The 49,295-nt window shown below is 45.9% G+C and carries 36 protein-coding genes; 25 read left to right on the top strand and 11 right to left on the bottom strand.

Going from position 1 to position 49,295, the window contains the following annotated elements; all coding sequences use genetic code 11:
* Positions 1-2,811, top strand: a 2,811-nt coding sequence (locus Q0668_RS22710; RefSeq protein ID WP_298868820.1) for a hypothetical protein, incomplete at its 5' end; no start/stop codon positions are given.
* A gap of 383 nt (positions 2,812-3,194) precedes the next feature.
* Positions 3,195-3,884, top strand: coding sequence for a hypothetical protein (locus tag Q0668_RS22705; RefSeq protein WP_298868819.1), 690 nt, complete (start codon positions 3,195-3,197; stop codon positions 3,882-3,884).
* Between the two features lie 110 nt (positions 3,885-3,994).
* Here Q0668_RS22705 and Q0668_RS22700 read toward each other — a convergent pair whose 3' ends face one another.
* Together Q0668_RS22700 and Q0668_RS22695 are read right to left on the bottom strand one after the other, a co-directional pair.
* Positions 3,995-5,329: a glycosyltransferase family 87 protein gene (locus Q0668_RS22700; protein ID WP_298868818.1), complete on the bottom strand. Its 1,335-nt coding sequence runs from the start codon at positions 5,327-5,329 to the stop codon at positions 3,995-3,997.
* A 145-nt stretch (positions 5,330-5,474) separates the two neighbouring features.
* Complete coding sequence (locus Q0668_RS22695; protein WP_298868817.1) at positions 5,475-5,762, bottom strand: hypothetical protein; 288 nt, start codon at positions 5,760-5,762, stop codon at positions 5,475-5,477.
* Between the two features lie 832 nt (positions 5,763-6,594).
* Between Q0668_RS22695 and Q0668_RS22690 the strand changes: the two genes are divergently transcribed.
* Positions 6,595-7,752, top strand: a complete 1,158-nt coding sequence (locus Q0668_RS22690; protein ID WP_298868816.1) for a prenyltransferase/squalene oxidase repeat-containing protein — start codon at positions 6,595-6,597, stop codon at positions 7,750-7,752.
* Positions 7,753-7,788: 36 nt separating this feature from the next.
* Here Q0668_RS22690 and Q0668_RS22685 read toward each other — a convergent pair whose 3' ends face one another.
* Complete coding sequence (locus Q0668_RS22685; protein ID WP_298868815.1) at positions 7,789-9,030, bottom strand: hypothetical protein; 1,242 nt, start codon at positions 9,028-9,030, stop codon at positions 7,789-7,791.
* Positions 9,031-9,299: 269 nt separating this feature from the next.
* Here Q0668_RS22685 and rpmF point away from each other — a divergent pair, with 269 nt between their 5' ends.
* The 6 genes from rpmF (at position 9,300) to Q0668_RS22655 (ending at position 15,128) form a co-directional block, all read left to right on the top strand.
* Positions 9,300-9,479: a 50S ribosomal protein L32 gene (rpmF, locus tag Q0668_RS22680; protein WP_298868814.1), complete on the top strand. Its 180-nt coding sequence runs from the start codon at positions 9,300-9,302 to the stop codon at positions 9,477-9,479.
* Between the two features lie 6 nt (positions 9,480-9,485).
* Positions 9,486-10,487: a phosphate acyltransferase PlsX gene (gene plsX, locus Q0668_RS22675; RefSeq protein WP_298868813.1), complete on the top strand. Its 1,002-nt coding sequence runs from the start codon at positions 9,486-9,488 to the stop codon at positions 10,485-10,487.
* A gap of 51 nt (positions 10,488-10,538) precedes the next feature.
* Complete coding sequence (gene fabD, locus Q0668_RS22670; protein WP_298868812.1) at positions 10,539-11,447, top strand: ACP S-malonyltransferase; 909 nt, start codon at positions 10,539-10,541, stop codon at positions 11,445-11,447.
* 394 nt (positions 11,448-11,841) lie between these two features.
* Positions 11,842-12,075 carry an acyl carrier protein gene (gene acpP / locus Q0668_RS22665; protein WP_298868811.1) on the top strand — a complete coding sequence of 78 codons (234 nt, stop codon included), beginning with the start codon at positions 11,842-11,844 and terminating at the stop codon, positions 12,073-12,075.
* Between the two features lie 87 nt (positions 12,076-12,162).
* Complete coding sequence (gene fabF / locus Q0668_RS22660) at positions 12,163-13,407, top strand: beta-ketoacyl-ACP synthase II (protein ID WP_298868810.1); 1,245 nt, start codon at positions 12,163-12,165, stop codon at positions 13,405-13,407.
* A gap of 419 nt (positions 13,408-13,826) precedes the next feature.
* Positions 13,827-15,128, top strand: a complete 1,302-nt coding sequence (locus Q0668_RS22655; protein WP_298868809.1) for a beta-ketoacyl-[acyl-carrier-protein] synthase family protein — start codon at positions 13,827-13,829, stop codon at positions 15,126-15,128.
* A gap of 176 nt (positions 15,129-15,304) precedes the next feature.
* On the opposite strand, the gene Q0668_RS22650 is transcribed toward Q0668_RS22655, so the two are convergent.
* Entirely contained in the window at positions 15,305-16,624 is a 1,320-nt protein-coding gene (locus Q0668_RS22650) for a tetratricopeptide repeat protein (protein ID WP_366918979.1), read from the bottom strand.
* On the opposite strand from Q0668_RS22650, the gene Q0668_RS25990 reads away from it, so the two are divergent.
* The 16 genes from Q0668_RS25990 (at position 16,550) to Q0668_RS22575 (ending at position 39,323) form a co-directional block, all read left to right on the top strand.
* On the top strand, positions 16,550-16,714 hold the full coding sequence (locus Q0668_RS25990; RefSeq protein WP_366918978.1) for a 4Fe-4S binding protein: 165 nt from the start codon (positions 16,550-16,552) through the stop codon (positions 16,712-16,714). The two genes, Q0668_RS22650 and Q0668_RS25990, sit on opposite strands and share 75 nt — an antisense overlap.
* A 762-nt stretch (positions 16,715-17,476) precedes the next feature.
* Positions 17,477-18,979: a transcription termination factor NusA gene (nusA, locus tag Q0668_RS22645; RefSeq protein WP_298868807.1), complete on the top strand. Its 1,503-nt coding sequence runs from the start codon at positions 17,477-17,479 to the stop codon at positions 18,977-18,979.
* Between the two features lie 109 nt (positions 18,980-19,088).
* On the top strand, positions 19,089-21,896 hold the full coding sequence (infB, locus tag Q0668_RS22640; RefSeq protein ID WP_298868806.1) for a translation initiation factor IF-2: 2,808 nt from the start codon (positions 19,089-19,091) through the stop codon (positions 21,894-21,896).
* Between the two features lie 40 nt (positions 21,897-21,936).
* The gene (gene rbfA, locus Q0668_RS22635) at positions 21,937-22,356 is read left to right on the top strand and encodes a 30S ribosome-binding factor RbfA (protein WP_298868805.1); all 420 of its coding nucleotides are present in this window, start codon (positions 21,937-21,939) and stop codon (positions 22,354-22,356) included.
* 78 nt (positions 22,357-22,434) lie between these two features.
* On the top strand, positions 22,435-23,388 hold the full coding sequence (locus tag Q0668_RS22630; RefSeq protein WP_298868804.1) for a hypothetical protein: 954 nt from the start codon (positions 22,435-22,437) through the stop codon (positions 23,386-23,388).
* A gap of 245 nt (positions 23,389-23,633) precedes the next feature.
* Positions 23,634-25,907 (top strand): tetratricopeptide repeat protein, encoded by a 2,274-nt coding sequence (locus Q0668_RS22625; protein WP_298868803.1) that lies wholly within the window; start codon positions 23,634-23,636, stop codon positions 25,905-25,907.
* A gap of 106 nt (positions 25,908-26,013) precedes the next feature.
* A complete protein-coding gene (locus tag Q0668_RS22620) occupies positions 26,014-26,766 on the top strand; it encodes a YebC/PmpR family DNA-binding transcriptional regulator (RefSeq protein WP_298868802.1) in 753 nt (250 codons plus the stop codon).
* A gap of 32 nt (positions 26,767-26,798) precedes the next feature.
* On the top strand, positions 26,799-27,821 hold the full coding sequence (locus Q0668_RS22615) for a DUF975 family protein (protein WP_298868801.1): 1,023 nt from the start codon (positions 26,799-26,801) through the stop codon (positions 27,819-27,821).
* Positions 27,822-27,993: 172 nt separating this feature from the next.
* Entirely contained in the window at positions 27,994-29,097 is a 1,104-nt protein-coding gene (locus Q0668_RS22610) for a DUF975 family protein (protein ID WP_298868800.1), read from the top strand.
* Positions 29,098-29,203: 106 nt separating this feature from the next.
* Entirely contained in the window at positions 29,204-30,262 is a 1,059-nt protein-coding gene (locus Q0668_RS22605) for a hypothetical protein (protein ID WP_298868799.1), read from the top strand.
* Between the two features lie 139 nt (positions 30,263-30,401).
* Positions 30,402-31,460: a Holliday junction branch migration DNA helicase RuvB gene (gene ruvB / locus Q0668_RS22600; protein WP_298868798.1), complete on the top strand. Its 1,059-nt coding sequence runs from the start codon at positions 30,402-30,404 to the stop codon at positions 31,458-31,460.
* 49 nt (positions 31,461-31,509) lie between these two features.
* Entirely contained in the window at positions 31,510-33,342 is a 1,833-nt protein-coding gene (mnmG, locus tag Q0668_RS22595) for a tRNA uridine-5-carboxymethylaminomethyl(34) synthesis enzyme MnmG (protein ID WP_298868797.1), read from the top strand.
* Positions 33,343-33,894: 552 nt separating this feature from the next.
* Positions 33,895-34,479, top strand: a complete 585-nt coding sequence (locus Q0668_RS22590) for a response regulator (protein WP_298868796.1) — start codon at positions 33,895-33,897, stop codon at positions 34,477-34,479.
* An 83-nt stretch (positions 34,480-34,562) separates the two neighbouring features.
* Positions 34,563-35,864 (top strand): ATP-binding protein, encoded by a 1,302-nt coding sequence (locus tag Q0668_RS22585; RefSeq protein WP_298868795.1) that lies wholly within the window; start codon positions 34,563-34,565, stop codon positions 35,862-35,864.
* 166 nt (positions 35,865-36,030) lie between these two features.
* Positions 36,031-38,196 (top strand): Na+/H+ antiporter NhaC family protein, encoded by a 2,166-nt coding sequence (locus Q0668_RS22580; protein ID WP_298868794.1) that lies wholly within the window; start codon positions 36,031-36,033, stop codon positions 38,194-38,196.
* Positions 38,197-38,297: 101 nt separating this feature from the next.
* Positions 38,298-39,323 carry a dihydrodipicolinate synthase family protein gene (locus Q0668_RS22575; protein WP_298868793.1) on the top strand — a complete coding sequence of 342 codons (1,026 nt, stop codon included), beginning with the start codon at positions 38,298-38,300 and terminating at the stop codon, positions 39,321-39,323.
* 23 nt (positions 39,324-39,346) lie between these two features.
* On the opposite strand, the gene alaS is transcribed toward Q0668_RS22575, so the two are convergent.
* The 7 genes from alaS to Q0668_RS22540 form a co-directional block, all read right to left on the bottom strand.
* Complete coding sequence (gene alaS, locus Q0668_RS22570) at positions 39,347-41,974, bottom strand: alanine--tRNA ligase (RefSeq protein ID WP_298868792.1); 2,628 nt, start codon at positions 41,972-41,974, stop codon at positions 39,347-39,349.
* Positions 41,975-41,985: 11 nt separating this feature from the next.
* Positions 41,986-43,590 carry a trypsin-like peptidase domain-containing protein gene (locus Q0668_RS22565; RefSeq protein ID WP_298868791.1) on the bottom strand — a complete coding sequence of 535 codons (1,605 nt, stop codon included), beginning with the start codon at positions 43,588-43,590 and terminating at the stop codon, positions 41,986-41,988.
* A gap of 192 nt (positions 43,591-43,782) precedes the next feature.
* Positions 43,783-44,781, bottom strand: a complete 999-nt coding sequence (gene recA / locus Q0668_RS22560) for a recombinase RecA (protein WP_366918977.1) — start codon at positions 44,779-44,781, stop codon at positions 43,783-43,785.
* A gap of 365 nt (positions 44,782-45,146) precedes the next feature.
* Positions 45,147-45,713, bottom strand: coding sequence for a class IV adenylate cyclase (gene cyaB, locus Q0668_RS22555; RefSeq protein ID WP_298868789.1), 567 nt, complete (start codon positions 45,711-45,713; stop codon positions 45,147-45,149).
* 51 nt (positions 45,714-45,764) lie between these two features.
* Complete coding sequence (locus Q0668_RS22550) at positions 45,765-47,420, bottom strand: multiheme c-type cytochrome (RefSeq protein WP_298868788.1); 1,656 nt, start codon at positions 47,418-47,420, stop codon at positions 45,765-45,767.
* Between the two features lie 181 nt (positions 47,421-47,601).
* Entirely contained in the window at positions 47,602-48,852 is a 1,251-nt protein-coding gene (locus tag Q0668_RS22545) for a DUF1573 domain-containing protein (protein WP_298868787.1), read from the bottom strand.
* Positions 48,853-48,968: 116 nt separating this feature from the next.
* A partial coding sequence (locus Q0668_RS22540; RefSeq protein ID WP_298868786.1) for a hypothetical protein occupies positions 48,969-49,295 on the bottom strand: 327 nt, incomplete at its 5' end.

Below are 49,295 nucleotides of genomic sequence, written 5' to 3'. Positions count from 1 at the left end.
TGGCGCAAATTACGTGCCAAAGCGAGGGAAGTCATCTGGGAAATGCGGGTTTATAATTGCAAATTAAAAACATCACAGTTGGCTAAGTTACCTGAACTGAAAAACGTGCGGTTTCTCCATATTTCAACGCGTCATCTCGATGATGATTGGAAATTTTTATCCGCATTTCCTAATCTGAGTGCGATTGCTTTTTCTAGTGGTTCTGCTGATGAGGTTCCAGATCTGACCGGTTTAGGAAATTATCCTCAAATCCGCTTTCTATCCCTGTATGATGTGAAATCGATTGATCCCAAAGAGGTCGAGAAACTGCAACAGAAAAATCCGGGGATCAGAGTGCTCATCCATTTTGACAAACAATTGATAGGCAAGGATCCCGTTACCCCGATTGCCAAAACATTTGCTGCCGCTGGTTGTATATTGGAGGGTACTAATATTAACAATCGAAAATCAGGAGTCTGGGATGGGGTTTCTGCCTGTCGGTTTCATACGTTGGAGATAGAGAAAACGAGTCGAACGACAAAAGCATTTTGGGAATCAATCCCCAGACTTTCCTGGACATATCAAAGAATCGTTGCTTCGAAGATTAACAATGCCGATCAGTTGCTGCCTCATTTGAAAGATGCTGTTCGCATTGATTCATTAAGCTTGGCTCATTCTGACTTGACCGATCAGGGATTGCTTGAATTTGCCAAACAGACGAAAGCGAAGATTGCAAATCTTGATGTCAGATGGACGAAAGTGACAAAACCGGGGCGAGAGCGATTTAGAAGCTTTCATCCAGATACGATTTTCAATGTCAGAACGAATCCCTCTATTAAAGTTAGTCAGAGAGACTATCCATTTCTAGGTGGAGAGTTTTCCAAGGATATCGTCGAGGATAATGTGAGGATCCCGCTGCTGATTCCACCGGAAGATATCGGAAAAATCAATCAGAAGAATCGCAGTGTTGATCCGCAAGATTCTATGGAAGCAATTCCAGTACATCCCCGTCTTGCAGAAATCTTGAAGCAGAAACCGGTTGACGTTCAGGAATTTGATTTTAAACGTAATCTCGAGAAAGATGGTGCGTTTTTTCATTCTGTTCGAGATGGTCGTCATTTCATTGAATCAAAGCGTGGAAATGTTCACGCGGCCTGGCCGTCCACCGATCATTATCGTTCGGGTCTGGCCCAGATCGATGTTCGAACTATTGAGGGATGTGGTTGGATGGTGGTATTCCACAATGACCCTCAAAATCGTGGTATTCGTTTTGAAATGAAAAATGGCAGTTTGAGTTTCGGCTCCTCTATTTTTGGTCCCCGCTCAAAATCTTTAACGCCCGTTTATAGAACACTCATCGAGCAGGCTCCGACACATGGTCTGAATCAGTTCGACCGACTGCATGTTCTGATTAAAGGACGAACCATTACCGTATTTCTCAACGGTAAACAATGCGGCGACCAGATAACATTGGATTTTGATCTGGGTAGTTATCGGGTCTGTACAGGAGCTGTGAATGTAAGCGGTAAAAGTATCACTAAAGTGGAGTACGAACGGGTACTCCAGTTCCCTCTGATTGATAATTTGGATCAAACATTCAAAACGACTGATCCACGTCTGAGCGAAATCTTAAAGCAGGAACCGGTTAAAGTTCAGGAATTTGATTTTATACGTAAGCCCGAACACAGGAATTCATTTGTGTATGAAATGCGGGATGACCGTATGTTCGTTGAATCAGAGCTTGGATTTATCAATGGGTCCTGGTCCTGGGCCAGTCATCAAGGTTCAGGTCTGGTCCAGGTTGATGTTCGAACAACGCAAGGATCTGGATGGGTGGTGGTGTTCCACAATGATGAGCATCGGGTCGGCTTTCGAATCGAATTGAAAGAAGGCAGGATCAGGGTCGGGCCTTCCTTCTTTTCACCAGAACGAAAAAAAACACTTTGGCCCCGCGAGAGAGACCTGGATTCTACGGCTCCGACGCATGGTCTGAATCAATTTGACCGGCTGCACGTATTGATTGAAGGACGGACTGTTACCGTGTTTCTCAACGGCAAACAATGTGGGGAACCGGTAAAATTAAAGTTTGACCTGGGAAGTTACAATGTCTGTCCGGGTGCGTTGAATGAGAGCAAAAAAAGTATTACTAAAGTGGAATACGAACGGATTCTCAGGTTCGCTCTTCCAGAAAACCTGGACCAAACATTCAAAATGACAGATCCACGTCTCCTCAAACTCCTGAAACAGAAACCGGTGCTTGAAGAGGAATACGAAAAGAATGAAATATATGACAAGAATGAGAATTGGCTGCGAGAACAGCGCGATGGCCGCTCGATCATCGAATACAAATCGCAAAATTCGAAACGCTTTGGTTATTGGTTCTGGTACCTGAGTAAGGCGGCCCCCAGCGGTCTGATTCAAATCGATGTTCGACTGGTGAAAGGCTATGGCTGGTTGCAGACATTTCACGACCATGACCTTAAATATGGTTTTCACGTTTCGATGAGAAATGGGGAGTTAGTGATCGGCCCCGATCTTATTTTTAGTCCCGGTCCTTCCACTCCCAAGAAAACGGTGTTGACCAAACAGGTACCAACAAATGGTCTGGGTAGCTGGGACCGTTTACATATCCTGTTAGAAGGTCGCAAGATTACCGTCTTTCTCAACGGCCAACAGTGTGGTGACCCTGTCGAATTAGAGCGTGCATTGACTGAGTGTTCTATCTTCCCCGGGATTATTGCTTTTGGTAATGGAGAAACAACACGCGTTGAATACGAACGGATTTTACAGTTCCCGCTGGTTGATGACATACCACTCAAGGCAGGTAAATGAGTCGATATTTACTGATGGGAGAAAGCTCTACTCCTGGCAGGGAGCCATTTCCAGACTGAGTAGTGATTTTCAAACCATCACCAAAAGTCTAGAGGGCACGATGCTGCTCGTGAGTCATGGTCACGGAAAAACAACCTTCCATAAGTTGCGCTGGCGTTCCATCGACGAGTAAAAATATCGACGAAAACACGGTTCACTTAGAATCGGTTCCAATAAAGTCAAATCAAAAGTTACTGCAATGAGAGTACCGTTCAGACCTGGCGGCTCTTAGCCCTCTTAAGCAGATTTGAAAACGAGGTGTTTGATGTAGCGCCAGTCACAGCCCATTCAAAGGGCATTGCAAAACGATTGAATTCTTTTTCTTTTCAGACGGAGATCATGATATGTTTCGAAAATTTGATGCATTTCTATTGAAGAGCTTAAACCTTGCATCGTGGTTTGTTTTGGCCGTTGAAACTTCTGAGGAATCTGCAGCCCGACATCAAGAGGCGCAGAGGCTAAGATCGCAGGCCTCATCATTTGGGAATGATGGTATTCGCAACGATCTGGAGTATAAAGCAGGACAACTGGAAGCTGGCCCTGACAGAATCATGCGTCTTTTTGTCGTATTACTTTTACTGATGGCGCCAATTGCTATTTCGGTGACGCTGTTAGGAAGTCTTCTCGATTCAATGGGAGTATCGCCGAAGTGGTTTTTTCGCGTTCTGGCAACCGGTTCATTCATGACGTTTGCTTATTTTTCATATCGATATTTTAAAAGTGAACAACGCCGGGCGATCGAAGCGGGTTATGAAGGTTTCTTTGCCCATCGCCATTGTCAGCCTGAGCCCATTTTTACACCTTTTTCTGTGATCTTTCTTTCTGTGTACATGGTACTATTCCTGTTGATCAGTTGGGGAACCGTTACCAGAAAAGTTTCAACAGAATCTTTTATCATTCTGAGTTTTGGAGCCGCATTTTTGAATTCCGCCATCCTTTCGCTTCCGGTACTCTTCATCTCCAGATTTGTAGAGGGGTCGTACTGTGATAAAATCCGCCGTAAACATGGCTTGGATCAGGCAGAACTCGATTAGGAAGATTCATATTAGTTTCGGGCTTACGCCTGTTGTGCTTGTGCGTTGGAGCAATGGGTATGGTGTTGCGGATAACGCAGGTCAGGGAAACAGAACTAAATGTGTGTTTCTCAAGTTGAGTCTTCTGTCAGATGCTGTGTGGTGGGCCAGAGCAATGCGATGATGATGAGTAGTGCGTAGCACTGATAGGAGAGTGCGGTGAGCGATTGCCAGGGTAATGCTTCCATGCCGCCGTGTTCCCATGTCATAATGGCTGTAGTATCCGCCGTTTTTTTTACACGTATCATGAGAAACCAGACGATGCGGGGGCTGATCACCAGCGCAGCAATTGTGAGGTTTACGATCCAACGTTTACCAGAGTGAGGTTGATATAGAGCCAGTAGCAGTCCAACTGGAAATAACAGAATGATAAAATAATGGTGCCATGTAGTGGGAGCCATCAACAGCATGGCGACGATGGTAATGGCATATGCCTGTTCGCTGAATTTTTCGGTTCGCGTCTTCCAGATTGCTGCAACAGCGAGCATCGTGACGATGACCCACGAAGACCAGACAGTGATTTTCAGTAGAATCGGAGAATCGAGAAGAGGTTGGATCGTGGGCGTTGATTGGACGAAGAGTCGTTCCCAGAATGCAAGCAGGGATGAATTTCCCCAGTTGTTTGTATTAGACACGCCGCCAATTAGAGGTATGACAACAGTCACATAATCGCGGTAGGCTTCGATTCCAAAGACAGCTGCCGTCAACAGGGTGATGAGAATCAATGATACGATTCCCCCAGCCAAAGCGCGCCAGTCCTTTCGCACCAGGAAATAGAGAAACAAGTATGCTGGATAGACTTTGATTGCCGTTGCGAGTCCGAGACAAATTCCCGAACCGAAAGAATTCCCTGACTTCCCTACGCGCCATGCGACAACCATGAGGAACGCCAGTAACAGGTTTAACTGCCCCTGAATCAAGCTTTGCTGGAGCGGGTCACAGGCTAGGAGCAAGGTGATGAGTGCGAGTGTTGTCCAGGCAGACATCTGGATCTTGAGTTCTTTTACAATCCAGTACAAGATCAGGCAGAGCAGGCCGATTGAGACGAGATTCCAGGCAAAGTGTGCATCTTGATAAGTCAAGAATACAAACGGGAAGCAAATCAAATTTGCTGTGGGAGGGTGTGCGTTGTACCGATCGAAAAAACTGTCGGGATTTGTGAGTTTAAGATCGAGATGCTTCTGCAGCGCTTGTTCCTGATCGGCATAGACGGGCATGTCAGCCAATCGGTTCTTTACAGCAGCCCATTCCTTGAAGAAGTCTAAGATCTGTCCGTCGGCGGGCCTCAAAGCAGCGAAGTACCCGGGACCAAATACGCTCAGAGCGCAGAGAAACAGAATTATCCACAGGATCTTACGCGCTACGGGCCAGTTGTTGATTTTCTGTCGTTCGTGTTGGGATGTCACGTTATGCTCCGAGGCCTGTGAGAGGCTAACGATGTAGTGGCTTTGTTTTTTTGTTAGCTACCTATTTGACCTTGGAAGAACCCCCTGTGTCCAGTGTGGAGTGATTGCTTTTCCTCAAACGTTTTCAGCTGCTATTCTGGTTTCGTTATTGTACCAATGGCAGGAAAATCAACAAGGAAATAAAATACAGCAGCACTCCTGCGAGAATGGACCATGTGATTTGAAAGTCTGTTAATTCTCCTTCTTTTCTGCGAAGGAGAAGTGTGATCGCGATAATCGGAAAAAGGTAAACAGAATATAAGGCTAGTATTCCCGTAATTAACTGATAGAGAAGATTAGGTACTCTGAGATAATCTAAGTTTCCAAATCGATGTAGCAGAGTTAAAACCATTAATAAGAAAGCCTGTAACCATAAAATGCGTCGGACAGACATCAGTTTCAGTTCCTTAAAGAAGAATCAAAGCAACGTTTGATTATTCCCGATCTATTTGTTCTTAATTCGGCTGTCATTTTCCAACGGCAGTACTGCAGGATTTTCATCTGCTCTCTGTTTGTTGCTATTGTGTAGAATCTTTGTTTGTGCGTTGGTTAAGCCGACTTCATGATCGATTTTTTTCTACCACGAAAATCACGAAAGACACGAAAAGTATTGCTGTTAAACCCTGTGGGTGCAACGTTTGCTTTTTTGTTATGGAATTTTCTTTTTTCACTTCTTCGATACTTCCGGGTTTCCTGTTCATTGCGCCTGGCCTGAATTTTATTCGGGTGTACGGCTGGTGTTGCGTTGTGCTGGTTGTGATTGGCTTGACTGTGGATGATTCTGTTGAATGGCGCGTGGGTGTCAAGATTCTTTTGTTGCGCGATGAGTGGTTGATGGTGTCGATACGCGGTTAACAGGCGACCGAACGCGGTCGATAACTGGTGATCATTGGGAACGATTTCAAGAGATGTTGAACTCCACTTTTCTGAAACGAGGGGCTTTTATCGTGTTGAATTTGAACTGCTGTTGTTTGCTTCAGTGATTGTATTTCTCACTCGCGCGCGACGCGTAACAACGCATAATCGCCAAGGGCAAGTGGCTGTCAAGTGCTGTATTTTCAGGGGAAAATCGGATCGCGGGATCAAATGGTTCGTTCGTTGTAATCAGTTTTTGATTTATGGCAGTTTTGAGTGGTGGAATTGAAAATATGTAGATATGCTGATTGATTAGGGAGAGCAAAAATTTCAGGTAAGCCGAGGCTGTACTTTTTCAGGGAGTCAGGTTGATGAGCTGTTTTCGAATCTTTGCATTTAGTTTGGCGAGTTGTATGTGTTGTTCATTGATTATGGCAGAGAAGCCTGTCAAAGACAAAAAATTTCAGTACAAGCACGAGCAAATCGCGATTCCGGAAGCGACAGCTGATGAGCCGATTCTCAAGGAATTTTCGTTAGAGCGGGCGGATCGTTATCTGGAGCAGGGGAGTATTGCCTGGACGAAGCAGCGAAAATGTGTGAGCTGTCATACGAATGGATTGTATCTGTTTTCTCGTCCAGAGCTGACGTTGGAGATGGGGCCGCCTGCTGTTGAGAATCGTGACTTCTTTATTACGGAGTTACGAAAACTGAAAGCCATGGATCGGGAAAAACAGTTGAGTGGCATTCGACCTACGCAGGTTGCTTATATCGCAGCCGGGCTGGCAGAGTGGGATCAGCATGTCAGCAAAAAAGTATCGCCTGAGACTGATGAAGCATTGCGGTTTATGCTTAGCCTGCAGTCGAAAGATGGAAGCTGGGGCAATACGGATTGCTGGCCTCCTTTTGAATCGAGTAATTTTCAAGGGGCTACGGTCGCTGCGCGTGCTCTTAGTTCTGCGCCAGGCTGGTTGGCTGGATTGAAAGATCAAGAATTACAGGCGGGTGTGGATCGTCTGAAAGAATACTTACAGAAGACAGAGCCCGCGCATGATTATGGTCGTTTAATTTTGTTATGGACGGCGGCCCGCTATCCAGACTTAATCAGTGCAGAGAAGAAGCGTGCGTTGATTCAGATGGTTCGAGAGCATCAACTGGCCGACGGTGGCTGGTCGATTCGAACGTTTGCGGCTCCGGAAGCCTGGGGGAAGGGTAATCGTGCAGAGAAATTACGGGCAGAACCCGAGTTTGATAAGAGTGCGAACAGCTGGAAGAATTTGAGCAGTGACGGACATCAAACGGGTCTGGCGATCATTGTCTTACGTGAAATTGGTGTGCCCGCGAATGATCCATCGATTCAAAAAGGGATCAAGTGGTTGCTGACCCATCAGCGAGAATCGGGTCGATGGTGGACACGTTCATTAAATACCGACCGCTGGCATTTCATAACCTATAGCGGAACGTTCTATCCTTTGCTGGCACTGAAAAAATGCGATGTACTGCCCCCGTTGAAACAGACTACATCAAGATAGTGTGCTGTCTGTAATTTCAGGCCCCTTTTCGCGGTATTATTTTGTTTGGCTGGCCAGCCACTTTTTGAATTCAGGAGAATTCATCAGTTTGGAATAGTTTTCCAGTTCGCTCAGGTCCAGATCTTCTAAATTGATACCGAATTTGGTTTTTAAGGTCTCCAGTTGTTTGACGGTATCATCGAAGCTGGATTGCATCACCGAAATATTGATCAGATTCAGATAGGGGTGCAGCAGATCTGGTTCAATTTCGGCTGCTTTTCCGGCATATTTTCCGGCCAGATTGATGTCTCCCGTTTCGATCAGGATTTCTGCACGGAGAGAATAGAGATAAGGGTCGACGGTTTTGAGCGCGTCGCTTAGATGATCGAGGGATTCGAGAGCCGAGTTAAATTCGCCGATTAAATAGAAGTATTCGACACTTAAGAGCTCAGCGGTCGGATTGCCTGGATGATTTTTTCGTAAGACGTTGAGCACTTGCAGATATTTTTTCTGGTTTTCTTTGGCGATGGTATCATGCGCCAATAAAAGCAGGACGGGTTTTTCCATTTTGTATTGTTTGGGAAGCGTCTGGTATGCTTGAAACGGATCGTTTTTTTCATTGGACGTGGTGAGAAAATCATATCGTTTTTTCTGGCCGACGATTCGGCTGATTTCCTGCGGGTTGAGTTTATCTTTCACACTCAAATGTGCTTTATAAAGTTCTGGCAGGTAGAGTCGTTTCAGGGATTGAGATATCAACTCGCCTGTCGCGAAGCTGTCGATGTCAATGATTTTTAATTCGCCTGATTGCTGTTTCTTGATGATCAGGGCATGGTAGTTCAAGCTTCCTTCGGGAGTGAGAAAGCGGAATATGACTTTATACTGATCCTGCTCTTTTCGCATCGCTAGAAAACGGTAGTCACCGCCATTGACGATTTCGCTCAGGATTTCTGTGTCGATTCCCTGATTACTGCCGGTATAAGATGTTTCGAGTTGATGACGGAGTGATTGAATCGCCTGTTTCACCGCAGGATTCTGTTCGTATTCTGTAAGGACTCTGTTAACGAACGTTTTCCAGTCGAATAAGGCCCGAAATTTATCAGGATTCTGAGAACTGATGATTTCCTGGATCTGTCTACCAAAAGTCTGTAACTCTGTGGGAGTCATTTTCTGGGGTGTGGCAGGACTGTCTTTGGTTTGGGCTGCCAGATTCCCGTTTGCAGAGAGAGTCAGAGTTAAGATAGAGAGGCTGAGCAGAAAATGCTGCCAGACAAGTGATTTGAAACGATGATCCATCATAGCGATTCTCGATTTCCTGAGTATTTAGCTAAGCAATAAATGTACTGATGTCTTAATCTTTGGTTTTAAAATAGAATTATCACTTTTGATATCGTCTGTTCTGGGTCCTGTAGCTTGACAGTTGTTTTGAAAAATGCATAGTATGTTCGATTCCTGTCAGAAAAGCTGGTAAGAGAGGTCTCCGTGCGCTCACAGGATGAATAATTAACGTTAAGTTGTGTTACACGTATAGTTTAAGTTAAGTCAGGTGTTTTAAGGCGGTCTTTTTCATGGCAGTTCCTAAAAGAAGGATGTCCAAATCCAATTCTCGTAAGAGACGCAGTCATAATGGTATCAAGGCTAGCAAGCCGACTTACTGTCCACAGTGTGGAACCGCGTCCCCTACCCATGCTATTTGCCCTCATTGCGGTTACTATCAGGGTCGTACCCTTGTTGATACTGAGGACTAAACCTCAATGCGGATTGCACTGGATGCTATGGGGGGAGACGCTGCCCCCAAACCGAATATCGAAGGCGCAATCTCGGCATTGCAGGCAGATCCTGCGCTGTGTGTTACATTAGTTGGTCCTCAGGATCAAATCGAAGCAGAGATCGAAGCTTCCGGCTATCAGGGAGATCGCCTTTCGGTTTCGCATGCCAGTCAAGTCGTAGGCATGGAAGAAAAACCAACAGAAGCGATGCGTCAAAAGCCGGACAGTTCGATTTCAATCTGTTGGAAATTGATGGCTGCTCGTGAAGTGGATGCCATCGTCAGTGCCGGAAATACCGGGGCAGTGGTCGCATCAGGCTTGAAAACCCGGCTGTTTTTGAAGTCAGTCAAACGTCCTGGTATCGCGGTTACCTTGCCGACAACAGCCGGTCATGCTGTTCTCATGGATGTTGGTGCCAACCCTTCGGCGCGTCCTTCACACCTTTATCAATATGCCGTCATGGGTGAAATTTATGCCCGCGAAGTGCTGCATATCGAATCTCCGAAGATCGGGTTGATTAATATTGGCAGCGAAGACGTTAAGGGGAATGATCTTTATCGGGAAACGTTCCAGCTATTGAATGAGAGTCCTTTGAAAGACAGCTTTGTCGGAAATGTGGAGGGACGAGGTCTCTATCAGGGCGAGGCTGACGTTTTAATTTGTGAAGGATTTGTGGGGAATGTGGTGTTGAAAGTCAGTGAAGGAATGGCAGATTTCCTGATGCAGGCTGCTTCAAAGCATATTCTGGGCAGTCTGGATGTGGAACGAAATCAGGCAAAGCAGGCATTTCAAGATCTGGGTAAGCGGTTTCGCTATCACGAGACGGGTGGAGCCCCTCTGTTGGGAATTGATGGTATCTGTATCATTTGTCATGGTTCGAGTGATGCCCATTCCATCTCCAATGCCTTAAGGGGGAGTGCCATGTTCAAGGATCGCGGCATTAACTCTCAAATTGCCGAACATTTAGCACAGAAACCTGTGTCCTGACACGACTCAATTGTTTCAGCGCACTTTTATAGATAATAGAGGGATCGACTCGTGAGCAGAATCGCTTTTTTATTTCCCGGTCAAGGTGCTCAGCATCTCGGCATGGGCAAAACGATTGTCGAAAAATACCCGGCGGCGCAGGAACTTTTTGATCGAGCAGCTGAAATACTTCAATATGATTTGGCCAAGATTTGTTTCGAAGGTCCCAGTGAAGATCTGGATTCCACGGTTGTCAGCCAGCCCGCGTTGTTTGTGACCAGTCTGGCCGCTCTGGAAATGTTACGTGCTGATTCTCCCGATAAAGTCTTAGGTTGTGAGATGGCAGCTGGTTTAAGCCTGGGCGAATATACGGCATTGGTTTTTGCTGGAGCCATGACATTTGAAGATGGCTTGCGTGTTGTGCAGCGTCGTGGAGAAGCGATGCAGGCCGCCGCTGATGCCAATCCGTCCGGTATGGTCAGTGTTTTGCTGCTGGATCGCGAAAAGGTGAGTGAGATCTGTGCAGCGGCTTCTTCTGCGGGGAAAATTTGGATAGCCAATTACTTATGCCCCGGAAATATCGTGCTTTCCGGAGAAAACAGTGCCTGCGAACGGGCAGCAGAATTGGCAGAGCAGGAGGGAGGCCGGGCAATTCCGTTAGCGGTTGCAGGTGCCTTTCATACGGAAATCATGAAACCTGCCGACAGTCGGTTGTCAGAGGCATTGGGGGGAGTGGGTCTCAAAAAGCCTGAAATCCCGGTGATTTCGAATGTCGATGCGGAAATTCATGAAGATCCGGATGAGATTCGCGAATTACTGATACGTCAGGTGATCAGCCCGGTTCTCTGGGAAGATTCGCTGCGTAAGATGCTTGATGCGGGCTTCGACGAATTTTATGAAATTGGTCCTGGTAAGGTACTCAAAGGATTAATGAAGCGAGTCAATCGTAAGATTTCGTGCGAAACAATCAATGATTCCTGAGTGATGGAAGGTAGTTTGAGTCGAAATCCGGTATTGGATGACTCAGTCAGGGTGTCTCTGGTGTAATCAGGTACATTTCCCCAGGTTAGTCAGAGCTTGATCTAATCTATCGATCTGTGCTAAAACAACTTACGAAGAGCGAATGAAGAAAATGATTGAGAACCATAAATCAGGTGTTCTCAGACTGGAAAAGTAAGCTCAATCAAATTATGAGATAACTTTGGGTAAGTATATAAGACTCAGAATTCTTGTCTCAATTTAAGGTTTACATAATTAGGGAAACAGGATATATCATCGCTACGACGAGTTGCGAATCAATCCAAGTTGGTATGGTAAAGCTGTTTCCGGCCATACAAAAAGTTAAAAATCACTAAGATGGTGAAGGAGAATTAGAGTGTCAATCGAAGAAAAAGTGGTTGGTATCGTTAGCGAGCAATTGGGCCATCCTAAAGAAGAAATCACGCTTGAGAGCAAATTTATCGACGACTTAAAAGCCGATTCATTGGACATTGTTGAACTGGTTATGGGATTTGAAGACGAGTTTGATGTAACGATTCCGGATGATGATTATGACAAAATTAAAACTGTAGGCGATGTCGTTGGTTATATCACTGAGAAAGCCAGCTAAGCATTAGCAGTCTAGCTTCAGTCGAAACGCACTGTTGGTTTTGATTTTTATAGAGTCCTGTCTTGTCATTGTAGGAAGAGTTCAAGAATGCGCAGGCGAGTTGTCGTTACGGGGGCTTCAGTTGTAACGGCTCTGGGTTTGGATGTCTCAGAGTTTTGGGACAAATTATGCGCTGGGAAAAGTGGCGTAGGTTTGGTGGAACGCTTTGACTGCAGCGACTACAAGGTGCGTTTTGGTGGCGAAATCAAAGACTTTAACGCCGCAGATTATACCAATATCACCGCAAAAGAGCTGAAACGAGTCGACCGCTTTGTGCAGTTTGGTCTGGTTGGTGCTCATATAGCCTATCGGCAGGCTCAATTGGAAGACTTTGAAGGTGATCCTTACCGCAGAGGCGTTCTGGTGGGAAGTGGGATTGGCGGACTGAATGAAATCGAAAGTCAGCACGATCGTCTTTACAATCAGGGTCCCGCTCGTGTTTCTCCTTTTATGATTCCCAAGTTGATGGTGAATGCTGCTAGCGGAAATATTTCTGTTACCTATGGTTTAAAAGGTCCAAATAGCGCAGTTGCGACAGCCTGTGCGTCTGCGACAAACGCAATTGGAGACGCATTTAAGCTGATTCAGCATGACGTAGCCGATATCATGATAACAGGTGGTAGCGAAGCTGCCGTGACTCCGATGGGGCTTTCCGGCTTTGCCCGCATGAATGCTCTGTCGACTCGCAATGATGATCCTCAATCAGCCAGTCGTCCTTTTGACCGCGATCGTGACGGATTTGTGATGGCAGAAGGTGCCGGGATTATCGTGCTTGAAGAATATGAACATGCCAAAAAGCGTGGCATTCCCATTCTGGCAGAACTCGTTGGGTATGGAATGTCAGCTGATGGGACTCATATGACGGCTCCGGATCCTGAGGGGCGTGGAGCGGCACGTGCCATGCAACATGCCATTAAAGATGCCGGATTGAATACCGACGACATAGATTATATCAATACACATGGGACCAGCACACCTTTGGGTGATGTAGCAGAAACAGCTGCGATCAATTCTGTTTTTGGCGCGCGAGTGAAATCGATGCCTGTTTCCAGTACAAAAGGGCATTTAGGCCATTTACTGGGGGCATCTGGGGGTGTGGAATTTGTCGTTGCTATGAAAGCACTTCAGGAACAGGTTGGACCTCCGACCATCAATCTTGATGAACCTGACGAACGGTGTAATCTCGATTACATCCCGAATGAGCCACGCGAGATGAAAATTGAGCGGGTGATGAAGAACAGCTTTGGCTTTGGCGGGCATAATGCCTGTCTGGTCCTGCAAAAAGCTCCTTAAGTGCCTTCTTGATAGAATCGTCGAAGTCACTGATCGCATGATTATTGAGGGCGGTCGTTTTCAGCACATTCGTGGAGAAGTAGAGTTTTCCCGAATAATTCTTTAGCTGAGTGTTGCTTCAGGGTTGAAAATCATGCGTCGATTGTCTTAGCTATCCCCTGTTACAGGTGTTTCCTAGGGTCTGAATCGTGTATACTCGCTGGTTTTCTGCAGCAAAGCTGGGTCAATAAAGTAGAAATCAAGTGGAAAACTCCAGAGTCTAAAAACCATATTCTTTCTGAATTCTTACCTACATGCACAGGTTTTTTGGCCTCTTGCTTGTAGGGGGGTTGTTCTGGGATGAATGTGTTCTACGATAAAAGTACATGATTCAAAGCAACTGTCAAAGTGTGTAAGCGGGACTTTCTAAAGAGATTCAAATGAATACAGATTCAAAACGACGAATTCTGATAACGGGGATGGGTATTCTCAGTCCTATCGGGATCGGAGTGGACGCGTTTCAAGAGAGTTTGATGTCGGGTAAATCGGGCATTAAAAAATCAGAATTATATGCCTATCTGGCAGCACCAGATACCTGTGTAGGCGAAGTTTCTGATTTCAATTCCAGTACGATCAAAAAACAGTATCTTAAGAATCAGCGGAGAAGCCTGAAGGTCATGTGCCGCGAAATTCAATTGGGAGTGGCTTCCGCAAATCTGGCGGTTGAAGACTCTGCATTGGATCTGGAAGCAGTCGATAGCGAACGCTTCGGAATCGAATTCGGCGCCAATTTAATGTTAAGCCCGCCTGAAGTGCTTTTTGGTGCTTGCGTTGCCAGTTCTGATGGGTCCAAATTCGAATACAAACGATGGGGCGCCGATGGGTTGCCTAAGATGGAACCGCTGTGGTTATTGAAGTATCTACCTAACATGCCAGCGTGCCATATTGGAATCATTATTGATGCACGTGGGCCAAGCAACTCAATTACACAAGCAGAAGCCTCTGGTAATCTGGTGTTGGGGGAAGCGCAGCGCGTCATAGAACGTGGCTGGGCTGATGTGATGATTGCGGGTGTGACGGGAACTCGGGTGCATGAGATCAAGTCGATACATGCCAAATTCTGGGATCAGTTGGCAGACTCGCCAGCCGAGTTTTCTCAACGTTCTCGTCCCTTTGACAATACGCGGACAGGTCAGGTTGTCGGTGAGGCAGCTTGCTCACTGCTTTTGGAAGAAAAATCGCATGCGGAAAATCGTGGCGCAAAAATTTGGGGTGAGCTTTTAGGTTCTGGTGCCTCGTGTGTCATCAATCGGGATGGAACAGCTAATATGCGAGCGGCAATGTCCAACTCGATCAAATCGGCATTGAAAAATGCCGGGGTCGAGCCGGGTGATATCGGCCATATCAATGCACATGGCCTGGGAGAGCAGGTTTTTGATGTTTTAGAGTTTCAGGCGATTCAGGATGTCTTTGGGGATCAAGCCACAGAAATTCCAGTGACGGCGCTTAAAAGTTACTTTGGAAATTCCGGGTCTGGCTGTGGAATTGTCGAAGCCAGTGGTTCGCTGGTTGCTCTCAAGCAGGGTGTGATTCCCGCGACATTAAACTATGAAACACCCGATGCAGATTGCCCTTTGAATGTGGTTCGAAATGAACCTCTGGCAACAAATAACAAACTGTTTTTGAAAATCAGCTCTACGACATTCGGGCAAGCCAGCGCTTCCGTGATTTGCGGTGCGTGAAATCATCTGTCCGTGAAATTACCAGATTGGGCAATAAAAATAATCAGCCCCGGAAAGCAATGTAACGCTTCCCGGGGCTTTTTTCTTGATCGCATTCCATTTCAGCATAGCGCCTTTCATTCTATGGCACTCGGTTCAAATGGGATTCAAGATGCTAAGCTAAACTTGGCCACAGGTTAAAACTTTTTGAGTGCGTATTGAGCACCACGATATGCCGACAGATTCTTCATGTTGGTATTGAGGGCTTGCTGAAAATTTTGAGTGGCGGTTGCATTGTCATTGGCAAGGAGGGCTTTTTGCCCGATGAAAAAGTATGCTTCGCAAGTTTGGGCTTTTGCGCGTTCCTGGTCTTTGAGGTCGATGGATTTAATCAGATCAGCTTGAGTAACCGCACCCATTAAATAAGCCAGGAGATTGTCAACGGAATCGCGTGAGTCTGGTTTTTGTGCAAGAACCGATTGAAATTTTGCATCTGCTGCAGGTTTTTGGTTACTGCGAATCATTGCCAGGTAAATCCAGGGATTTAATACTTTCATCTGCTCCGGAGCTAGCTTTGCCGCCAGGTTGAACTCGGTAATGGCAGCAGGATAATTCTGACTGAAAAAGTAGGAAAATCCTAAGTCAGAACGCAGGGCCGCATTTTGCGGATCTAGTTGCACCGCCTGTTTCTGATCTTCGATGGCCTGAGTAATCTTTCCTTGCAGAAGCCGCGCCTCTCCTCTCATTCCCAGGACGAATGGTTGATTTGGGGCAATAGAGAGCGATTGTGTCAAATCTGCTTCAGCTGTCTCGGGTTTACCGCCTTCCAGGTATGCAAAGCCTCGATTTGTAATGGCATGGTGGTATTTAGGATCGATCTGAATCGCGCGGGAGAAGTCATTGATGGCATCCTGAAGTTTTCCCTGTTGTTGGAAATACATGGCGCGGTTGTTGTAAACAACTGGAGAATCAGGTTGTTTTTGTGCAACCTGATTAAAACTGGCGAGCGCCATTTCATTATTTCCAGCTAATGCATAAGCATCTGGCAGTGCCAGTAAAGCTGCAAAATGGTTAGGGGAAAGTTTAATTGTTTCGGTGAAGTCTTTCGCGGCTTCCTGTGGTTTATTCAAAGGTAGAAAGATCATCCCTCGCTGATAGTGGAAATTGGCTCGTTCTTCAGCAGTCAGATTCGGGCGGACCAGAATTTGATTGGCAACACCTAAGGCTGTCTCTCCATGACTCTTTTTGTTTTCCATGACAGCCAGATTTATCATTCCGTAGAGATATGGCAGATAGTAATTCACATTTTGATTTTGACTGAACCGGATAGCTTCACGTGCATCGCCGATCCCGTCTCTGATGGTTTTTGCATTTCCCTGTGCTCTGCCTGATTCCACGCGCGCACTGGCTCTCAGATAGTAGGCGATATGGTCATCCGGCTTTTGTTGCAAAATTTGCGATGTCAGTTCAATAGACTTCGCATAATCGCCTTTTTGCTGAGCTTGATCAGCGGCTATTTTTTGTTGGGCAAAAGGGTCGTTTGGTGCAGTTGGCTGTGCAGCCGCGGTGATGGGGAATCCGATGCAGAAAATCAAAAGCGGGATTAAACGTGACATTATGGGACCGTCCTTCAGAAGTGTGGAGATGTTTTCCTGATAACTAACCCGGCAAAATCGAAAAGTAATCGCTTCATCCGAGAATTCATTCCAATACTATAGTAGATTTCGATTTTGATGGAGATCAATCTTTCCACATCTGAAGAAATTGGCCGAAACGTGGCAGATCCGATTTTTGATTCTAAATAGGTTTGACGGGTCGCTATTACCTGTAAATAGAAACAGTATTCGGCTCTGTGGTCTGATTCTCGAATACAGGTACTAAGTCGTTCTGAAATAGTTGCCTGCGGTGCTTGACATCTGAGCGCGCGGAGATTAATTTCAGTGGATAATAGGGTATCCTCTGTGGGATGCCTTATGCGCAATTGTTTTGCATACTGGTGTTCAGTGTGTTTGCAAGGGGGAACAAGCCAATGTGGCTGTTTGTTTCTTTGTGATAAATCGGCATTCGTAAACTCGAATGGAGTCCTCTGATATGTAGGCTGGTTGGAACTCGAGCTTTAGCTCACCAATCCGATTGTCGTGATTTGTTATTTCTTTAATGACAATTACGGCTCTGCCAGGCTACCGTTATACGGTAGTGATGGTAGTCATAAAGTGGGCATGTTCCCGCTTTTTTTTGTTAATGGTGGTACTGCTGAATTTGGGTATTCAACAGTGTCAGGAGAAATAGATTTGACTGGTTCAGGTCTTGTTTGAAGTAGTTTTCGAGTCAGTTGAGCTTAGCAACTGTCGAATGAAGGAAACACAATTATGGACGGTAAGGAAGTTCTCAGGATTGTTGATGCCATTCAACGCGATAAAAGCATTGATAAAGAGATCGTGTTTGGTGGGATTGAACAGGCAATCTTATCGGCTGCGCGCAGGCACTTCGGAGATGACCATGAACTTTCTGTCCATATTGACCGTGATTCAGGTGAACCGACCGTTTTTTGTGATGAGGAAAAGTTGGCTCAGGATATTCTAGGTGAAATTCTGGGGCGTGTTGCGGCACAAACAGCCAAGCAGGTCATGATCCAAAAAATTCGTGAAGCGGAACGAGATTCTGTTTTTGATGAATATCTGGAAATGCAACATCAATCGGTTTCGGGAAGCGTCTCGCGAGTCGAAGGTGGGGCAGTGCTGATCAACCTGGGAAAAATAGAAGGCATTCTACCGCGAGGCGAACAGATACCCGGTGAATCGTTTCGGGTCGGTGATCGTGCGCGTGCGATTGTGCTGGATGTACGTAAAGCGGGTAGCCGGGTAAAGGTGATTCTCTCACGAACTCATCCGGATATGGTGCGGCGATTATTCGAACTGGAAATTCCTGAAGTCTCGGATCGAATTATTGATGTTCGTTCGTTGGCTCGCGAAGCTGGCTATCGATCCAAAGTAGCAGTATCCTGTATGGACAGTAGCATCGATTGCGTGGGAGCCTGCGTGGGAATGCGAGGAGCCAGGATTAAGAATATTGTAGATGAGCTTGCCGGCGAGCGGATTGATATTGTCCGCTGGAATGACTCTTTACAGGTTCTAGTGCCGAACTCATTACAACCTGCGGAAGTGGAAGACGTCATTTTGTGCCCGATGTTAGGGCGTGTGATTGTTCTCGTACGCGAGGATCAACTTCCTCTGGCAATTGGTCGAAAAGGGCAGAATGTGCGTCTGGCTTCCAAGCTGGTCGGTTGGGATATTGAAGTGATGACTCAAAGCGAGTTGGATGAACAGTTGGATAAAACAGTAGAAGCATTTTCTTCAATCCCCGGAGTTTCCGAAGAATTGGCTGAAAGCCTGGTCTCACAGGGGTTTTTCAGTTACTACGATTTATCCGTTATCGAGCCAGACCAGTTGGCAGAACTAGGTGGTCTGACCGCTGAGCAATGCACACAGATTGTGGAAGTTGCAGATCGGGAAAGTGAGCGTGTCGAAGCAGAAGAAGATGCAATGCGCGCCGCCAAGAAAAATAATCCGCAAGCCACAGCCGAAAAGGAATCTGTCGCTACCGAAGTTGAAGCAACTTCAGAACCGGCCGCGACTGAATCTGAGGCTGAAGTGAGCGGCTCGGAAGCTGATGAGAGTGTCGTCGCGGAGGAAGCCTCTGCTGAATCCAAGTCAACGACAGATGAAGTCGTCGAAACTGAAGCTGAAGAGAGTGTCGTCGCGGAGGAAGCCGCTGCTGAACCCGAGACAAAGACAGATGAAGTCGTCGCTACTGAAGAAGTACCGGTGAATGCGGAGAATACTACAGAAGAGTCTACTGAAAAGCAGGAATAAAGCGTTTATTACGAGTAAGTTTTATGAGGCAGTTGTCTCATCAGGTGATTCGTTTGAATTTCACTGAATTTAAAAACGGATTGCAGAATTGTTCACGGGAGAAGAGCTGTTGAAGATACGTATTTTTGCTCTTGCAAAAGAGTTGGGAATGGACAGCAAAGTGCTGATCGATGAATGTAACCAAGCGGGGGTGAAGTTGAAGAACTCCGCTTTGGCCAGCATCACGCCCGACGAACGTGACATTGTGATTGCCTATCTGAATAAGAAGGATCAACCTTCTGGTGATTCAGTCGAGGCCGTTGATCAGGCTACGATGGTACCGCAACGTGAACAGGCCAAGATGCGGACCATCAAGGCTATGACGTCCCGATCACAATCTACTCGTTCTACAACACTAAAATCTTCCGGAGCATCAGATGAAGATGAGCTTTCAGATACGGGAGAAGAAAGCGATTCAGGAGTAGCGGTTGAACAAGTTGAGGGAGAAGCAGGGGCTGCCGATTCCCCAGGCGATTCCCCAGGCGATTCCCCAGGCGATTCCCTAGACGATTCTTCTGTAGAGGAAGGATCTTCAGGTGCAGTGGTTAAGGAGTCTCGTTCTGGCGCATTGAAACGCAAGTCAAAAGAAGTTGAAGCGGGTGATTCCGAGCAAGCTCTCAGCCGTGATGATTTTATGCCTGCTGGAAACACAAATACTTCCTCAATCCGTGAGATGTTACCTCGAGGGTCCACACGTTCTGGCAAGCAGCAGTCGAAATCGAAAACCAAGTCTGCATTGCCTTCAGTGGCAGCTCCTCCTGCGTATAAGCAACCGGTTATTCCTAAAGTAAAGAAAAAAGAGGAAAAAGCACAGAAGCCTGAAGTTCGTTTGACTGCAGATATTCTAGAGCAAAAGAGTCCTCTGGCCGCTCATCTGGCTCAGCATACGGAACAGAAAAAGCGTGAGAAAGATCGCGATCCTCAGGACGAAGATTCAAAAGAACGTCGAGGAAGTCTGAGCCTGGTCGAAGCGCGGAAACAGCGTAGAGAAGGTCGTCGTGTCTTTGCTCCTGATGGGACCGAGCAGCAGGAAGCGGTAGGCCGTCGCCCCCGTCGATCAAAACGGAAGCAAGATTCAGGAGCGATTGTTCATAAAACAGAAGCGGAAGTCGAAGTGCCAATGACGGTACGCAGTCTTTCGGAGGCAATGGGGCGCCCGGCAAAAGCAATAATGTCAATTCTGTTTAAAGAATTTGGTGAAATGGTAACCATCAACCAGATTCTTGAAGAGGAAACTGCTTTGGCAGTGGCATTAGAATTAGGAGTGGATCTGACCTTTAAACGGCAAAGGGGTGCTTTGGAAACTGTTGCCGAGATTATTGATCAGGAAGACGCTCCCGAAGATCTTATCACACGACCACCGATTATCACCGTATTGGGTCACGTCGATCATGGAAAGACGACTCTTGTCGATTCACTTCGAAATACGAAAGTGGTTGATGGTGAAGCGGGGGGAATTACCCAGCATATAGCCGCTTATCAAATAGATTATAACGGGCACAAGTTGACTTTTGTGGATACACCCGGGCATGCCGCTTTTAGTGAAATGCGATCACGGGGTGCGAACGTTACAGACATGGTCGTGCTGGTTGTAGCAGCCGATGATGGCGTGATGCCTCAGACCGCTGAAAGTATCAGCCATGTTAAAGCGTCTGGTGTGCCAATGGTTGTGGCAATGAATAAAATTGATTTGCCCGAAATTAACGAACAAAAAGTATTGACGGATCTCGCTGGCCAAGATGTGCTTCCCTCCGAATGGGGTGGGGAAACCGAAGTGGTACGAGTCTCGGCTTTACAGGGCACAGGTCTCGACAGTCTTCTGGAAACGCTGTTGTTGACTGCTGAACTACATGAACTCAAAGCAAACCCGAATCGTTCTGCCGTTGGTGTCTGCCTGGAAGGTTTCCGCGATGAAGGTCGCGGTTCTGTAGCCTGGTTGATTGTTCAAACTGGTACGTTGCGGATAGGTGACGCCGTGATCTGCGGTAAATCTTATGGTTACATTCGTGCCATGTATGATGACAAAGATCAGCAGTTAGATGAGGCCTTTCCCTCAATGCCTGTGAAGGTAACCGGCCTGGATACAGTACCGGGTGCCGGTGATCACTTTGTTGTGGTTCCTGACATTGATCAAGCGAGAGAACTGGCTGAAGAGCGTCGGGATGAAGGACGTGCCGATACTTTATCGAGACACAGTGGCGGTCCTCGAACTCTGGAAGACATAATGAGTTCTGTCCACGAAGGGGCGATTCAGGATCTGCCTCTGATTATCAAAGCTGATACGCCAGGTTCTCTGGAAGCGATTCGAAGTGAAATCGGGAAGTTTGAGCATCCAGAAGTGCGGGTTAAAATTCTGCATGAAGGGGTTGGGGGAGTGAACGAAAGTGATGTCTATCTGGCGAGTGCATCAAATGCAATTATCGTTGCATTCCATGTGATTGCCGAAGATCGAGCTCGAACTCTTGCAACACAGGAAGATGTCGAAATCCGGCGTTACAGTATTATTTATGAAGTCTTAGATGATATCAAACTGTCGCTGGAAGGGATGTTGCGTCCGGAACTGGTACAGGAACAAACTGGACGTGCTTTGGTTCTACAGACATTTTCGATTAGTCGATTTGGAAAGATTGCTGGTTGTCGTGTATTGAATGGAACGATCAATCGAAATGATCGAGTACATCTGATACGAGACCAGAAGATACTTAATCAATATGGTCTCGCCTCGTTAAAAAGAGAAAAGGATGATGTGAAGGAAGTTCGCGAAGGCATGGAATGTGGTATTCTACTATCTGGGTTTAATGATATTAAGGAGGGAGACCTGTTAGAAGCATTCCGGATCAATGAGGTCAAACGAACTCTTGAGGGGTCTTCTAATTAAGGTAGACTCGATTCAATCATTGAATGCTTGTGGGGACTGAATGACAACCCGTCGAATAGAAAAAATTGCTCAAGCGATATTAGAGTCAGTGAGTACAACAATTCTGCTGCAATTGCGCGATCCTCGTATCCAGAATGTGACGGTTTTACATGTTGAAGTAGCTCCGGACGTGCAGTCAGCTAAGATTTATATTTCGATCATGGGAGATGAAAAGTCAAAAGCACTTTGTATGCATGGATTGAACTCTGCAAAAGGATTTATTCAATCTAAAATTGCAGATCGAATTCAGACCCGTTATACACCTGTGATTCAATTTGTTCAGGATTCTGCTTTGAAGGATTCAATGGAGGCACTTCGTATTTTGGATGAATTACAAGTCGAGCGAGAAACGAACACTTCGGAGCAGGAATCATCTTCGGAAGAGGATCGGAGCACCGATGAAGAAACGCGTGAAGCTTAACAGACAGTGTTTCCGTAAATAAAAGAGTTGTATTCATTACTTTCCATTTGAAATATCTCGTAGACAGCACAGACAGATATGGTTGCTAAAAAAATTTCAACATCAGATAAACAGGCTATTTGTAAGAAACTGATCACGCTGCTTAAAAAGCGATATTCAGCAACCTTACCAAAGTATGATCGCCCTGTATTAGAGACAATATTACACGCCATTTGTCTTGAGAATACTACGAATTCCCAGGCTGATGAAGTTTTCGATACTCTTCTGGCAGGCTTTCATGACTTGAATGAAATTCGCGTGAGCACGATTTCGGAATTGGAATCGGTTTTTAAACCGGTCGATGATGCAGAATGGCGAGCGTATAGGATCAGGTCGGTTTTACAATATGTGTTCGATAAAGAATATTGTTTTGATCTGGATTCGTTGAAAAAGAAAACATTAGAGCAGGCACAAAAACAATTAACGAGAACGAAAACATTAACTCCGTTTGTGATCAACCATACTTTGCAGGTTGTCTTAGGGAGTCATGTTTTACCGGTGGATGAAAAAATCCTGAATGCTACCAAGTGGATCGGGCTGCTGTCTGTGGATGAATCCATAGAGACGGCAAGTGACAATCTGAAATCAAGCGTCCGAAAAGCAGACGTCCCTCTATTCAGTCATTTATTGAGATGTCTTTCAACAGACGAAGAACTTGCGGCTGACTTTAATTTACTTAAGAATCCTTTACCGGAGGAGGGAGTGGAGTTAACGCAAGCGGCAAATCGGCTGGAAGCCATGTTTGCCAAGCCACTTTCCAAACAGAAAAAACGGGTGACGAAAAAGAAAGCATCCGCAAAAACCAAAAAAACGAAAGCCAGCGTGAAAAAGAAAGTACCTGCCAAGCGAGTAAAAACGGCAGCGAAAAAAACAGCAAAAAAAACTGTAAAAAAAACTGTGAAAAAAGCAACCAGGAAAACTGTATCAGCTAAAAAGACAGCAACCAAGAAAAAGGTTACCAAAAAGAAACCAACCACAAAGAAAAAAAAATAAGCGATCAGGAACTCGATCATTGCCGAGCAACCACTCCTTTCGCTGCAAAATTCCTTCACGATACTAATATCAGGCAGATTCCTCTGTTTTCCAATGTTAAAATTGCAGATTCCGAAGAAAGCAGTCTTGGTGAAGATGGTGAGAGGGCGTTACAATAAATGCTCTCTGTTACTGTTCTAGCAAGTACAGTAGATGGTCTCAGATAGAGAATGAATAATCTCTGTTTCCAATAATGGAGTTTGAAGATGAGCGGTTTTCCAAAGATGGCGATCATGACAGCCAGGCAGATAGTGTTGTTACCCGCTTTACTGGTTTCAATTGGTTTGGCATCTCTCTCAGCCGAAATGCCTGAAAAGAAGGGAGTTGAGAAGAGTTCTCAAAAGAAGTCAACTCCTAAAGTCTTCTCTCTGGGAAAAGGTGTCGCTGATGATGTCGTGCTTCCCTTTATTCCGTCAAAGCCGCGCACTCCTGAAGAACTGAAAGAAGTCGATTCTGCCGCCTGGTATATGACAGGCCGTTTGCGCGAGGCACGCAATGATTTTATCGGAGCATACGAAGCTTATAAAAAGGCGATGGAATATAATCCGAATTCGATTGAAATCTATCGAGTTCTGATCAGGTTGGCTTCGGGGCTGGATAAAACAGAAGAAGCGATTCAGTATGCCCAGAAAGCAGTCGAGCTCGATCCAAAAGATTATGAACTCATGCGGAAGCTGGGTTTACATATGGCCGGACAGGGACGTTTTGAAGAGGCAGTCAGTTTTCTGAATAAAGCATCAAGTTCTCCGACGATCAATAAAAAATCGGGCGTGTATGTAATTATTCAACATGATCTGGCCAATCTCTATGAGCGGTTAGGTAAAAAAGAAAAGGCGGCAGAATGTTGGGAAGTGGTTTTTAATGCTCTGACAAAACCAGATCAGTTTACTTTCGAATACAACTCTCGTTCTCAGCTCGAAGCCAAGCAAGGCAAATTATATGAGCGGATCGGACAGTCATTTCTAGAGACAGGTCGCCTGAAACTTGCTGTCGAAGCATTCAACAAAGCGGCAGAATCTCAAAAAGGGCGTCCCGGTATTTTGAAGTACCATTTGGCGCAAGTTTATTTCAAGTCGAAACAGTATCAACAGGCGCTTGATTCTTTACAGGCTTACTATGATGCACAGCTACAGTCAAAAGGGCGTCAGGCTTATGAATTTCTGGCAGAGATTCTGAAAGCTTTGAATCGTTCAGATGAGCTCATTCCCAAACTGCAAAAACTGGCAGAAAAAGATCGCTTTAATCGAACACTGAATTACTATCTGGCAGAGCAGTATGCAAATCAGGGTCAGTTTGCTGAAGCCGAAAAAATCTATCTGGATTCGATTGGCAAGTCGTCTGATTCTGAAGGATTGGCTGGTTTGATAACCTTGTATCAAAAGAATCAGAACTATCAGAAGCTGATTGAAACACTTTCCAGAATTGTTCAGGGCGGAGATGGGCTTCAGAGAATCCAGTCGAGTCTGGAAAAGATGTCCAAGGACAAGAAATTCATGAGGGGCCTGATTGCAGAGGCTCAGAAACTGAAAGATAACGATCCGCCGGGCTTAGACGTCTATTCCGGATATATTCTTGCAAAACTGTCTGCAGTAGCGGATCAGAAAGAGGCAGCGCACGAATTCTACCAGTTCGCCATGGATTCAGCAGCAAAACATGCCAAGCCTCAAGTGAGAGGGACTTGGGCTTACAAGCTTCTACTGGAATACAGCTTTCTATTAAGAGTAGAAAATCAGTATGGAGAACTCTCGGAGTTATTGCAGAAAGCTGTCAAAAACCCACTGTTGGCGCCTCAGCGGATTGATTTGTTGTATCGATTAGCGGATGCCCGAGAGCGAAATGGCGAGACAGCAGTTGCTCTTAAAGCGAACGCGGAAGCCCGCAAGATAGCGCCCAAATTTCCAGATCTTGATTACCAGCACGCTTGGATTTATTACCATAGTCGCGATTGGGACAATGCAATTGTGCAAATGCAGGACTTCCTCAAAAAATATCCAGGGCAGAAGAAAAGCGTGTATTTAGTCAATTCGATGCTCTCCAATACCTATGTGCAACAAGGAGATATCGGCAAAGGTCTAGCAGTTCTAGAAGAGATGCTTGCCGCAGATCCACAAAATCCTACTATCAATAATGACTTGGGATATCTTTACGCCGAGCAGGGAAAAAATCTCGACAAGGCAGAAAAGATGGTTCGGATTGCTTTAAAGTCAGAGCCAAACAATATGGCTTATCTCGATAGTATGGGATGGGTCTTATTTAAAAAGCAGAAGTATAAGGAGGCTCAGGAATATCTTGAGAGAGCCCATAAGTTGCCTGGAGGTGATGATAGTACAATTCTGGATCATCTGGCAGACTGTTATCACAAATTAAACAAAACCAAAGAGGCATCAGAACTTTGGAAGAAGGCATTAGAAGCAGCGCAAAAGTCAGCCTTTCCCGATTCAAAACTGATTGACCAACTTCAGAAAAAACTGAATCAGTAGTTGATTGCTTTTTATCCTGGGATTGTTTTTAAGGTTCAGTTTTTTCAAGTTTACGTTGTTCTGACGTAGTAGCATCATTTTAAATTTTCAGTTGAGCAAATCATAAATGGCCGGTCATTCACATTGGGCAAATATCGCCGCCAAGAAAGGCGTGATAGATAAAAAACGGGGTAAACTCTTTGGCAAACTGAGCCGCGCAATTATTGTGGCCGCACAACATGGTGGTGGAGACCCCGGCATGAATTTGGCTTTGCGGTATGCGATCGATAAAGCACGCAAGGCCAGTATGCCAAAGGATAATATTGACCGCGCTGTTAAAAAAGGGTGTGGAGAATCATCCGGCGAACGATTTGAAGAATTGATCTATGAAGGTTATGGCGTCGCTGGAGTCGCGGTATTGTGCGACATACTGACAGAAAACCGAAATCGAACAGCGGGTGAGATCCGTAAGACCTTCGAAGTGCATGGCGGCAATCTTGGCAGCACGGGTTGTGTGTCCTGGATGTTCGAGCGCAAAGGTCTGTTTCTGGTTCCGGCTGAAAATGTGAACGAAGATGAGTTGTTTGAAATTGCCTTGGAGGTTGGTGCAGATGATGTTTCCGCCAATGGTGATGTTTTCGAAGTGACTTGCAGTATCGAAGCATTTCAGCAGGTTTCTGAGGAATTCGAGAGCAGAAAAATCCCAACGAATCTGGCAGAAATTTCACGTATTCCAGCGAATACTGTTGATTTGGGAGTAAATGACGGTAAAAAAGTTCTCAAGCTTATGGAAGCACTGGAAGATCATGATGATGTTCAAAGTGTGACAGCAAATTTTAATATTCCTGATGAAATTATGGCCGAGGTCATTGCTGATTAATTCTGAATGAGGTTTTTAAAGGGGACAGAATCTTGACGATTGAATTCAGTTGTTCGCATTGCAATAAAGTCCTGAAAACCTCGGATGACAAAGCCGGGCGTAGAGCCAAGTGTCCCCAGTGTGGTGAGCCGATCGATGTGCCACTGCCGGGAGGCGTTGTCAGTGATGACGGTTTCGATGGTTTTGATGAACCCGCCAGCGAAACACCTGTAAGCGAAGAGCAGAGTTTCCTTGCCGATTCAGCAGTTCGAGAAGAAGACAGCTTTCTGACACAGGGCGACACAGATTGCCCGATGTGCGGTGCTTCTGTTCCCGCTGGCGCTGCAAAGTGTGAGGCATGTGGTGAGACGCTCAAGGCTTCAAGAGGCTCAGGTAAAGGGCAGTGGGAACCACGAATCTTTAGTATTGGCGACGCTTTTTCTCGTGGCTGGGAGGTCTATAAGGCCAACCTGGGGATGGCTATCGCAGTGCCACTACTGGCAGGGGTCATTTACTTTATTGGTTCGTTTGTGATTGGCATGATCTCAGGATTATTGGCAGTTGCTCTGGTTCCTGCGGGCGGGAGAGGTATGGGACCAGATATTCCGTTGCCAATCCTGCTTGTGCAAAATATTTTCATCTATTTGATCTTGTTCTACCTTCAGATGGGAGGTCAGTTAACGTTTCTCAAGATTGTGCGTGGCGAAAATCCTGAATTTAGTACCCTGTTCAGCGGCGGCCCCTTTGTTATACGGATGTTTGTCTGCAGCATTATCTATTTTATATTTATTTTTCTAGGGTTTATCGCTTTGATCATTCCCGGAATTATCTTGTTGCTCATGTTCTGGCCCTACTCCTTTATTCTGGTTGACCGGAATTTACCCGGAATCGAATCAATCTCTGAGTCACGGAAGGTTATGTCTGGCAATAAGTTAAATCTGTTCGGTCTCTCATTGGCGTTATTTGGGATTACTCTATTAGGAGGCCTCCTCACATTGGGATTCGGTTTGATTTTCATTATTCCCTTCACTTATATGGTTCAGACAGCCGCTTATGCTGAAATGACGAGTCAGTAAAACGACATCAATTAACTGTCAATCACATGGTTGTACTTTTAAGAGATGTGTTCTATTACGCTTTGACTTGAGTCATTGAATTGAGATTAGTCCAATTTGATTTCGAAAAGAAATCGAGAATTTGGAAGTGCGACTTACGGGATAGCAAGTCAATGGTATAAAAGGGCGCTCCTTGACGATTGAATTTAGTTGTCAGCAATGTAAAAAAGTCCTTAAAACCTCGGATGATAAAGCCGGGTGTAGGGCCAAGTGTCCCCAGTGTGGTGAGACCATTGATGTACCTCTTTCAGAAGTCGTTGCCAGTGATGATGGTTTCGATGGATTTGACAAAGCGGATAGAGAAAGCCCTCTGAGTGAAGAAGAAAGTTTCCTCGCTAATTCACCCGTCCGAGAAGAAGCCAGCTTTCTGGCACAAGGGAATATTGACTGCCCGATGTGTGGTGCTTCTATTCCTGCTAGAGATACGAGCTGTCAGGCATGTGGCGAAACACTTCAGGCTTCTGGAAAGAGTCGTCACTGGGAGCACCGTATTATCAAGGTTGGGGAGGTACTTACGCGTTCCTGGAAGTTATTCAAAACAAATCTGGGAGCGGTGATTGGCGTTCATTTCGTCGCCTATCTTCTCAGTATGATCGCAGGATTTGCATTTTTGATGATCGTAACAATAGTTGGATTTGGTGGCGGAGCCATGTTGATACAGCCAGACCCGACGGTGCTTATCATATTAGGCATCATTTTCTACATTGTATTGATTTTGTTCAGCATGGTCATTCAGTATTATTTTATGCTTGGGGTACAGTCATTTTTGTTGAAATTGGTTCGAGGCGAGCATCCGACTTTTGGTGAACTATTCAGTGGTGGACCCTATCTGGGAAGAATGTTGCTCTGTAGCCTCGTATTTATGCTCTTGGGGACTGCTTGCTACCTGTTATTTGTTATTCCAGGCCTGATTTTTCTTCTGGTATTCTGGCCTTATTCCTTTCTGTTGATTGATCAAAATTTACCAGGGATTCGTGCCTTTTCTGAATCTAGAAAGATCACCAAGGGGAACCTGCTTAGTATGTTTTTGATCTCTCTGGTGATGATGGGGGTGTTTCTCGTGCCTTATCTCTCAATGGTGGCAATGAGTGTTGGAATGGACCAGGGGGGAGGGCAGGGGTTTCCTGTTATATTGGGACTGATGATGTTCTGTTTTTTCGCAACGGTTTATCTTCTTCTAATTCCCTTTTTTATGTTGGTTGGAACTGTGAGTTACGCAGAGATGACCAATCAGTGAAGAGAGAGCCGTTGATTGCTAAACCAGTCTGAGTAATGAAACAAAACTTGAGAAGTCTGCAGTGAGTCTTACTAGATAGAATCTCGACGGTAGAAGAGGGTGTCAGTTGACGATTGAGTTTAGTTGCCCGCATTGCAAAAAGATCCTGAAAACCTCGGATGACAAAGTGGGGCGTAGAGCCAAGTGTCCGCAGTGTGGCGAGCCGATTGATGTTCCGCTACCGAAAGATGTCGGTAGTGATGACATTTTAGCTGTTTTCGAGATCGAAACACCTATTTGTGAGGAACAGAGTTTTCTTGCTGAAAAAAGTATCAGCTGTCAGATGTGTGATGAGTTGAACCCTGCTGGATCAATGGCCTGTAGTGCCTGTGGTGAAGTACTACTGAAATCAAAGGTTAAACGTGAAGGGATCAGGTCGCAAACGATTCGAGTCGGTGACGTTTTATCTCGGTCTTGGGAGCTTTACAAACAGAATCTGGGGATGTGTCTTGCAGCTCCTTTTCTTGCCAATATTTTGTCTACTATAGCCGTGGGGTTCATTGTAGGGTTTGCCATGCTTTTGTATGCCGCGCTGTTGGTTGTATTCCAGAATAGCCCCCTGGCGCAGGTTGGAGCCGTAGCAGTACTGTGCTTATTCGTCATTCCGCTGGTTATCATGGCTGTTTCCTATTTTGAAATAGGTAAACAGAGCTTGCTATTGAAAATTGCGCTGGGTGAGAAGCCGGGAGTGAGTGAATTATTTTCAGGACGTCCCTTTCTCGGGAGAATGATTCTCTGCTCTTTGTTATTTGAACTGATTGTTGGTTTTGGAAATGCGATCTTTATACTGATTGGATTCTTCCTCACACTTCTGTTCTGGCCTTATCCTTTCTTATTGATCGATCAGAATTTACCGGGCGCTGATGCCTTTGTTAAATCAACAAAAATTACCAATGGCAACTTGCTAAGCGTGGCGCTCATCATGCTAACCATTTTCTTTAGTGTGATATTAATTCCAGCGGCCTGCATCGGTTTGGGATTCATACTGGTTAAATATGCTGGGATTCCACTTCTATACATAATGGGAACAGGCGTCTTTCTGGGAATCGTTTTTTCTGTTTTTGTTTATACTTTTCAATTATTGGTCAAAGCAGTTACCTATGCAGAAATAACGCGGGTTGCCTAAAACTTCGTGAAATCCCCTTCTTAATGGATAGTACTCCTCCGTCTGGGTTTTCTGTCGGGGAGTTCATTTGATATGATACCCGCAAGTAGAAGGGGCTGAGTCGCCCCTGAGTCAAGTACATCTGAAAGTGGACGTGAACATGGTTCGTGAGCCTGTTATCAAGGGGGATGATGAGCCGGAAGATGATTTTTCCGGTGGGGCAGTTGGCTGGGATTCCAGCTATCTGGCTGATGATGCGGAGTATGATGATGTACTGCGTCCTCAACGGCTCAGCGAAGTTGTCGGGCAAAGACAGGTTGTTGAACGTCTGCAAGTGATTCTGGATGCTACCCGCAAACGGAATGAACCATTGGGGCATCTCTTACTGGATGGCCCTCCGGGATTAGGGAAAACCACACTTGCTTCCGTACTGCCTAAAGAATTGGGAACCGAATTGCAGATTACTTCCGGTCCCTCTTTAAGTGCTCCGAAAGATCTGTTGCCTTATCTGACCAATGCCAGTCATGGTTCGTTTCTGTTTATCGATGAAATCCATCGTCTGCCCGCTACAGTCGAAGAATTTATCTATCCGGCGATGGAAGATTTTCGAGTGGATATTACGTTGGGTGATGGCATCAATGCCCGCACGGTGAATATGAAATTGCAGAAATTTACATTGATTGGTGCGACAACGCGCAGTGGGATGTTGACGGCTCCTTTACGTGATCGATTCGTACGCCGAGAACATCTGGATTTTTATGACGATGATGAGCTGGTCGAAATTGTCCGTAGAAATTCTATCAAATTACGAACTCAAATTTCCGATGATGCCGCCTTTGAAATTGCCAGGCGCAGTCGAGGGACTCCACGCAAAGCCAATAACCTGTTGCGCTGGGCCCGTGACTTTGCCACCAGTAAAGCAGATGGTCATATTACAAATGAAGTCGTGGCTAAGGCATTTGAAATGTTGGAAATTGATCACCTTGGTTTGGAGCGTCAGGACAGGCGGTATCTCGAAACACTGGTGAAAACATTTTCCGGAGGACCTGCAGGAGTGCAGGCACTTGGTCACAGTTTAAATATTCCAGCGGATACCCTGGAAGACGAAGTCGAGCCATTTCTGTTGCGATGTGGGTTTATCCAACGTTCACCGCGCGGACGCATTGTCACGATGGCTGCTTTGGAACATCTGAAATTGACGTTTCCCGAAGCGGGCTAACTCTTCAGATCCGTCAGATTCGAATTACTCTATTTTACAAAGAAGAACCATGAGTCAGTCGGTTTACTATGATTATGACGTCGTTGTCGTCGGAGCGGGGCATGCCGGCTGTGAAGCCGCCCTGGCCGCTGCGCGTCTGGGAGCAAAGACTGCGCTCTTAACCATGAATTGCGATACCGTAGGTCAGATGAGTTGCAACCCTGCAATAGGGGGAGTCGCGAAAGGGCAGATTGTCCGAGAGATCGATGCGCTGGGCGGGGAAATGGGTCGTGTGATTGATGAAACGGGAATTCAGTTCCGTATGCTCAATCTGTCCAAAGGACCTGCCATGCATAGTCCGCGTGCGCAAGCGGATAAAAAGGCCTATCAGTTTTGTATGAAATGGAAGGTTGAGCAGCAGGAGAACCTGGCATTAAGGCAGGAGATCGTTAAGAGTCTGGTTGTAGAAAATGACCGTATCGTGGGAGTAGAAGTAAATGGCGATGCTCACTATCGTGCGCGGGCTGTAATCTTGACAACGGGCACCTTTCTGCAGGCCATCATGCATACTGGCGAAGCGAAAACCAAAGGTGGTCGCGCCGGTGAAGGGACAACGGGAACCCTTTCCGACAGTCTGGTTGAATTGGGTTTTGAATTGCAGCGTTTTAAAACAGGAACCCCTGCGCGGCTCAACGGTCGCACGATCGATTTTTCGGTGCTGGAAGAACAGCCTGGAGATGACAATCCTCAGCCTTTTTCCTACATGACTGAGAAAATCAGTCAGTCGCAATTGCCCTGTTATTTAACTGAAACCAACACGGAGGTGCATCGATTAATCAACGAAAATTTGCATCGTGCGCCAATGTATTCAGGTCAGATCAATTCGACAGGCCCCCGCTATTGCCCTTCGATCGAAGATAAAGTGGTACGCTTTGCTGATCGCAATTCACATCAGATATTTCTGGAACCGGAGGGGCGATTTACTAACGAGTATTACTGTAATGGTATCTCTACGAGTTTGCCCCGTGATGTTCAGGATCAGATGATTCATTCCATTCGAGGTTTGGAAAAAACCGAAATCATGCGCTATGGTTATGCAGTCGAATATGATTTCGCCACCCCCACACAATTAAAGCCGACACTGGAAACCAAACGAGTTAGCGGTCTTTATTTTGCGGGTCAGTTGAATGGAACCACAGGTTATGAAGAAGCAGCCGGTCAGGGTTTACTGGCGGGTTTAAATGCGGCATTAAACATAGCCGGTGAGCCGGATTTAATCTTGGATCGAAATGAGGCCTATTTAGGAGTGCTGATTGATGATCTGGTTACGAAAGGTGTGGATGAGCCTTACCGGATGTTTACCTCGCGTGCAGAGTTTCGATTATTACTGAGACAGGATAATGCTGATCGTCGGATGACGCCCATTGGTCATCGTGTTGGTTCTGTGGGTAGTGAGCGCTGGCAAAAGTACGAGGATTACGAAGCAGAGATTACACAGATTAAACTGTTTATTCAGAGTACCCGTTATCAGGGAAACACTTTGGAAGAATGGCTTCGTCGGCAGGATATCGGTTGGTCTGAGGTCTGTGAGTTTGCTCCTGAGCTGGCAAGTTTTCCCGTCTCGAAACGGGCCATTGAGCAGACTCTGATCGAAGTCCAGTATGCGGGATATATTCGCAGGCAGACAGCCGAGATCGAAAAGCAGAAGAATGTGGAAACGCTTCACATACCTGAGCAGATTGATTACCAGTTGGTCCCCAACTTGCGAAATGAAGCCAAAGAAAAATTCACGCAAGTCAAGCCTTTGAATATTGGACAGGCGGGCAGAATCAGTGGAGTGACCCCGGCAGATTTGACTGTGTTGGTTCTTTACTTAAACAGTTCGAGCCGGATGGCCACATAAAACAGGCTGTTTCGGAGGTTTCAGGCCTTCTATTTCCCTGTAATTTCACTGTTTCAGACCTTGGAGCTGTGTGAAAATCGGGGGTTTTTTGTGAGTTCGCGGACAATCCACTCTAGGTAGAATCACTGTAAGTATATGGTTGATAGGTATTTGTTTCAAATAATTGTTCAACTGTCCGAATGCCTGTTGACCATATCGTCAGAATAGATACAATCGGAGTTATTGATAATACTGGTAAGGTCAAGCGGTATTGAGAGATTTGGCGTTTGTATCTATGTAGGATACTTATGGCGTCTGGAAAGTCAGTAACGTTTGGCAAGTAAACGGGCCACAAAACTACACCTTGGAGGATGTGGTTTTTTATCATTTTACCTGGTTTCAGGTAAATAGATAAGAGGCTGATTATGGAGATGTCAGTTTCAGCAGGGGTATAGATGAAAGTGTCATCGGTCTTCCTGCGCAGGGGCTCGGTTATTGCATGTTGTAATAGCCTAAAAGCGCTTGGTCTTTCCCGCTCAACTGGAGTGGGTCTTCAAAGGATGGATGAGCAATATGAAAACGGTCTTTACCACAGGCGAAGCCGCAAAGATTTGCAAAGTGAGTCAACAAACAATTATTCGTTGTTTTGATTCTGGCCAACTAAAGGGGTTTCGAGTCCCGGGCTCTCGCTTTCGCAGGATTCCACGTGATGTCCTGTTTAAATTTATGAAAGACAATGGAATTCCGACTGATGCATTGGAAAGCGGAAAACGAAAGGCTTTAATCGTTGATGACGATGAAGAGCTGGTAGAGTTGATTCGCGATGTATTAGATGCGGATTCCCGATTTGAAGTCCGTGTCGCTAACAACGGATTTGACGCCGGCATGATGGTCAAAGAATATCACCCTGATATTATTATTCTGGATGTCATGCTGCCTGACATTAATGGTAAGGAAGTGTGTCAGCGTGTTCGCAGTGACACTACCATGGACGATGTAAAAATTATCTGTATCAGCGGTATGGTTGAAGCAGACAAGATTGACGATTTAAAAGCCGCCGGTGCGAATGACTTCATGCAAAAACCATTTGAAGTCGAGCAATTGGCAGATCGCGTCTGTACGCTTCTGAATCTGGAATCCGTACACGCTACTGGTTAATTCCGGGATCAAACAGACATCAGTTTCATGGCGGTCGGAGCTTGGGTTCCGATCGTCGTGGGTGCTGTTTCATGGAGTATCAGATGTCGAGCGAAGCCGGTATCACAAATATGGAATTACCGGATGCTTATTACAGACGTTTGTTTTCATTGATACCAGCACGTTCACTCCGGTCGGTCGTCAGCGAACTATCAAGCGTCTGGTGCGAAGCCACTGGTGCTGAGGCGGTCTACCTTGGAGTATTTGAAGGTGAGTCCCAAAAGCTGACAGCTGGCCTCTTTCATTCTGATCAGCAGAATGAGACGGAATGTTTCATTAAAGAATCGATTCAGGTCGCGAACGATTGTCCGATCAACGAACAGGCTTTGTCAGTTTTTGAACAGGGGCGTTCCTTTCAACTTATTTCTCAGGAGCCATTTGATTTCTTTTCGATTCCTGGTGCGCCAAACGATCTCGCCGGAATCTTTCTTTTTTCACCAACAAGACTGACAGAAGATCTGCCTCTGATTTCACAATTAATTCAGTTGAGCCAGCGTCTTCTGGTTCAGGTGATTGAATTGAGGACACGGATCGATCCTGCTTGCGTTGAGAGTGAGTCTATAGAAACTGAACGGGCTCAAACTGATACGGGTCAAACTGATCTGGTTCAAACTCTTGCGGTAGAACGCCGTATTTTTCCGAGTACTGATAAACTGGAAGCGATGGCCGAATTTGCGGCAGGTGCTGGCCATGAAATTAATAATCCCGTTGCTACGATTGTAGGACGCGTGCAGATGCTTCTCAAAGGAGAGACGGACCCGGATCGTCGACAGTCTCTGGCAACGATTGGAGGACAGGCTTACCGCGTGCGGGATATGATTGGCGACGCCATGTTATTTGCCCGACCACCTGATCCCCGACCAGTATCATTGAATATCCAATCAGTTACACAGGAAGTGTTGAGCAGTCTAAGTAGAGAAATATCGCAGTCCGGCGTTCAGGTATCAATTGAGATCTCAGATTTGCATTCGCTCTGGGCCGATGAGATTCAATGTAAAGTTGTTCTGAGCAATTTGATATTGAACAGTCTGAATGTGCTTGAATCTGGTGGTCGCGTGCGGATTGTTTCAGAAGAAATAACAACGGACTCTCAGCGTGTACTGCAGATTCGTGTGATTGATGATGGTCCTGGGTTAACTGAAGAAGAAAAAGAGCATTTATTTGACCCTTTTTATTCAGCCAGACAGGCCGGGCGGGGCTTGGGATTTGGTTTATCAAAGTGCTGGCGCATTCTTTCACTCCATGGTGGATTGATTGAAGCGGAAAATAATGTCGATTGTGGGGTGACGTTTCATCTATTCTGGCCCGTCGAGAACCCGGCGGGATCCTCGATCGTTTCAGAGTGATCTACCTGAATGAGAGCGTAAACAAGCGACTTTCTGTAAGGCAGCGCTTGCAGATTCGCCGGGGATCGGTTTCAATATAGCCATCAGGACGTTTGAGAAGTATGATTTCGAGCGAGTTCGATCTACTTTGCACCCTTCTTTTCATTGATGAGGCAGCCTGGGGACGATGGCGGCGATTCATTCCTATCTGATCATTTTGACCAGCTTCGTAGCACAATCCGATAAGATTTCGGATGTACCTCTGCTGGAAGAACCAGCAAGATATTCTATAGAAGCGCCTGATATCACTGTTAGAGGAGTCCCTGTCAGCAAAGTTACCATTCGTGCTCTCAAGGTGAATGGTTCTCTGGATACGGCTTTTTCAGGTCATCCTCAGCAAATTTTAGGTTTGGAATTATGGGTCGATGACGTTGATACCGCTTTACCTCGTTTCGAAAATGGCATTCTGGAATTAAAGACAGATTTGTCAAAAAACCAGAAAGTCTTTATTACTCAGGATACCATTGTTGTCGATCCGGATATTCGCGGAACTGGCAAGCAAGCGGTATATCGTATTTCAAAATGGTTAAGCCTGCTGCCTCCCCTGATCGCCGTTGTGCTGGCGATCTGGTTTCGGAATATTATCCTGGCCTTGCTGGTCAGTATCTGGTGTGGTGCAGTGATTATCTATCATGGGAATCTTTTTTTAGGGTTTGTTCATGCGCTCGATACCTTTGTGATCCATGAAATTGTGGAACCCGGCAGTCCTGATAATTCTCATATGATGATCATTTTGTTTACGATGTTTCTCGGCGCGATGGTGGGCGTCATGTCTATGGGAGGCGGGACTGCAGCATTAGTTACCCGACTCGCTCAATACGCGACAAAACGCGAGCATAGTCAAGTGATGACCTGGTTTCTGGGGCTGGTGATTTTTTTTGATGATTATGCGAATTCCCTGCTGGTGGGAAGTTCGATGCGGCCTCTGACGGATCGCATGAAGGTTTCTCGCGAGAAGCTGTCATTTCTGGTCGATTCTACCGCAGCACCTGTTTCCGGAATCGCCATCATCTCCACCTGGGTGGGAGTGGAAATTGGTTATATTGCAGACTCGTATGCCAGTCTGGGAATGGCCGAAGATTACTACACCACTTTTTTATATAGCTTGCCTTATCGATTTTACCCTTTGCATTTATTGGCATTTGTCTGGCTGGTTGCCTATTTAGGGCATGATTATGGTCCGATGTTGAAAGCAGAAATTCGGGCCATTGCTTTTAATCAGTTAGTTCGACCAGGGCGTGTCAATATTCTCGAGTCTGAATCTGGTGCAGAAAAGGGGGAGTTGGCTCATCGTCTGTTATTACGTAATGCGTTGATTCCGTTGTTCGTGCTATTGGGTCTGGCAATGACGGGATTATGGTGGACGGGATCCATTGAAGTGGATCAACTCAACCAAGCGCTGTTTCAGCAGGACAAACCTTTATTGGAAAAGAATTTTCGTACGATTTTGGAACATGCTTCTCCCAATCGCGTCTTACTGATTTCCTCGTTTCTGGCGTCGATCGCCGCCATTGCCAGTTGTAGTTTTTCCAAAGCGCTTTCATTAAATGAATGCATTGAGGCCTGGTCGGTTGGCGCGAAAAGCATGTTTCTGGCAATTCTGATTCTGGTTCTGGCCTGGTCCGTTGCTACGATTTGCGATGAGAGTCATCTGAATACTGCGGGAGTTCTGGTCGAAATGCTTTCGGGAAGTCTTTCGCCAAACTGGATGCCCATGATCACCTTTCTTTTAGCGGCAGCGGTCAGTTTTGCCACTGGTAGTTCCTGGTCTACGATGGGGTTAATCATGCCTTTATCGATTTCGGTGACCTATAGCCTCTTAGTACCATTGAATGAAGCTGGCCCCAATCATCATTTGATGCTGGGGACCATTGGTGGTGTGCTGGCGGGTGCCATCTTTGGTGACCATTGCTCACCCATCTCAGACACGACGATACTTTCCTCTGCTGCTTCCGGATCGGATCATCTCGATCATGTCATTACACAAATGCCGTATGCTGTCACAGTTGCCATCGTTTCAGTTGTATTTGGATATATTCCTGTCGGTTTTGGTTTTCAGCCCTATATTCTCTTGCCGGTTGGTCTGATCGTATTATTTATCATTGTGCAATTTTATGGAAAATCTGCTGAACTGGAAGCCGCCAAGGTTCTTAAAGCGGGTATCAGTGCTGAGGAATTTAACAATCCTAATGATAAAGAGGTTGAGCTGAAGGAATCAGACGAGGAGAATGAATCGGAAGAAGCTGAAGAATTGGAAGAGACTACTACAGACTCTGTGGAAGAGTCAGAATGAAGATGTCTGAAACTGTGTCCTCCCCGTGATTTGTGTGCTATAATTCTCCTATATCCCTTAAGTTCTCAAACAGTTTGTTTAATGCACAGGTGTCCCTCAGAATGCAACCGCAGACAAAACTCAGTGGTATTTTTACTCCGAATTTGGTTCCCTATGATTCGAAAGGCCAAATCAACGAGCCGGAATTACGTCGTTACATCGACTGGCTAATTGAAAAAGGAGTCCATGGTCTTTATCCCAATGGATCCACAGGCGAGTTTACCCGATTTACTCCGGAAGAACGTCGTCGCATCGTCGCGATCATTGCCGATCAGACACGCGGTCGCGTGCCCATTCTGGCAGGAGCGGCTGAAGCCAATGTTCGCGAAACGATTAAGGCTTGTGAGTATTACCATGAACTGGGAATTCGGGCCGTGGCAATTGTGGCTCCCTTTTATTACAAGCTGAGCCCTGCCTCTGTTTATGCCTATTTCAAGGAAATTGGTGATAACACTCCGATTGATGTGACTCTCTATAACATTCCGATGTTTGCCAGCCCGATTGATGTCCCTACGATTCAACGCCTTTCAGAAGAATGCGAGAAGATCGTCGCGATTAAGGATTCATCGGGAGATATTCCTAATATGATTCGTATGATTCAGGCAGTACGTCCAAACCGTCCGGAGTTTTCATTTCTGACGGGTTGGGATGCCGCATTGATGCCTTTGTTACTGAGTGGAGCAGACGGTGGCACGAATGCCAGTTCTGGAGTGGTTCCAGAGCTGACACGTAAGCTTTATGATCTGACGATGTCTGCACAGTTAGATGAAGCGCGCCGGATTCAATACGACTTATTGACGTTATTTGATACGATGATTTATTCTGCCGAATTTCCGGAAGGGTTTCGAGCTGCCGTAGAGCTGCGTGGTTTTCAAATGGGGCAAGGGCGTCAGCCGATTACTTCGGAACAGAAAACCGATATATCCACATTGAGCCGTACGCTGCAATGTATGCTTTCCGAACATGGCTTTACGAATGAACCCATTGGAGGCTGTTCTACCGGAATTACCGAAGATCTCGACAACCACGATGTTTCACAGATTGTGCAACGTGTGGTTGCGGAACTCAATCGACGTAATCTGATCTAAGTTCTGCTAAGTTCGATCAACGATTAACTTTCCAGCTGGCTGCGGTAGTAGTCTGCGCCAGCCGAAAGTGCTTCGTCCAGTTTTTCCGGATGTTTACCACCGGCTTCTGCCATATCAGGTCTACCACCGCCTCCGCCGCCGACAATTTGTGCAGCGACTTTCACGCAATCGCCGGCTTTGAGCCCTTGTTTGATCAGATCCTGGTTGACGGCTGCCATCAAAGCAACTTTCCCATCGATGACAGTACCTAGAATCAAAGCGACTTGTTTTCCTTTTTTACGCAAATGATCTGCGAGTTCGCGCAGTTGGTCTCGCGATGAATCCTGTGCATGATAGGCGACAATCTTTACATCGTTTATTGATTTCGTAGTTTCGAGTAGTTCGTCAGCCGTGCCCGCCAGCGATTTGCTGGAGTACTTCAAGAGTTTCTTTTTCGTTTCCCGCAACTCTTCCTGCATATGGAGAATTCGTTGTGGTAACTCATCGGGACGAGGCACCTTAAGTTGTGCAGCGATTTCCTGAAGAAGTTTTTCGGTGTGTCTCGTCTTTTCGAGTGCTTTTGATCCCGTGAGGGCGTGTATGCGGCGCACGCCTTTCGCGACGGGTTCTTCATTCACGATTTTACATAACCCCACCTGTCCTGTGTTAGAGAGATGAGTTCCCCCGCAGAGCTCAATACTGAAATCTCCCATTTGGACTACACGCACATTGTCTGGATATTTTTCACCAAACAAAGCCATTGCTCCCAAATCTCTGGCTTTCTGTAGTTTCATCAGTTCCGTACTGATGCCGGCTCCTTCTGAAATACGTTGATTGATGATATCTTCGATTTGACTGACTTCATCCGGAGTGACTGCTTTGCCGTGTGAAAAGTCAAAGCGAAGCATATCTTCTTCCACCTTCGAACCGCGTTGCATGGCGTTTTCACCCAAAACGGTCCTTAGTGCATGATGCAATAAGTGGGTTGCCGAGTGAGCTCGTTCAATTCCTGAACGTCGCGGACTGATCACCGTTGCTTTAACCGTTTGCCCCTGTTCCAGTTTCCCATTCAAAAGGTGGCCGATGTGGAGAGTCAACCCCCCGTTTTTCTGGGTATTAATGACCTCAAATTTCACTCCGTCCGCTTCGATGAAGCCAATGTCACCGACCTGACCACCGGCTTCTGCATAAAAGGGACTTTGATCCAGGACGAGCACGACCGGGTGCGCGTGGCCTTTTTCCACCATCGATTCGACCAGTCGGTCCTCTGCGATAATGCCGACCACTTTTCCTTCTGCTTCTGTTGAATCGTAACCTCTGAAGTCAGTATCGCTGGTGGTTTTATGCAGAGCAGTCAAGGGGCCTTCTGACATTACCGAATCTAGAAATGCTCCGCTGCCGCTCCCTTCTTTGTGTCGTTTCATCAGGGTGTTAAATTCGGTCCGGTCAACGGCGATATTATTTTTTGCGGCGAGTGCCTCTGTGAGTTCGATCAGAAAACCGTCTGTCTGATGCAGGTCAAAAGCGTCTTCACCAGAAATTTCCGAAAGGCCTTGCTTTTCTGCATTTTTCAGGAAACCCTCAAAGCGATTAAGCCCTTTTTCAATGACACTTAGAAACTGTTGTTCTTCTTCTTTGATTGTTCTTTGGACATTTTCGACGGTTTTTGCAATATCCGGATAAGGAGTTTTCATGATGTCTACAACAGCGGGGACAAGCTGGTACAGGAAGGGATCGTGCTTGCCTAGCAGGTAGCCTTCCAGTAAAGCTCGCCTGAGTAGCTGGCGAACGACATAGCTCTCTTTTTCGCTGCCGGGGTTGACGCCTTCATGAATACTGAATGTGATGGCGCGGACATGGTCTGAAATGCGGCGGATTGGTCGGCCCGTCGGTTTTTCAAATTGATAATCCGTTCCTACCGTATCAGCGGCTGCCAGGCAGAGTTGTTTGAGTGTATCGATTTCAAAGTTACTCTGCACACCTTGCAAGACGGCTGCAGTGCGTTCTAATCCCATGCCTGTATCGATATTTTTTTTGGGCAAGGGCTGCAGATTGTCGGGGGGATCTCCCACGCGATTAAACTGGGTGAATACCAGATTCCAGATTTCGACGTTATCTTTTCCCCCATTGGGATGATAGAAGATTTCACTGCAAGGTCCACAAACGCCATCGGGACCTAATGAAGGCGCACCTGCGGGCCAGAAATTTTCATGTTCATTTTCACGGCTGATGCGGTTGGCGGGAAGTTTGATCTCATCGTGCCAGATATTATAGGCTTCATCATCTTCCTGATAGACGGTAACGGAGAGCAGGTTCGGGTCGAGTCCCAGCCATTTCTTATCTGTCAGATATTCCCAGGCCCAATGTATGGCATCGCGTTTAAAGTAATCGCCGAACGAGAAGTTTCCGAGCATTTCAAAAAACGTGTGATGATAGGCGGTGACTCCTACATTTTGAATGTCGCCTGTGCGGAGGCACATCTGGCAAGTTGTGGCGCGTGTGAAATCGAGTTTGCCTATCCCGAGAAACTGGTTTTTGAATTGATTCATTCCCGCGGGAGTGAATAATACGGTGCGGTCATCGCGTGGGACCAGGACATCGGATGGTCGGCGGATACACCCTTTTTCTTCAAAGAAGGAAAGGTAACATTCGCGAAGTTCGTCTGTATTCATTGTTTTTAAAATTACTTATCAGGGAGGGGAAGGATCACTTCTCGGTCATCCAAAAGTTGTAATATGACTTGTGAGCTATTTAGTTTTTTTGCTTCCTCATAAAATGCCTCAGGTGTCTGAACCATTTGATTATTTATCTGGCGGATAAAATTTCCTTCTATGAGGCCAGCCTGCTGTGCGGGACTTCCTGGTTCGACATGAGTTATGACAACAGCTGGTGGATAACTGAACGGAAGGAATGTATATTTCTTGCGAGCTGTGGGGAAATCAACTCTCATTCCGCGCCAGAGTGGATGGCGAAATTGGGTTTGTACAATCCCCTCATCATCAACCACTGGCCATTTTCCTAGTTTTATTGTCAGAGTCAACTCACGCAGTTTTTTTCCTCTCAAGATTTGAATCTTTACTTCATTTCCCGCACCTGCTTTACCGACTTCGCGCATTAAGTCGAGTTCGTTTGTCAATTTATGCCCATTGATAGAGAGAATCAGGTCTTGCGGCAGCATGCCGGCGAGTTGGGCAGGGGAGTATTTTTCTACATTTCTCGCTTCAACATAGTAGGGATCTTGCAGTATAAAATTTCCTACAAAACGTTGCTTTGCCTGATTTCGTTCAATTCTCTTAGGTTCGATACCCAGAAAACCATATTCGGCTTCCAATCCTGCAGCGAGGCTATTAATGATGCGTAGCGTCGCTTTGTTGATGGGAATCGCATAGCCGGTCGATTTTTCATAACCTTCGAGTGCAGCCAATGCCGTTGTGACACCGATTAAGTTTCCATCGAGGTTCAGTAAGGCACCGCCACTTGTACCCAGATCAAGGTGTGTGTCGACTTGTAACAGAGTTCCAAAATGGTGTAGCGTTTCTTCTTTGGCAAGTTCCTGGTTCAGGAAGTGTTTTTTTACAGGAATTGGAAACCGATGAAAGTTGCTTACAATACCCCAACTGGCGCTGGGAGAACCATCACGGGCGATTGCATAGGGGTTTCCCAGGGCAATCACGAATTGTCCTTTCCGAACCGTTTCGGTCGATGCGTATTTGATGGGAAGCAGTGATTGGGCATATGTTCTGGGAAGTTTCTGAATTGGACTAAGAACGCATAAATCACTGCGCGGGTCAGCCGCCAGAATTTCTGCATAAAATCCCTGCTGGTTGGCAGTATGAACATAAATATGATTTTCAGAGTTTGCTTTTTGACCTGCAACAGGTCCGCCTTGTGTGAGATGATAATTCGTGAGGATCAAAACGCGGTTCTGTTTTGTCGGATCTGGAATGAGAACTCCCGAGCCAAAATCGTTGGGAATGAAATTCAAATTCTGTGGATCTTGTGATGTATTCAACCCCTGATCAGGGTCCAGGCCAAAGGGTGCAGGGATTCGGGATGGAATCCGTTGTCTTCTGGTTTTGATTTTCGAAATCGCAACGACTGATTTTTCAGCCTTTTCAATGGCATTGATCAGTTGTTTTTCAACAGCAAAAGCAACGGCGCGTGCATCCAGTCCTTGCGCATAAAGTGCATGGTTCGTTTCAGTCGGAAACCAGAGCAGGCCTGCCAGCAAGGATATCGTGAACAATGCATGGCTTTGCGCAAAATTTGTTGATGGAGCACCAAACATTCTTTGCCTTACGTAAAAATAAAAAATCTAATGCGCAGAAAACGTTTTCCACTTGATCGGGTAATTATCGATACTGATTTTACCGTGTTTCTGAGGAGAACCCAATGCAAAACGACCTTGATTACCATTGTCGGAATCAAGGTCGTTGAGCGAATTTTTCTGGATCATTGATTTTAAGGACTGATCGTCAAATCAGGCTTCGACTGGCTCTGGTTTTTTCGAGGGTAGCAGCCCCTGTGCTTCCAGTACTTTCTGCTTGATTTCCAGGCAAAGATCGGGGTTTTCTTCCAATACCGTCTTGGAACGGTCTCGCCCCTGCCCAAGTCGTGTTTCTCCATAACTGAACCAGCTACCGGCCTTTTTGACGATTCTGTTTTCAACAGCCAGATCGAGGAGATCTAATTCGAAGTTGATTCCCCCTGTCGTGAGCATGTCAAATTCGGCAATTCTGAACGGAGGTGCAATCTTATTTTTAACAATCTTGGCTTTCATTCGAATGCCCGTGACGGTGTCACCATCTTTGAGTGTGGCAATCCGGCGGACATCTACACGCACCGAACTGTAAAATTTCAATGCGCGACCGCCGGGAGTTGTTTCGGGACTCCCAAACATTACACCAATTTTCTCACGAATCTGGTTGATGAAAATCACGGTTGTTTTGGATTTGGAAATGGCGCCGGTTAATTTTCGCATGGCCTGACTCATCATACGGGCCTGCAGTCCAACGTGTGTATCGCCAATTTCGCCATCTAATTCTGCTTTGGGGACGAGTGCTGCTACCGAGTCGACAACAATAACGTCAACAGAGTTTGATTTGATCAGCATTTCTGCAATTTGCAGCCCTTCTTCCCCATAGGATGGTTGGCTGACGAGCATTTCTGAAATATTGACGCCTAGTTTTTTGGCCCAGATCGGATCCAGTGCATGTTCGGCATCAATAAAGGCTGCTATGCCACCTTCTTTTTGTGCATTTGCAATGACGTGTAAGGCGAGTGTTGTTTTACCGCTCGATTCTGGTCCGTACAATTCGATCACTCGCCCACGGGGAAAGCCTGTGCCGCCCAGGGCCAGGTCGAGTGAGAGTGCGCCGCTGGGAATTGAGGGAACGACTTGCGCATTCTCTCCTTCCAGCTTCATGATGGCGCCTTTACCAAACGCCTGCTCAATTTGCCCCAGCGCGTTATCGAGCATTCCTTCAGTTTTGGTGGAGCCGTTGTTATTTTTTGGCGGGGGAGTTGTAGCTCGTTTTGATCGTGACTTTGCAGCCATTGAGGTCTTCCTTCAATAATATGACAGTTGCCCCGCAATTGAGTTCGAGTTCGTCAGGCGAAGCAAGTGCCTAATTTGTCGAGAATTGCGGGGACGTCTTTATTGAACGCCGTCTCGACCCATAGAGTTAAAAGGAAATGTCTATTGTGAACGAAGTTATACTAACGAATTCTTTTTTTGTCACAATAGCAAATATGAGAAAATTATATCTGATGACAATTATTTCAGAATTTGGTCAGTCTGAAAAGGAATAAGGAACGTGAAAGATTCGAAAATCTGTAAGAGTTTCAGGGGCTATCTGTCTGAGTTTCACTTTCAATCAGCATTCCCAGGTACGATTTTAGGATGGAATCGGTCAGCACCAAAGTCTCAGCCAGTTGGATGATTGCGGTTTCTGCTTCCTGAAGTTCAGACTCTTCGGCCATCAATTCGATTTCTGCAAAAGTTCCGAGTCCTTCGACTTCATCAATGGCAATTTCAAATGAGTTATGATGAAGCAGATAGGTGAAGGGGGTGCGCCTTTTTTTAACCGTTCTGAGTGGCTGAAACCCGAGAAACTCGAGCATCTCTGCCATTTGTTCAAACGCTGGCTGACCTGAGTCAAATGCCAGTTCAATTTCTTTACGAACCTTGCTGATCATTGCCCGTTTAGGACCTTTGTAGGTGATGCGGTTTTCTGCCCCATTACATCTAATGCGAATGGCTTCGTCTGTTTCCGCAAAATTGCGAACCGGGTGCATAAAATAAAAATCCTGCTGCTCTAGACAAATTCCCCGTGTCGCGCCGAGATGCTCCAGTTGCTCAAACAAAGCATCTCGATCAGCAATGGCAAACTTTTGTTCCACTTCCAGCATTTGAAGACCACATGATCGAGGGTTAGCAAAATTTCAGGTATGAGAAGACAATTAATCGCGCCAAGGATGTTCGATTTTTTTCCAGTATGAATCAAATTCAAATTTGGGGCTGTTGTCCAGATCGTGACACTGGTAGCAGGTATTCTTTTTAGCTTCGGCGAGTGTGACTCGCATGACTTTTTTGGCTTCTTCAAGTTTGTCCATATCGACGAGTTCGATGTGTTTGCTTCCCGGTCCATGGCAGTTTTCGCACTGCTGTCCTAGCAGATGAGGCGATTCTTTTTTATTAACAAAACCACTTTTATATCGAATCACTTCCTGTGGATGCCAACCGGTTACATGACAGGAAAGGCATTCGGCATCATAGATGCGGGAGATGATTTTCTGACCTTTCTGATCTTCTCGCCCGGTAATCAGACTTTCGTATGCACCGGCATGTTTGGTCGTTAACCATTTTTCGTATGCTTTGGTGTGGCATTCACCACACGTCTCTGCACCTACAAAATCGCTACCGCGAGGATGATCAATGGGAAGTTCTTTTGCTGCCAGATCTTCCTGTTTCAGGCGATCCTGATAGAATTGCATTTGCTCAGCCATGCGTGGCGTATCCTGAAATCGTTGCTTATCGAGTTCGATTACTGTGAACCGAAATCGTTTCGCAGGATCATTTTTTGCTGTCTTCTGTGGATAATAGCCAACTACGCCGGCACTTTTACCCTTGTGGCCAACATCGACCATCATGGTTTTTCCGATAAATTCAGGTTCACCGATCGGATCTTCTACACCACCTGCCGTCAATAGGATATCAAAGACCGGAAATTTTTCTGCAAGCGATTTTGATTCCTCTTTTTTGGAATGGGAAAGTAGAATCATGAGGTCCGGTTTGGTTGCTTCCATTTTTTTGATGACTTCCGGAAGCACTTTCGCAGGTTCGAGCCATGTCATGTCTGTGAGTTTTTCCATGTGGCTTTTTCCGATAATGGAAGTCACCGCTATTTTAACCCCGCCGACATTGACTATTTTGAAATGGTTTTTTCCCAGGTTGGGGGTTTCCAGGATCAGAATATTGGCGGCCAGGAATGTGGGTGTGGTATCAGGGGATGCTGGATCGGGGTTATGCAGTTGCAGAAAAATATCGGCACCGAAGCGGAGCTCTTCAGGTCCTAATCCTAAACCGGCGTATTTCATATCTTTCAAGGAAGCCAGTATAGTTTCATATTTAATTTGACTTTGCCTGCGATTGCGTTTTACAAGACTTCCTAGATCAAATGCGGTTACGGGCCAGTTTCGTTCTTCAATTTTTTTAAAGAGATTGGCTAGTAGTGAGACTCCGCCCGTCTGATTTTGCGTACAACCGCAGGGTTCGAGATAACCATGTCGTTCGCCTGTCAGGACAATTGCCAACTTGGGAGCGGGCCAGTCTTTGAAGAGCGGCTTGGTTGATGTCTTAGAAGATGATATGGTTTTCGGAGAGGTTTTTCCTGCGGTAGATTGGGGGACGTGTTTTTCCGTCACCGTAGAATCTGATTGAGGTGTGGAAGTTGATGAATCTGCCTGCTTCTGTTTTTTCGGCTGATTTTCTGTCGCAGTGGAATTCGAAGTGGTTGAGGTAGACTGCGGAGTGTTGTTTTCACAGCCCGTCAGCAGCAGGAATGCGGCGAACAGGGAAAACAGGCCATGATTGTCTGAGAATCGTTTACATAACATTCAATACGACCTTCCATGGGATTAATTTGAGGTAGATGAATAACGTGGGTGAAACCTCGCCGGTTATCTTAACTCATAACATGGTATTGCGTCAAAGTGGATCTGAGACGGGCCTGAAAAGGTTAGAAACAGAACCTGTTGAATGTGATTGAGCCATCAGCGGCTGAAACAAAACTGGTGTTTACAATGCTATAAATTGGATTCGTAACTCAATTTCTTTTGCATTGGGGTGGTTCGTTTTCAGTTTCACGCGAGCCTGATTGCTCTGATCGAAAGAAGCCGTTGGGCTACCAGCGGGAACAGAGAGTTTTATCACGTAACGTTGTTTATTCGTGGACTTAAATTGATCGTCTTTTTTAATTTCAAATTTCAGATAATCGGGTTTGATCTCCTGATTCATAATTTTCAGTGGTTGTTCAATTCCTTCTACAAACATGGATAGCGTGACTTCTTTTCCCTCTTTGGCAGAAAATTGTCCAAGTCTCAATACCATTGTTTCAGGATTCCAGTGCACTCCAAAAGTAGGCACAATTCGAATGGGCCCGGAATGATTGCCCGAAATCTGAATCACAAATTCTCGATTTCCGTGTTTGTGCTCATGCTTGTGCCCATCCCCTTCTGTGTGTTTATGATCAGCTTCAGAATGAGGTTCTTGTGTATCAGGGATATCTGTTTTGATAATCAGGCGTTCGTTAAACCCTCCCAGAGGAAATTTTCCAGGATCTGCGGTGATTTTTATAGAGTATCCTGATTTCGCTTTGACTTCTTTTAGTTCTTCTGGCGTAAGAGGTTTAAACGAGGATGTCAGGCCGGGTTTGCTGGCTACAATCTCTAACACTTTAAACTCATCCAGATACTTGGTGTGTATCATTCCTGTATGAGAAACCGGAGTACTGTTCGACATGACGGGCAGTGACCAATAGGCGCCACTTTCAGTATCGCCGCTAAAGGAGATCAACCGGTTAGCACTTCCCCGGATCTGGAGTTTGAGTTCCTGGTTTTTGGGATCGTTAGTGTAAACGGTTGCTGTCTGCCCAAAAATTTCCTGAGTACTCTTTGGTGTCCAGGTTAGTTCGATCTCAATGGACTTGCCTGGAGCGACAGAGTTATCTTTCATTTCACTCAGCGTGCATTTGCATGTAGTGGTCCCTTTCTTAACTTCTAGAGGAACCTCTCCTTCATTTTTTAAAATAAACTTATGTGAGAGAGTCTGCCCGACTGCCATTTCGCCGAATTCATAGAGTGGTTTTTCAACAACTGCTTTTGGGTACGGGCCCGTTGGCGAAATTTTCGGACGGTCATCATCAGTTGATTTTGTAGGTATCTTAGGTTGGACAGACTTAAGATCCCCATTGCCTCGACCTAACCAGACTGTACCTATGAGAGCAACAACAAGAACAAGTATTGTTGTAAGAATGGATCGAAGATTCATAATGCCACCAGTAGAGAAGAATATTGATAATAAATGAGAATATTAAACTGAACTTGCAATTCAGGAACAACGAGCTTACGTTCCCCCGGTTATTATGAACCGTAGGGCACCTGAGTTCAATTCTGATTCCTTTGTCCTATGTTAATTATTTCCTTCATTCGATTTAATGAGGCTTCCGTCAAATATTTATCCACATGCTGAGCACGATGGTTGGCTTCATCCAGCTCAATGGCTCGTTGTGCCTGATACTGGCTTTCGTTTATTTTGCCTGAATCTGCTAAAACTTCAGCAAAAACAGCACGATAACGGGCATTATTGGGATAACCTTTGACCGCCTGTTTTAGATTAATGGCTGCAGCATTCAGATCATCCTGCAGTATTGACGTTTGATATTGTTGGTAAAAACGTTGTCCTAGCTCAAAATAGTTTCCCGCGTTCAAAGG

The sequence above is a fragment of the uncultured Gimesia sp. genome, assembly GCF_937910335.1.
GTDB lineage: Bacteria > Planctomycetota > Planctomycetia > Planctomycetales > Planctomycetaceae > Gimesia.
Note: the sequence above shows the minus strand (reverse complement) of the source record. Positions and strands in the feature narration are given on the sequence as shown.

What these genes read in the sequence shown, in the direction of transcription:
- plsX (WP_298868813.1), top strand. Translation starts at nt 9,486, where the DNA reads ATGCGGATTGCACTGGATGCTATGGGGGGAGACGCTGCCCCCAAACCG.
- mnmG (WP_298868797.1), top strand. Translation starts at nt 31,510, where the DNA reads ATGAGTCAGTCGGTTTACTATGATTATGACGTCGTTGTCGTCGGAGCG.
- Q0668_RS22685 (WP_298868815.1), bottom strand. Translation starts at nt 9,030, where the DNA reads ATGATGGATCATCGTTTCAAATCACTTGTCTGGCAGCATTTTCTGCTC.
- Q0668_RS22625 (WP_298868803.1), top strand. Translation starts at nt 23,634, where the DNA reads ATGAGCGGTTTTCCAAAGATGGCGATCATGACAGCCAGGCAGATAGTG.
- Q0668_RS22690 (WP_298868816.1), top strand. Translation starts at nt 6,595, where the DNA reads ATGAGCTGTTTTCGAATCTTTGCATTTAGTTTGGCGAGTTGTATGTGT.
- Q0668_RS22705 (WP_298868819.1), top strand. Translation starts at nt 3,195, where the DNA reads ATGTTTCGAAAATTTGATGCATTTCTATTGAAGAGCTTAAACCTTGCA.
- alaS (WP_298868792.1), bottom strand. Translation starts at nt 41,974, where the DNA reads ATGAATACAGACGAACTTCGCGAATGTTACCTTTCCTTCTTTGAAGAA.
- recA (WP_366918977.1), bottom strand. Translation starts at nt 44,781, where the DNA reads ATGCTCGATAACGCGCTGGGGCAAATTGAGCAGGCGTTTGGTAAAGGC.
- Q0668_RS22590 (WP_298868796.1), top strand. Translation starts at nt 33,895, where the DNA reads ATGAAAACGGTCTTTACCACAGGCGAAGCCGCAAAGATTTGCAAAGTG.
- cyaB (WP_298868789.1), bottom strand. Translation starts at nt 45,713, where the DNA reads ATGCTGGAAGTGGAACAAAAGTTTGCCATTGCTGATCGAGATGCTTTG.
- Q0668_RS22545 (WP_298868787.1), bottom strand. Translation starts at nt 48,852, where the DNA reads ATGAATCTTCGATCCATTCTTACAACAATACTTGTTCTTGTTGTTGCT.
- Q0668_RS22550 (WP_298868788.1), bottom strand. Translation starts at nt 47,420, where the DNA reads ATGTTATGTAAACGATTCTCAGACAATCATGGCCTGTTTTCCCTGTTC.
- Q0668_RS22565 (WP_298868791.1), bottom strand. Translation starts at nt 43,590, where the DNA reads ATGTTTGGTGCTCCATCAACAAATTTTGCGCAAAGCCATGCATTGTTC.
- Q0668_RS22575 (WP_298868793.1), top strand. Translation starts at nt 38,298, where the DNA reads ATGCAACCGCAGACAAAACTCAGTGGTATTTTTACTCCGAATTTGGTT.
- fabF (WP_298868810.1), top strand. Translation starts at nt 12,163, where the DNA reads ATGCGCAGGCGAGTTGTCGTTACGGGGGCTTCAGTTGTAACGGCTCTG.
- Q0668_RS22620 (WP_298868802.1), top strand. Translation starts at nt 26,014, where the DNA reads ATGGCCGGTCATTCACATTGGGCAAATATCGCCGCCAAGAAAGGCGTG.
- Q0668_RS22585 (WP_298868795.1), top strand. Translation starts at nt 34,563, where the DNA reads ATGTCGAGCGAAGCCGGTATCACAAATATGGAATTACCGGATGCTTAT.
- rpmF (WP_298868814.1), top strand. Translation starts at nt 9,300, where the DNA reads ATGGCAGTTCCTAAAAGAAGGATGTCCAAATCCAATTCTCGTAAGAGA.
- nusA (WP_298868807.1), top strand. Translation starts at nt 17,477, where the DNA reads ATGGACGGTAAGGAAGTTCTCAGGATTGTTGATGCCATTCAACGCGAT.
- ruvB (WP_298868798.1), top strand. Translation starts at nt 30,402, where the DNA reads ATGGTTCGTGAGCCTGTTATCAAGGGGGATGATGAGCCGGAAGATGAT.
- Q0668_RS22630 (WP_298868804.1), top strand. Translation starts at nt 22,435, where the DNA reads ATGGTTGCTAAAAAAATTTCAACATCAGATAAACAGGCTATTTGTAAG.
- Q0668_RS22580 (WP_298868794.1), top strand. Translation starts at nt 36,031, where the DNA reads ATGGCGGCGATTCATTCCTATCTGATCATTTTGACCAGCTTCGTAGCA.
- Q0668_RS22655 (WP_298868809.1), top strand. Translation starts at nt 13,827, where the DNA reads ATGAATACAGATTCAAAACGACGAATTCTGATAACGGGGATGGGTATT.
- Q0668_RS22695 (WP_298868817.1), bottom strand. Translation starts at nt 5,762, where the DNA reads ATGTCTGTCCGACGCATTTTATGGTTACAGGCTTTCTTATTAATGGTT.
- rbfA (WP_298868805.1), top strand. Translation starts at nt 21,937, where the DNA reads ATGACAACCCGTCGAATAGAAAAAATTGCTCAAGCGATATTAGAGTCA.